This window comes from Nonomuraea solani (assembly GCF_900108335.1).
GTDB lineage: Bacteria > Actinomycetota > Actinomycetes > Streptosporangiales > Streptosporangiaceae > Nonomuraea > Nonomuraea solani.
Genome location: NZ_FNVT01000002.1, coordinates 489,620 through 547,290, shown reverse-complemented (window position 1 = coordinate 547,290; position 57,671 = coordinate 489,620). Strand labels below are relative to the sequence as shown.

The following is a 57,671-nucleotide window of genomic DNA, read 5'->3' as shown; positions in this document are numbered from 1 at the left end:
GCGCGTCCGGCGGGCCTGATGGGCCTGGTGGTGGTGACGACGCCGACGGCTCCGGGGGGCCTGGTGGAGGCGAAGGGCTGTTGCGGGTCGATCCCATTGGGGCGCTGGCGGCGGCCGCCGGATATGACGATCCGGAGCGCTGGTGGGAGGACGTCGTCGAGCACCGGGGCGACACCCCGTTCGAGGCGATCGCCGAGGCCATGGCCGCCGTACGCGAAGGCCACGAACCGGACGCCCGGGAGGCCAGGCGCGAGGCGTACATGCGTAAAACCCTCCGCGCCACCCTCAAGCAGGGCTACGGCCGGATCGCGGTGATCTGCGGGGCCTGGCACGTGCCCGCGCTGACCGGGCCCCTGCCGCCGGTGACGGCCGACAACGCGCTGCTGCGCGGCCTGCCGAAGGTGAAGGCCGAGCTGACGTGGGTGCCGTGGACGTACGGGCGGCTGGCCTCGTGGAGCGGGTACGGCGCGGGGATCACCTCGCCGGGCTGGTACCACCACCTGTTCGAGGCGCCCGACCGGCCCGTGGAGCGGTGGCTGGCCGAGGCCGCGGCGGTGCTGCGGGACGAGGGGCTGGCGGTGTCGTCCGCGCACGTCATCGAGTCCGTACGGCTCGCGGACAGCCTGGCCACCCTTCGCGGCCGCCCGCTGGCCGGGCTCGGTGAGGTCACCGAGGCGGCCAGGGCCGTGCTGTGCGAGGGCGACGACCTGGCCGTGGAGCTCATCCAGCGGCGCATGGTCGTCGGCGACCGGCTCGGCCACGTCGGCGACGGCACGCCGATGGTGCCGCTGCAGCGGGACCTGCGCGACCAGCAGCGGCGGCTGAAGCTCAAGCCCGAGGCGCTCGACCGGGAGATCGACCTCGACCTGCGCAAGCCCCTCGACCTCGACCGCAGCCACCTGCTGCACCGGCTGCGGCTGCTCGGCGTGGACTGGGGGACGCCGGGGCAGGCGCGCGGGAAGGGCACATTCCGGGAGACCTGGACGTTGCAGTGGCGGCCCGAGTACGACCTCGGGCTGATCGAGCACGCCGCCCTGGGCACCACGGTGGTCGCGGCCGCCGCCCGGCGAGCCATAGACCTGGCCGGCGGTGGGACGGGGGCGGCGGAGGCGGTGTCGCTGGCCGATCTGACGTCGCTGGTGGAGCAGTGCCTGCTGGCCGATCTCCCGGAGGCGCTGCCCGGCGTCCTGGCGGCGCTGTCGGCCAAGGCGGCGCTGGACACCGACGTCACCCACCTGATGGCGGCGCTGCCGGCGATGGTGCGGGCGCACCGGTACGGCGACGTGCGCGGCACCCCGGCGGAGGGGCTGGCGGTGATCGTCCGCTCGATGCTGGACCGGATCTGCGTCGGGCTGCCGGTGGCCGTGACCGGCCTCGACGACGACGCGGCGGCGGACCTGCTCAAACACGTGGACGCCGTCCACTCGGCCGTCGCCCTCCTCACCGACGCCCCGGCGACCACCGGCGCGGTCGTGGAACGCGCCGACGCCCCGGCGACCACCGACGCCCCGGCCTCGGAGACCGCTGCCGGTGGGGTGTCGCCGCGGAGTCGGTGGCTGGTCACCCTGCGGGGCATCAGCGACCGGCAGGACCTGCACGGGCTGATCGAGGGACGGCTCACCAGGATCCTGCTGGACGCGGGCGAGCTCGACGACCCCGCCGCCCGCATGTCCAGGGCCATGTCCAGAGGACAGGTCCCGGCCAGGGCGGCGGCCTGGGTCGAGGGGTTCCTGGCCGGTGGCGGGCTGCTGCTGGTGCACGACCCGCGCCTGCTCGCCCTGGTGGACGGCTGGCTCACCGGGCTGTCCGGCGACCAGTTCACCGACGTGCTCCCGCTGCTCCGCCGTACGTTCGGCGCCTTCGCCGCGCCGGAGCGCCGGGCCATCGGCCAGCGGCTGCGCTCGGCCGGCCGGGACGAAGGGGCGCGGGAACAGGACGTGGACGAGCGGCGCGCGGCGGCGGCCGTGGCCACCGTCCTGTCGATCATCGGAAAGGCGGCGGAATGAGCGCGGCGGACGAGCGGTTGCGGCGGTGGCGGCTGGTGCTCGGCGGGGGAGAGGCCGACGGCACCGGCTGCGGTCTGGAGGGCCTCGACGCGCGGATGGACGCCGCCCTGGCCGCCGTCTACGACCAGGGCCCGGAGCAGGGCCGGGGGCAGGCCAGGGAGGGCGGGCTGGGCGCGTCCGCCCCGAGGGTGGCCCGCTGGCTGGGCGACATCCGTACCTACTTCCCCTCCACCGTCGTCCAGGTCATGCAGAAGGACGCGATCGAGCGGCTCAACCTCACCAGGCTGCTCCTCGAACCCGAGATGCTCGAGGCCGTGGAGCCCGACGTGCACCTGGTCGGCACCCTGCTGGCGCTCAACAAGGTCATGCCCGACCAGGCCCGCGAGTCGGCCAGGGCCCTGGTGCGCAGGGTCGTCGAGGAGCTGGAGCGCCGCCTGGCCCAGAAGACCAGGGCGGCCGTGACGGGGGCGCTCGACCGCTCGGCGAGGACGCACCGTCCCAAGCGGGTGGCCGACATCGACTGGGACCGGACGATCCGGGTGAACCTCAAGAACTACCTGCCCGAGAAGAACACCGTCGTCCCGTCGCGGCTGGTCGGCTACGCCCGCCGGCAGCGGTCGGTGCAGCGCGAGGTGGTGCTGTGCATCGACCAGAGCGGGTCGATGGCGGCCTCGGTGGTCTATTCGAGCGTGTTCGGCGCGGTGCTGGCGTCGATGCGGTCGCTGAAGACGTCGCTCGTGGTGTTCGACACGGCGGTGGTGGACCTCACCGACCAGTTGCACGACCCGGTGGAGCTGCTGTTCGGCACCCAGCTCGGCGGTGGCACCGACATCAACCGGGCCATCGCCTACGGCCAGGGCCTCATCACCAGACCGGCCGACTCGATCTTCATCCTGATCAGCGACCTGTACGAGGGCGGCGTCCGGCAGGAGATGCTGCGCAGGGTGGCGGCGATGAAGGAGGCCGGCGTCCAGGTGATCGTGCTGCTCGCCCTGTCCGACGAGGGCGCGCCGTTCTACGACCACGAGAACGCCGCCGCGCTGGCCGCCCTGGGCGTACCCGCGTTCGCGTGCACGCCCGACGCCTTCCCCGACCTGATGGCAGCCGCGATCGAGCGGCGCGACATCGCCCGCTGGGCCGAGCGCCGCACGGACGTCTGACCGCGCATCAACGCCGGCTCAATCCGAGGGCCGGGCGCGGCGCGGCAGCAGGTACGACAGCGCGAACGTCAACGCCAGCAACCCCACCTCCACCCACACCGTGACCTGCATCGACGCCCCGAACCCCCACCGGCCGGCGAGCAGGTTGAAGAACAGCGTGCCGAGCACGGCGGTGCCGAGCGCGCCGCCGAGCTGCTGCACCGCCGTCATCGTGCCGGAGGCCGAACCGGACTCGTGCGGCTCGACCCCGGCCAGCACGATGTCGAAGAACGGCGCCATGGTCAGCCCCATCCCGATGCCGACGAGCCCGAGCCCGGGGGCGAGCTGCCAGGCGCCGACGTCGAGCCCGGCCAGGTGGATGGTCAGGGCGAGCACGGCCGCGCCCGCCGCCATGACGATGGTGCCGATCTGCAGCAGGCCGCGGCCCAGCCGCTCCTGGAGCCCCGACATGGCCAGCGCGAAGCCCGCCACGCCGCCGATCGCCTGTGGCAGGCCCGCGAGGCCGGCCTGTAGCGGCGTGAAGCCCAGGCCGAGCTGGGTGTAGAGGTTGAAGACCAGGCCGAAGCCCATCATGCCGGAGAAGAACGCCAGCCCGGCCACGAGACCGCCGGTGAAGGCCCGCTTGCGGAACAGGCCGGGCGTGACCAGCGGGTCCCTGCCCGACCTGGCCCGGCGCGCCTCGTAGCGGCCGAACACGGCGAACATCACGATCGAGGCCGCCATGGAGACGAACGTCCACACCGGCCAGCCCAGCTCGCGGCCCTGGATGAGCGGGAAGATCAGCAGGAACGAGGCCACCGAGACGAGGGCCACGCCGGGGAGGTCGAGCCTGGTGGCGTTCGAGAGGCGGTATTCGGGCAGGAAGCGCAGCGCGGCCAGGATGGCGGCCAGACCGATCGGCAGGTTGATCAGGAAGATCATGCGCCAGCCCGTACCGAAGAAGTCGGCGTCGACCAGCCAGCCGGCCAGGACGGGCCCGCCGACGGACGAGATCGTCATGACCGGGCCGAACATGCCGAACGCCTTGCCCAGCTCCCGCGGCGGGAACATCTCCTTGATCAGGCCCAGCCCTTGCGGGATCATCACGGCGCCGAACAGGCCCTGGAGCACCCGGCTGCCGATCAGCATCTCGGGGGTGACGGCCACGCCGCACAGCAGGGAGGCGGTGGTGAAGCCGATGGCGCCGATCACGAACATGCGCTTCCTGCCGTACAGGTCGCCCAGCCGTCCGCCGGTGATCAGCCCGATGGCCATGGCGAGGGTGTAGCCGGCGCCGAGCCACTGCACGAGGCTGTCGGAGCCGCCCAGCTCCCGCTGGATCGTGGGGGCGGCGATGGTGGTCACGAGGGCGTCGAGCAGGTCCATGACCTCGGCGGCCAGGATCACGAACAGGGCGATCCAGCGATGGCGATAGGGCTGGACCGCGGTCACCTCCGCGGAGGCGGTAACACTCATGGGAACTCCTCGGAATAACGACGTTCTAGGCAACGAACAGCGTTCGTTACGAACACCGTTTTTAGGTGACGAACGATGTTCGTGTCAAGTACAGTGTTCGTATGGCAGATCGCAAGGACGAGGACGTGCCCCCGCCCCCGTGGCGCAGGTCGCGGCGGCCGGCGCAGCTCAAGCGGCAACTCAGCCAGGAGCTCGTCATCGAGACCGGGATGCGGATCCTCGACGCCGAAGGGCTCGACGCGCTGAGCATGAGACGGGTGGCCCAGGAGCTCGACACGGGCCCCGCCTCGCTGTACGCGCACGTGGCCGGCAAGGACGAGCTGCTCGAACTGATCTACGACCGCGTGCTCGGCGAGATCCGGCTGCCCGAGCGCGATCCGGCCCACTGGAAGGAGCAACTGCGCACATACGCCACGGAGATGCACCGCGTCCTGGCCGCCCACGCCGACGTGGCCAGGGCGGCGCTCGCCACCATTCCCACGGGGGAGAACTCCGTCCGCGCCGGCGAATGGGTCTTCGGGCTGCTGATCGAGGCCGGCATGCCGCCACGGGAGGCGTCCCTGGCGATGGACCGCCTGTCGCTGTACCTCGTCGGCGACGCCTACGAGGGCTCCCTGCACTACGCCCGGATGCGCGCGGCCGGCCTGACCGACAGGAGGGAATACTTCGAGTCGTTCATCGGCCAGATTGCCGCCTACTACCGCGCGCTGCCGCGAGACCGGTTCCCGCACGTCAGCGGCCACGTGGACGACCTCATCGACGCCGACGGCGAAGAACGCTTCCGCTACGGCCTCGACCTGCTGCTCGACGGCATCGAGGCCCGCATGCGGGCCCGGTAGCACGCGCGCCTTAGGGCTAATTGCCTAGGCCCCGCGCCCGATGTGCCCGGCCGGGGATCACCATAGCTTGCCGGTATGACGACGACTGCTGAAGAAACGACGACGCCCCCGGTCAGCGTGGTGGCCCCGCAGTACCGCGCGCTCAGCGTCGGGCTGGTGGCGCTGGTCACGCTGCTGGCCTTCGAGGCGATGGCGGTCGCCACGGCGATGCCCGTGGTGGCCCGCGACCTGAACGGCATGCCTCTGTACAACCTGGCCTTCAGCGCCACCTTGGCGGCCAGCGTGATCGCGACGGTGCTGGGCGGGCGGTGGAGCGACGTACGGGGGCCGCTCCAGCCGATCGGCGCCGGCGTGGTCACGTTCGTGACCGGGCTGCTGCTGGCCGGGTTCGCGCCGAACATGGAGGTGTTCGTGGCGGGCCGGTTCGTGCAGGGGCTCGGGATCGGACTGACCCAGGTCGCGCTGTACGTGCTGGTCGCCCGGGTCTACCCGGGTTCGATGCACCCCAAGGTGTTCGCCCTGTTCTCGGCGGCCTGGGTGGTGCCCTCCATGGTCGGCCCCGCGATCGCCGGTTTCGTGGTCGAGAACTCGCACTGGCGGTGGATCTTCCTCGGCGTCACCTTCATCGTCATCCCGTCGGCGCTGCTGCTCTGGCGCGGCACCATGGGCAGGTCGGCCGAGAGCGGCATCGCCGAGCCCGCCCCCGGCCTCGGCCGCAAGCTCGTCTGGGCCACGCTGACCGCCGTGGCCGCCGCCCTGATCCAGTACGGCAGCGCGCTCAAGCTCGCCGGCCTGCCCCTGCTCGCGGCCGGGGTCGTCCTGCTGGTCGTGGCCCTGCCCAAGCTGCTGCTGCCCGGCTCGCTCAGGGCCGCCCGCGGCCTGCCGACCGCGCCCGTGCTGCGCGGCCTGGCCTTCGGCTCGTACACGGCGGCCGAGGTGTTCATCCCGCTCATGCTCATGAACGAGCGCGGCCTGACCGCCACCGGCGCCGGCGTCGTCCTGACCATCGGGGCGCTCGGCTGGTCCGCCGGCTCGTGGGTCAAGGGACGCGGCATGATCGGCAACATGGCGGCCATCCGCGGCGGCGCCGCCCTGATCGCCGTCGGCATCTCGCTGGTGACGCTCGTGCTGGTCGACGCCATGCCGCTGGCGGTCGCGTACGTGGCCATGGCCCTCGGCGGGCTCGGCATCGGCGCGCTGCACCCCACGGTGTCCGTCCTGGTGCTGGAGATGTCCAAGGAGGGCGAGGAGGGCAACAACAGCGCGGCCGTCGGCGTCGGGGAGTCGGTGTTCACCGTGCTCGCCGTCGCGATCAGCGGCGCCCTGTTCACCGCCGCCGGAGGAAGCTACGTGGCGGGTCTCGCCTTCACCGCCGCGCTGGCCGTCCTGGCGTTCATCCTGGCCCCGCGTTTTGTGCACTCCCCCGCAGCGGGCACTATGGAAGAAACCGCGTCCTAAAAGGGGAGTACATGCCGCGAGTGCGGGAGCTTGAGGTTTTCCGGCTGGTCCTGCCTCATGGCAGGAGGTCGGAGAGCCTGCTCGTGAAGCTCACCGACGACGGCGGCATGACGGGCTGGGGCGAGGCGACCTCGCCGGCGCCGAAGACCTGGTCCAGGCTCGAAGAGACGCTGGCCGCGCTGCTGATCGGGGTCGACTGGGAGCACCCCGACGCGGTGCCGGGCGACGACCAGGCGGTCGACATGGCCTGCTGGGACCTGTGGACCAGGATGCGCGGGGTGCCGCTCGCGGAGGCGATCGGCGGCACCCGCACCTCGCTCATCGCCACCGTGCGGCTGACTCCCGATCCGTCCGTGGAGAGCCTGGTGAGCCGGGTCAACCAGCAGGTCTGCGCCGGCTACGGGCACGTCACGCTGGACGTGCGGCCCGGATGGGACGTGGAGCCGGTGCGGGCGGTGCGCGCGGCGTACCCGGCGCTGACCCTGGCCGTCGACTGCGGCAACGCCTACACCGACCTCGGCCAGCTCGTCGCGCTCGACTCCTACGGCCTGGAGGTCATCGAGCGGCCGTTCCCGGTGGCCGACACCTACTCCCACGCCTCCCTGCAGGACCAGGTGTCCGCGTCGGTCGCGGTCGAGGCCGGGTCCACGGCCGAGCTGGACGACTACCTGACGTTGCGGGCGGCGCGCGTGCTGCTGCTGCGGCCCTCCGCGTTCCCGTCGCTGTCGGAGGCCAGGCGCGCGCACGACCGGGCCGCGGCGGCGGGCTGGGACATCCAGTGCGCGGGCGGCCAGGGGGCGGGGCTGGCCAGGGCGGCCACCGTGGCCATCGCCAGCCTGCCGGGCTGCACCCTGCCGTGCGACGTCACGCAGCCGCCGCGCCAGAACCAGATCGTGACCCCGATCGTGGGGGCGAACGCGGGCGTCGTCGCGGTGCCGCTCACGCAGTCGGGGCTGGGGCACGACATCGACGAGACGCGGCTGCGCCGGCTGGCCAAGGAGTCGTTCCGCGTCTGAACGGGCTCCCCTCGGGCGGCCGTGGCCACCCGAGGGACTCTGAGAAGCCTAGAACGGCAGCGAGTCGTAGTGCAGGTTCACGCCCGTGAGGATGTCCGACAGGCCGTAGAAGCGCTCGCCCGCCCCGATGACGGCGTCCCGGACGTTGTGCACGCGGTCCAGCAGGCCACTCGTCGGGGAGGCCGAGGCCACGAGCGCGGTGACCAGGGCGGCGGTGGCGAACAGATGAGCGCGACGGCGCATGGCGTACCTCCTGAGTTGCGGAAACCCCAGGAGAACATGGCCGGCTCGGCCGCCGCCGGGTCCGCCACAGGGGCAAGGCGGGTTCTTTACGCTTCCGTCAGGCGATGGACGGTCTCCGGCGGGGAGGCGATAATCCAAGATCCGATACCCCTCAACGGAGAGAGTGTATGGATCTCAAGACGCACAGTCCCGCCCTGCAAGGACGTCTGGCGGTCGTCGCCCTGATCCTCTCGGTCCTGGGGCTGGTCACGATGGCCATCCCGAGCATCGCCGGAGTCGGCCTGGGGCACGTGGCCTACTGGTGCTCGAAACAGCCCGGCGGCAGGGGCCGGGACGTGTCCGTCGCGGCCGTGGCGGTCGGCTACGTGGGCATCGCCTTTTATGTGATCGTCTTCGCCTTCGCGGACGTCTTTTAGTGATCTACATCGTAAAGGGCAGCCTCCAGTAGGAGCGCCCCCGCCCCTTGGAGGGCGGCGTTCCGGCCCGCGCGGGCCGGGGCTATCTCCAGATCCCGGGTCGCCAGCGGCAGGCAGCGTTCCCAGACCGCGGCCCTGATCGAGGTGAGCAGCGGCTCGGCCGCCGACAGGCTGCCGCCGACCGCGATCACGTCGGGGTTGAAGAAGTTCACCAGCACCGTGAGGACTTCGCCCATGCGGCGGCCCGCGTTGCGTACCAGGCTGGTGGCCTCGGGGATGGCGTCGTTGACCAGGGTGACGATGTCGGCGGGGCGGGTGACCTTGAGGCCCGCCTCGGTGAGGGCCGCCATGAGGGCGGCGCCGCTGGCGTAGGCCTCCAGGCAGTCGGGGTGGCCGCAGGCGCACAGGATCGAGGAGTCGGAGCGGACGCGTACGTGGCTGATGTCGCCGGCCGCGCCGCGGCCCCGGTGCAGGTGGCCGTTGACGATGACGCCGCAGCCGATGCCCGTGCCGGCTTTGACGACCATGAGGTTCTGGCTGCCGGGCCACCATCGAGCCTCGCCGGCGGCCATCAGGTTGGCGTCGTTCTCGACGAGGACGGGCAGGTCGTAGCGGCCGGCGAGGTGTTCGGCGACGGGGAAGTCGTTCCAGCCGGGCATGCGGGAGGGGGTGACGACGCGGCGGGTGGCGGGGTCGACGGGGCCGGGGATGCCGGTGCCGACGCCTCGGAGGGGGGTGCCGGCGGGGACGTGTTCGGCGAGGAGGTCGTCGAAGGCGTCGGCGAGGTGGTCGAGGGTGCGGCGGGGGCCGTCGGCGATCTCGCAGGGGCGTTCCTCGATGACGAGGGGGGTGCCGCTGAGGTCGAGGAGGCCGAGGCGGACGTGGTGGGAGCCAAGGTCGGCGACGGCGAGGACGCCGGCGGTGGGGGACAGGCGCAGGCGGCGGGGGCGGCGGCCGCCTCGGGAGGTGCCGGAGCCCTCTTGGGCGAGGAGGCCGGCGTCGATGAGTTCTTCGACGCGGAGTGAGACGCTGGAGGCCGCCAGGCCCGATAAGCGGGCGAGGTCGGCTCGGGACTCGGCCTTTCCGGTGGCGACGAGTCGCAGCAGGTCGCCCTGTGCCCCCTGCACGGGCAGCCGCTGGTTCATGTCAGATACCTACCATGGTCAGACTTAGGCCGACAACGTATTGACTTGCTACGAAATTTAGCACTACGGTCCGGCTTATCTTCGAAATCGAAGGAAGTGAGCTGTTCATGAAGAGGTTTGTCGCCGTCGCCGCCGTCTCCCTGTTAGCCCTGACGGCCTGCGGTGAGGCGAGCAGCCCCGCCGTGCCGGGTGCGTCCCAGAGCAGCGGCCCCGACGTGCTGGCCAAGGCGCCGGTCGCGACGGCGGCCGAGATCCTGCCGGGTTCCACCATGGAGAAGATCAAGCAGCGGGGCGAGCTTCTGGTGGGCGGCTCGCTGGACGCGCCGCTGCTCTCGCAGCAGAACCCGGTGACCGGTCAGGTCGAGGGGTTCGACGCGGAGATGGGCAAGGCGCTGGCGAAGTACATTCTGGGCGAGCCCAAGGTGAAGATCGTCAACTCGGCGTCGGAGACGCGGGAGGCGCTGCTCGCCAACGGGACCGTGGATGTGGTCTTCCAGACGTACACGATCACCGAGGAGCGCGCGAAGCAGGTGGCGTTCGCGGGGCCGTACTACACCTCGGGTCTGTCGATCGCGGTCAAGAAGGGGACGACGGGCATCGCCAAGCCGGAGGACCTGAACGGTAAGAAGGTGCTGGCGGGTGCGAACACGCCGGCCATTCCGGCGATCAAGAAGCTGGCGCCGCAGGCGGAGATCCTCACGTTCGGCAGTGACCCGGAGTGCATTCAGGCGCTGAAGCAGGATCGGGGGGTGGCGTACGTGCAGGATGAGACGATTCTGATCGCGGACGCCAAGAAGGACCCGTCGATCGAGATCGTGACGAAGCCGTTCACGGAGGATCCGTACGGGATCGGGCTCAAGCACGGTGACGACCAGATGAAGAAGTTCGTCAACGACTGGCTGAAGAAGACCCAGGACGCCGGGGTGTGGCAGGACATCTGGAAGAAGTCCATCGGCACGGTGGTGGCCGGTGAGGCTCCGGTGCCGCCGCGGATCGGTTCCGTGCCGGGGTCCTGATGTCCGTACTGCTGGAGCACCTGCCGGAGTTGTGGCAGGGCCTGATCGTGACGTTCCAGCTCACCGCCGCGTCGTTCGCGGGCGCGGCGGTGCTGGGGATGCTGGTGTGCGCGCTGCGGGTGGCGCCGGTGCGGGTGCTGCGGGCGATCGGCACGGCGTATGTGGAGACGTTCCAGAATCTGCCGTTGCTGGTGCTGCTGGTGCTGGCGTTCTTCGGTCTGCCGGAGATCGGGTTGCAGGCGCCGCCGCTGGTGACGGCCATTGTGGTGATCGCGGTGTACGAGGCCGCCTACGTCGCCGAGGCGCTGCGTTCCGGCGTGAACTCGGTGTCGAAGGGGCAGGGTGAGGCGGCGCGGGCGATCGGGCTGACGTTCGGCCAGTCGTTGCGGCATGTGATTCTGCCGCAGGCGCTGCGGACGGTGGTGCAGCCGATCGGCAACATCTTCATCGCGACGGCGATGAACACGGCTCTGGCGGCGGCGGTGGGTGTGGTGGATCTGACGGCGGCGGCGAACCGGGTGAACCTGGTGGAGGCGCAGCCCATTCCGATCTTCGTGGGTGCTGGTGTGGCGTATGCGCTGATCGCGGCGGCGGCGGGGTTCGTCACGGGGCGTCTGGAGCGCAGGCTGGTGATCCTGCGATGACGAGTACGGCGTTGTTCGACGAGCCGGGGCCGAAGGCCAGGCGGCGGGTCCGGGTCGCGACGGTGGCGGGGGCGCTGGCGGCGGTGGCGCTGGTGGTGCTGGCGGTGCGGCAGTTCGCGGCCAATGGGCAGCTCGACGCGGCGCGCTGGCAGCCGTACGCGACGTGGCCGATGTGGCGTTATCTGCTGGACGGGCTGTGGTCGACGTTTCTGGCGGCGGTCGTGGCGGCGGCGTTGTCGATGGCGCTGGGTTTGGCCTTGGCGCTGGGTCGGATGTCGCCGCGGGCGTGGGTGAGCCGGCCGGCGGCGGCGTACGTGGAGGTCGTGCGGACGATTCCGGCGCTGTTGCTGGTGTACGTGGTGTTGTTCGCGTTGCCGCGTTATGGGCTGGATCTGCCGCTGTTCTGGAAGCTGGTGGTGCCGCTGACGGTGTCGAACGCGGCGGCGTACGCGGAGATCTTCCGGGCGGGCGTGAACGCGGTGGAGCGCGGTCAGACGGAGGCGGGGCTGGCGGTCGGTCTGACGCGTTTTCAGACGATGCGGCTGGTAGTGCTGCCGCAGGCGGCCCGCAGGGTGCTGCCGTCGATCGTGAGCCAGTCGGTGGGCCTGCTGAAGGACACCTCGCTCGGTTTCGTGGTCAGTTATGGGGAGTTGCTCTACAGCGGCAAGGTGCTGGCCGCCTACAACGGCCTGCTGATTCAGACGTACCTGGTGGTCGCGCTGATCTATCTGGTGGTCAACGCGTCGTTGTCCAAGCTGGCGCGCACGCTGGAGGCCCGTCAGCCCGTCACGCTCAGATGGAGAACCGCTCGTGCTTGAACTCGCCACGCTGGCCGAGGTGGTCCGCTCGGGGTTCGTGGAGAGCGTCCACTACGGCAGTGCCGTCGGGCTGGGCCCTTCGGGGCGGATCGAGGTGGCGCTCGGCGGGGTGGACGCGCCGGTGCTGCCGCGCTCGTCGGCGAAGCCGTTCCAGGCGCTGGCCTGCCTGACGGCGGGTGCGGCCCTGGCGGGGCCGCGGCTGGCGATCGCGGCGGGCAGTCACACGGGCGAGGACTTCCACGTGGAGCTGGTGCGCGAGCTGCTGGCCGACTACGGCCTCGATGTCGGCGCGCTGGCCTGCCCGCCGTCGTGGCCGGAGGATCGGGGCTCGATGGAGGAGCTGGTCCGGCGGGGTCTGGGCGTCTCGCGTGAGCACATGAACTGCTCGGGTAAGCACGCGGCCATGCTGGCGGCGTGTGTGGCGAACGGCTGGGACGTGCCGGGCTACCTGTCGCCGGAGCATCCGCTGCAGGTGTGGGTGGGTTCGGTGACCGAGGAGCTGGCGGGGGAGAAGGCCGCGCACGTGGCGGTGGACGGGTGCGGGGCGCCGCTGTTCGGGTTGTCGCTGACGGGGCTGGCGCGGGCGGTGCAAGGTCTGGTGCTGGCGGCGCCGGGCAGCGCGCCGCGTCAGGTCGCCGACGCGATGCGCGCGCATCCCGAGTACGTGGGCGGGACGGGCCACCAGAACACCGAGCTGATGCGGGCGCTGCCGGGCGCGGTGGCGAAGGGCGGCGCGGAGGGTGTGCTGGTGGTGGCGCTGGCGTCGGGGCATTCGGTGGCGGTGAAGGTGATCGACGGCAGCCCGCGCGCGACGACGGTCATCGCGCTGGACGTGCTGCGCCGGATGGGCTGTGACGTGGGCGGGGCGGCGGCGTTCGAGCGGGTGGCGGTGCTCGGCGGCGGGGTGCCGGTGGGGGAGATCAGAGTGCGCCGCAGCCGTCCGTGAGGCCCTTGGTGGGGTCGTCGGTCTCCTGTTTCTTCTTCTTGGGGGACTTCGTCGGAGAAGGGCTGGCGGGGCTGGCGGTGGCGGCGACGGTCTTGCCGGCCGAGTCGCGGATGGCCTTGGCGGCGACGTCGCGGATCTTGTCCCAGTCGGGGTAGCCGGTGTTGATCAGCGGCGGTACGAACTGCACGCTGGCGACCTTGGCGTTCTTGACCTTGAGCGCCAGGGGGACGAGGTGCCTGAGCATGGGCCGGGGGATGTCGGTCCTGATCAGCTCTTTGGTGGCCAGCGCGATCTGGTTGAACCTGGTCAGCACGGTGGCCGGGTCGGCCTGGTCGAGGATGGCGCCGAGGACGCACCGCTGGCGGCGCATGCGGGTGTAGTCGTCGCTGTAGGTGCGGGAGCGGGCGTACCACATGGCGTCGGCGCCCTTGAGCTTGCGGGTGCCGGCCTTGACCAGGCCCTCGTTGTAGCGGCCGAAGACGACGTCCTGTTCGACGGTGAGCGTGACGCCGCCGATGGCGTCGATGAGGCGGGCGAAGCCCCACATGTTGACCAGGGCGTACCAGTCGACCTTGACGCCGAGGGTGTAGCCGATCGTGTCCATGAGGACTTTGGGGCCCTGTTTCTGCTTGCCGCCGAAGATCTCGGGGTGGGCGTCGGCGTACTCCCAGACGCTGTTGAGCAGGTCGCTGCGGCCGCCGCCGGGGTCGGGCGGGAGGCGGAAGCCGGTGGGGAAGCGTTTGGCCATGGGGGTGCCGGGGCGGAAGCGGACGTCCTCCAGGTTGCGCGGGAGGCTGAACAGGACGGTGCCGCCTGTTTTCACGTCGATGCTGGCCAGGTTCATGCTGTCGGTGCGTACGCCGGTTCTGTGGTCGTCGGCGTCGCCGCCGAGGAGCAGGATGTTGACGCGGTCGCGGCCGGCCCAGGGGTCTTCTGGCTTGGGCTGGGCGGCGGTGGGGGAGTCGTCGGCGGGGTCTTGGGCGAAGATGCCGTTGAGCGTGCTCTGGGAGGTATAGGCGAACTGCCCGACGAATCCGAACGGGATCACGACGACGACGGCGAGCAGGCCGGCGAGTGTGCCGGTGAGGATCTGCCCGCTCTGCGGCAGCCGGCCGGGCCGCAGGACGACGAAGGAGTGCACGATCAGGGCGAACCAGGCCAGTCCGAGCACGCCGGCGCCGATGATGACGACCGTCAGCCAGAAGTTGTCGGTCAGTGAGCCCAGGAGGTTGTCGGTCTCCGTGACGAGGTAGACGGCGAGCAGCGCCAGCAGGGCGGCGGCGTAGAGGGAGAGCAGGACCAGGCCGGTCTTGCGCCATCCGGCGCGCAGGTGGGCGGCCCCGGGGGCGAGTGCCGCCAGCACCAGCCACCCGAGGACCGCTCCGGCGCTGACTGGTTCCCTTGGCTGCCGCACGCCTTCCCCGCTTCCCCGTGTGTTCCACCGTAGACGCTGAACGCGTTGTCTGCGGCGGCCCGCCGAATGCGGGCCGCCGTTGGTCGCCGAGCCCGCTCGATAGAGGCGGCAGCCTACGGAGCAAATACGAAATCTGTTGCAATCAGAGGGTGAACATCAGTAACCGAATAAGATTCGGGGCATGGCTTTCTCGGAGATCGAGTACGGGGTGACCGATCGCATCGCCACCGTCACATTGAAGCGCCCCGAGCGGCTCAACGCGTTCACCTTTACGATGCGCGGAGAGTTGATCGAGGCTTTTGACCAGGCCGATGCCGACGATGACGTGCGCGCGGTGGTGGTGACGGGCGCCGGCCGGGCCTTCTGCGCGGGAGCGGACCTGGGCGGCGGCGGTGGCACGTTCGGCCTCCGGGACGGGGGTGAGACCGTGGACGGGGCGCCCCGCGACGGCGGCGGCACGGTGGCGCTGCGCATCGCCCGCTCGCTCAAACCGGTCATCGGCGCGATCAACGGCCCCGCCGTGGGCGTGGGCGTGACGATGACGCTGCCGATGGACGTCAGGCTCGCCTCCGAGACGGCGACGTTCGGGTTCGTGTTCGCGCGGCGCGGGATCGTCACCGAGGCGGCGTCGAGCTGGTTCCTGCCCCGGATCGTGGGCATCGCCCAGGCGATGGAGTGGGCGGCGACCGGCCGGGTGTTCCCCGCCTCGGAGGCGCTCGAAGGGCGGCTGGTCTCGCGCGTCCACGCTCCGGATGAGCTGCTGCCGGCCGCGTACGCGCTGGCCCGCGAGATCGCCGACAACACCTCGGCCGTCTCCGTGGCCGCCATCCGCCGCCTGATGTGGTCCGGCCTGTCGGCGGCCTCGCCGTGGGAGGCGCACGCGGCCGACTCACGCCTCATGGCCGAGCTGGGCGGCGCTCCCGACACGGTGGAGGGCGTGACGGCGTTCCTGGACAAGCGGCGGGCCGCCTTCCCGATGAAGGTGAGCAAGGACCTGCCGCCCGGTGTGCCGTCGTGGCCCGACGATCCTTATGGTGTCTAGCATGTACGAGATCACCGTGCTCCCCCTGCCCGACGACTTCGAGGGCCAGGTCGTCGCCACGCTGGTGTGCAGGAAGGCCCAGCCCGTCGAAGGGGCCGCCTCCCGCCGGGCGGTGCTCTATCTGCACGGGTTCACCGACTACTTCTTCCAGGACCACCTGGCCGAGCACTACGTCCAGCGCGGCATCGACTTCTACGCCCTCGATCTGCGCAAATACGGCCGTTCGCTGCTGCCGCACCAGACCAGGGGCCTGATCAGGAGCGTCACCGACTACTTCCCGGAGATCGACGAGGCGGTCCGGATCATCCGGAGCGACCACGACGAGCTGACGATCAACGCCCACTCGACCGGCGGCCTGATCGCCCCTCTGTGGGCCGACCGGGTCCGTGGCCGGGGCCTGGTGCAGGGGCTCGTGCTCAACAGCCCGTTCTTCGACCTCAATGTGCCCACGCCGCTGCGGCTGGCCGCCGATCTGCTGCGGACGCCGCTGTCGTACACGCGCCGGGCGCTGCCGCTGGGCGTCAGCACCGTGTACGGGCGGACGCTGCACCGCACCGAGCAGGGCGAATGGGACTACGACCTGGAGCTCAAGCCCCTGCGCGGCTTCTCGGTGCACGCCATGTGGCTGGCCGCCATCCGCCGGGCGCAGCGGCGGCTGCACGCGGGGCTGGCGGTGGACGTGCCGGTGCTGGTGCTCGCCTCCACGAACGGGCTTCGGGTACGCGACTTCGTCCCGGAGGCGCGCTCGGCCGACATCGTGCTCGACCCGCGTCACATCGCCCGCTGGTCCACCTCGGTGGGGCCGCACGTGACGTGTGTGCGGATCGCGGACGGCGTACACGATCTGGTGTTGTCGGCGGAGCCCGCGCGCAAGCAAGTGTTCGCCGAAGTGGACCGCTGGATGGCCGCCTTCATTCACCAGGGGAAGGAGAACAGCCCGTAGTAGGCCGCCGCCACCATCAGCAGCCCCGTGCCGCCGAGCACGCCCGCGACCGTCACGTGCTGCCACCTGCTCGGCTGCAGGCCCTCGCGCAGCGCCGACACGAACGCGGCCACGGCCGTGACCTCCTGGATCAGCATGAGCACGGCCAGCAGGCGGATGACGAGCCAGCCGGCCAGCACGGCGGGCCACGCGCCCGCCTGGTTGACCGAGAACAGCACCAGCAGCGTGATGAACGCCACCACCGACACCAGCAGGCCGAGGCTGGTCCAGGCCATCCTGGTCATTCTCCGCCGGATCGGCGGCCAGAGGCGGGCGTTGGTCTCGGCGGGGGTGGGACGGCGGCGGCGCAGGCGTACGACCATGGCCGCGACCGGGCCGGCCACGTAGCCGACGGCGGCCAGGCAGATGGTCAGGCCGAGCATGGTGCCGCCGGCGTACCAGGGGGCGGCGGGCACGTCGCTGGCCTCGAACCGCTGGACCGGGGTGGCGCCCGCCATGTGCACCGCGGGCTTGGCCGTGCCCGGCAGGCCGCTGATCCAGTTGGCGAGCGTTTCTAAATAGCCCTTGGTGAACTCGCCGCCGTGGACCCGCATGGCGTGGTCGCCGTTGGCCATGAAACGGATCGTGTACTTGTCGTTGCCCGCCTTGTCGAGCCCCTTGACGAGCGCCTGGGTGGACTCGACGAAGGGGATCGAGGGGTCGGTGGTGCCGTAGAACGCCAGGACGGGCTGCTTGATCTGCTCCAGCGCGGGCATGGCGTCGTAGCGCAGGAAGTTGAAGCCGACCCCGCCCATCGCCCTGGTGAGCAGGTCGCGGGAGCCGGCGGGGGCGTGCAGCCGCAGCAACTGCTCGTTCAGCGCCCAGGCGACCTGGCGCAGCGGTGAGACGTTCGGCGAGGACACCAGCACGATGTAGCCGACGCCCGAGCTCTTGGCCGCCGCGATCGGCACCACCCAGCCGCCCTCGCTGACGCCCCACACCCCGACGCGCCCGGGGTCGACCTCGGGACGGGTGCGCAGGTATTCCACCATCCGCAGCGCGTCGTCGGCGAGCAGCCCGAAGTCGCGTTCGCGGAAGTTGTAGCCGACCGTGCGCTTGTCGAACGCGATCGTCGCGATGCCCGCCTTGGCCAGGAACTCCGCCTGCGGCGTGAACTCCGTGCGTGAGCCGTTGCCCGACCCCGACACGAACACCATCGCCGGATGGCGGCCGTGCGTGAGCGGCATCCGGAGCGTTCCCTCCAGGCGCTGGCCCTCCGCGGGGAGCGAGATCTCCTCGCGGCGGATGGGGTCGGCCGCCACCACCGGCTTGAGCTCGGCGGCCGGTTGCGCCGGGACGGACTGGAACGCGGGGTCGGCCTTGAGCGGCGGCGGGTCGAACGCGGGAGGCAGCACGTAACCGACCGACGCGAGTGCCACCAGCGCCAGACCGGCAGCGACGCTCAGAGTGCCACGGCCAGTGCGCATTGGCCTCCCCATGTGCGTTGGTTTGCCCGCCGATCTTCCAGCCTACTCCTGGCGGGTGGGACAGGAGCGACCGCATTTGTCGGTGGGAGCTGTTAGCTTCCTGGGACATGCGCATCCTGCACACCTCCGACTGGCATCTCGGGCGCTCCTTCCACCGGGAGAGCCTGCTCGCCGGGCAGGCGGCGTTCGTCGACCACCTGGTGGAGACGGTGCGGGCCGAGCGGGTCGACGTGGTGGCGGTCGCGGGCGACGTCTACGACCGGGCGCTGCCGCCGGTGGACGCGGTGGCGCTGCTCGACGACGCGCTCGCGCGGCTGCGCGCGGCCGGGGCCCGGGTGGTGCTGATCAGCGGCAACCACGACTCGGCGCTGCGGCTGCGGTTCGGCTCCGGCCTGTTCGAGGCGGCCGGGGTGCACGTGCGCACCTCGCCCGGCCAGTCGTGGGAGCCGGTGCTGGTCGACGGCGTGGCCTTCTACGGCATCCCCTACCTGGAGCCGGAGCTGGTGCGGGCCGCCTGGGAGCTGCCCGACCGCGGCCACACCGCCGCGATCACGCACGCGATGACGCGCATCAGGGCCGATGCCGTACGGCACCGCGCCTCGGTGGTGCTGTCCCACTGCTTCGTGACCGGAGGGCAGGCGAGCGACAGCGAGCGCGACATCAGCGTGGGCGGGGTGGCGCACGTGCCGCTGTCCGCCTTCGACGGGGTCGACTATGTGGCGCTCGGGCATCTGCACGGGCGCCAGCGCATGTCGGAGACGGTGCGTTATTCGGGCTCGCCGCTGGCCTACTCGTTCTCTGAGGTGGGTCACGTCAAGGGGTCGTGGCTGGTGACGCTGGGGGCGGAGACGGAGTTCGTAGCGGCGCCCGTCCCGCGCCCCGTCGGCCGGCTGCGCGGCGACCTCGACGACCTCCTCACCCAGCCGCGCTACGCCGGCGTCGAGGACCACTGGCTGCACGTCACGCTCACCGACACCGTCCGCCCGAAATCGGCCATGGATCGGCTCCGGGCCCGCTTCCCCCACACCCTCGCCCTCGCCTTCGACCCGGTGGGCGCCCTGCCCGCCGCCGCGCCCGTCCGTGTGCACGGGCGGCCGGAGGCGGAGGTCGCGCTCGACTTCGTCAGGGAGGTGCGCGGCGAGCCTGCCGCACCTGAGGAGGAGAACCTGCTAAGACAGGCCATCGAGGCGTCGAGGGTGAAGGAGACGATGGCGTAGATGCGGCCGCACCGGCTCTCGCTGACGGCGTTCGGATCCTTTCCCGGTTCGGAGACGGTCGACTTCGACGCCCTGGCCGAGGCGGGTCTCTTCCTCGTGCACGGTCCCACGGGCGCGGGCAAGACCACGATCCTCGACGCGCTGTGCTTCGCCCTCTACGGCCAGGTCCCGGGGCAGCGCAACAGCGCCCGCAGCCTGCGCTGCGACCACGCCCCGCCCTCCGTGGGCCCGTCGGTCACCCTGGAGGTGTCGCTGCGGGGTCGCTTATTCCGCATCCAGCGTTCCCCGTCCTGGCACCGCCCCAAGCTGCGCGGGACGGGTTTCACCCAGGAGAACTCCAAGGTCGTCGTCGCGGAGTGGCGCGACTCGGCCTGGCACGGGCTGACCACCCGCCTGGACGAGGCCGGCGACCTGGTGGGCGGGCTGCTCGGCATGAACGCCGACCAGTTCTGCCAGGTGGCCATGCTGCCGCAGGGCGACTTCGCCAAGTTCCTGCGGGCCGATGGCGAAGACCGGGCCAAGCTGCTCGAACGGTTGTTCACGGTCAAGGTCTTCACCCAGGCGGAGTCGTGGCTGGCGGAGCACCGGAAGCTGGCTTGGCGGGAGTCGCAGGAGCTGCGGCAGGAGGTGGACTTCGCGGTCAAACGCGTAGAGGAAGCCGCCGGCCCCACCCTGACCACAACCCTCGCCACCGGCGCCCCGTCCTGTACGAGTGCTGAGGGTGTTGGCGGGCTTTCGCCCGACTCCGATCCCTTGGGTTGGGCGGGGGCGTTGCTGGAGGCGGCGCGGGCCGTTGTGGTGCGGGTGGAGCGGGAACAGGCGGCGGCCGGGGAGGCGGTGCGTGAGGCGCGGGTACGGTTCGAGCGGGCCGCCGCACTGGCCGACCGCCAGCGCCGCCACGCCGAGGCCCTCACCCTGCGCCGCACCCTCGACGAGCGGGCCGACGAACGTGCCGACCTGCAGGCGATCCTCGACGACGCCGCCAGAGCGGACCGCGTTCTCCCGCTCATCACGGCCGCCAGGCAGCGAGCGGAGGCCGCCACCAAGGCCCGCACCCTGGCCGCCGACGCCCTCGCCCGTGCCCGTCCTCTCCTGACCGCGACCTCGCACGAGGATGCCGGTTCGCCGGTGACGGAGCCGGCGGCGTTGGAGCGGCGGCGGCAGGACGAGATCGGGCGCCTGTCCGAGTTGCTCACCGAAGAGGCCCGGCTGTCGGTGGTACGCCGCGACCTGCTGCGGGTGGAGAGCGAGCTGGCCGAGCTGGTCCGCACCGACGAGGCCGTCGCCGCCCGGCTGGCGGTGCTGCCCGGGCTGATCGAGCAGGCCGAGGGGAGGCTGGCCGAGGCGCGGATGGACGCCGCCCGGATTCCGGCCGCCCGGGCCGTCCGCGATGCCGCCGCTCATTTGATCGAGATCGACGGTGAGCTGGCCCGGCTGGCCGTGGAGCTGGACGCGCTGGCGCAGCGTGAGGCCGAGGTGGCCGCGGCCGAGGCCGAGCTGCCCGGACGGATCGCGGACGCCGGAGCGGCGCTGGCCGGCATCCGGGCGGAGGCGGCGGCCATCCCGGCGGCGGCCGCGAGCCTCGACGCGGCCAGGACCGCCCTGGAGGCCACTCACCGGCGCGAGGCCCTGGCCGCCGAGCTGGAGGAGGCCGTCGCCGCTCACCAGGTGCTCGTCGACCACGCCCAGAACCTGCGCGAACGCTGGCTCGACCTGCGCCAGGCCCGCATCGACGGCATGGCGGCCGAGCTGGCCCGCGACCTGACCGACGGACAGCCGTGCGCGGTCTGCGGCTCCGACCACCACCCCCACCCCGCCTCCCCGGCCCCCAGCGCTCCTTCGGCCGACGACGAGCACGAGGCCGAGAACGCCCACGAGGCCGCGCTGGCCGACCGCGAGGCCGCCGAACGCCGGCTCGCCTCACTCGACTCCCGCCACGCCGACGCGGCGGCGGCCACCGCGGGCCTCGACATCGACACGGCGGAGGCGCACGTGCTCCTGGCCGAACAGGAACTGGCCCGCCTGCAGGCGGTGGCCGACCGCGAGCCCGCCCTGGCCGCCGCGCTCGACCGCGTGGAGGCCGAGCGGGAACGGGTCAGAGACCAGGCCAGGGAGATCGCCGAGTCCCTCGTCGCCGACCGCACCCACCACCGGCACCTGGAAGCCGAACGCACCCGCCTGCACGACCGGCTCACCCACACGGCCGACCGGCCCGGCGGCGCGGATCCCGGTACGGACGTCACCGGCGCTCGCATGGACGACCTCCGTTCCGGGCTCGACGGTGCCGGCACAGACGGGGGCAGGGCCCGGACGCACGGCGATGACGACGGCATCGACTTCGGGCTGGATGGGGCGTCGGTGCTGGCCGAGGCCGAGTCGGAGGTGCGGAGATTGGAGGCGTCGGCCGCCGCGGAGCCCGGGCTGGCCGAAGAGGCGGCCGGGCTTGGGCGGGAGCGGCTGGAGCTGGAGGAACGGGGACGCCGGGTGGCCGGGCGGCTGGCGGCGTGCAAGACCAGGCATGAGGAGCTGAGCGGGGACGCCGGGCGGCTCAGTGCGCGGCTGGACGCGGCTCGGGGCGATGACGCGACGCTGACCGACCGCCTGAACAGGCTCAGTGACGAGGCCGAGCTGCTGCGGGAGGCGGTCGAGGCCACGCAGGCGGCGACGGCGGCCCGGGAGGAGCTGGCCAGGGCTCGGCTGGTGGTCGAGGAGGCGGCGGCCGAGGCCGGGTTCGGAGATGTGGCCGAGGCGGAGGCCGCGTACCGGAGTGGGGCCGAGCGGGAGCGGAAGGCGGAGGTGCTGCGGCGGCTGGACGATGAGCACGCCGCCGTCACCGGTGTGCTGGCCGATCCCGAGCTGGTCGCCGCGGCGGCCGAGCCCGTACCCGATCTGGCGGGGATCAGGGGTGAGCGGGACGGGCTGGAGGAGGCGTACACGAGGCTGTCGAGCGAGCGCGACCGGGCGGCGGCCAGGGCGCGGCGGCTGGAGGAGTTGTGCGGCGAGCTGACGGCGCGCATCGAGCGCTGGCGGCCGGCGGCGGAGCGGCACCGGCTGGCCGAGCGGATGGCGGCGCTGGCCAGCGGCACCTCCGGCGACAACCAGTGGAACATGAGCCTGTCGTCGTTCGTGCTGGGCGAGCGGCTGCGGCAGGTGGTGGACGCCGCCAACGAGCGGCTCGACCACATGTCGGGCGGCCGCTACCTGCTACGCCACGACCTGCGGAAGACGGCCGGGTCGCGGGCGAGGGCGGGCGGCGGGCTGGGGCTGCGGGTGGCCGACGGCTGGACCGGCGTCGATCGTGACCCCGCGACGTTGTCCGGTGGCGAGGGGTTCATCACCTCGCTGGCCCTGGCTCTGGGGCTGGCCGACGTCGTCACGGCCGAGGCGGGGGGCGCGGAGCTGGGCACGCTGTTCGTGGACGAGGGGTTCGGCACCCTCGATGAGGACACGCTCGACGGTGTGCTGGACATTCTGGACGGGCTGCGCGACGGCGGGCGGGCCGTGGGCATCGTCAGCCATGTGTCGGAGCTGCGGTCCAGGATCACGGCCCAGCTCAAGGTCACCAAGACGCGCACGGGCTCCACGCTTGCGGCGGTAGGGGTGGGTTGATCCCGGGAGGGTGGCGTTACCCTGGACCGCGCCGAGATCTAACCCGAGGAGTGCCCCATGCGCGTCGTCGTCACCGGAGCCCACGGCAAGGTGGGCAGGGCCGCCGTCAAGGCCCTGGCCGAGGCCGGTCACGAGGTGACCGCCGTCGATCTCACGCGCCCCGTCTGGGAGCGGCCCGAACCGGACGCCCCGCGCTACCAGCAGGCCGACCTGACCGACGCGGGGCAGGCGTTCGCCGTGGTGCACGGGGCCGAGGCGGTGGTGCACGCCGCGGCCCTGCCCGACCCGAGCCAGAACCCGCCGCAGGTGGTGTTCCAGAACAACCTGATGGCGACGTTCAACATGATCGAGGCGGCGGTACGGTTCGGCGTCCCGAGGTTCGTGAACATCTCCAGCGAGACCGTCCCCGGGTTCTTCTTCCCGGAGCGGCCGTTCCTGCCCGACTACGCGCCGGTGGACGAGGAGCACCCGATCCGGCCGCAGGACCCGTACGCGCTGGCCAAGCACTTCGGCGAGCAGCTCATGGACGCCGCGGTGCGCCGTTCGGACATCAGGTGCATCTCGCTGCGGCCGAGCTGGGTGCAGCACGAGGGCAACTACGAGCGCAACCTCGGCCCGCAGGTCCGCGACTCCTCGCTGGTGGGGGCGGGGTTGTGGAGCTACATCGACGTGTACGACCTCGCGGACGCGATCGTCCTGGCCACCGAGTCCGGGCTGCCCGGCCACGAGGTGTTCTACATCGCCTCCCCGGACAACGCGGGCGGGCACGACTTCGCCGAGATGCTGCACCGCTACCACGGCGACCAGATCGAGCTGCGGCCCCTGGCGCGCCAGGACGCCTCCGGCATCTCGTGCGCCAAGGCCCACCGCCTGCTCGGCTGGAACCCGAAGCGGTCGTGGCGCGACTACCTGGACGAGAACGGCCGCACCCGCCAGGGGTGACCCGAGGCGGGCACGGGCCGGGCCGTCAGTCGAGGGCGGCGATCAGGTCGGGGAGGCCGGCGGGGTCGTGGAAGAGGGTGGCGCCGAGGCCGGACAGGCGGTCGACGGACGTCAGGCCGCCGGCGAAGGCCAGGCAGCGCATGCCCGCGCTCACCGCCGCCATCACCCCGAACGGGCTGTCCTCCACCACCACGCACCGCTCGGGCTTGACCCCCATCGTGGCGGCGGCGTGCAGGAACAGGTCGGGTGCGGGCTTGCCCTGGGCCACGTCCTCGGCGCTGAACACGTTTCCGGCGAACCGGTCGGCCAGCCCGGTGTGCTCAAGATTCTGACGAATGGTCCGGTGCCGGCCGTTGGAGGCCACGCAGATCGGGATGGTGAGCCGGTCGAGCGCCGCCGCGATGCCCTCGATGGCGCGCAGCTCGGCCTTGATGGCGGCCCAGTAGTCGGCGTTGAGCTGCTCGCGCCAGCCCGGCGGGGTCGGGCCGACCTGCTCGTCCCAGTATTCGTTGGTGCAGCCGACGAAACGCTCGGCGTACTCCGCCTCGTCGATCGTCCAGCCCAGGCGCCGCAGCGCGGCCGTGCCCACGCGAGTGGAGATGGGCTCGCTGTCCACGAGCACTCCATCGCAGTCGAAAATGACCAGTTCGACAGCCAAACCAGCTTCCCTTTCTCCAAGTAAACACTCACCCGAAACCTAACATCGCGCTGGTGATAGCTTCGTCGTATCGCTTCACAAGACGCTAGTCCGCATAGTGAGACATAGATGACGACATCCCCCCAGGCGGTGGCCCCCAGCCGGTCCCGGGTCGCGGCGGCCAGCCTCATCGGCACCGCGATCGAGTTCTACGACTTCTACATCTACGGCACCGCCGCCGCCCTGGTGCTCAACACCGCGTTCTTCCCCGGCATGGACCCGGTGGCCGGCACGCTGGCGTCGTTCTCGACGTTCGCCGTGGCGTTCATCTCGCGCCCGCTCGGCTCGGCCGTGTTCGGGCACTGGGGCGACCGGATCGGGCGCAAGTCCATGCTGGTCGTGTCGCTGCTGGTGATGGGGCTGTCCACGGTCGCGATCGGGCTGCTGCCCGGCTACGCGGCGATCGGCATGGTCGCGCCCGTGCTGCTGGTGCTGCTGCGCTTCACCCAGGGCATCGGCCTGGGCGGCGAGTGGGGCGGCGCGGCGCTGCTGGCCACCGAGCACGCCCCGCCCGGCAAGCGCGGGCTGTACGCGATGTTCCCGCAGCTCGGCCCGTCCGTCGGGTTCATCGTGGCCAACGGGCTGTTCCTCGTGCTCGGCGAGGCGCTGAGCGACGACCAGTTCGGGAGCTGGGGCTGGCGGGTGCCGTTCGTGGCGAGCCTGCTGCTGGTGCTCGTCGGCCTGTACGTCCGGCTCAAGATCTCCGAGACGCCCGTTTTCCAGGCGGCCATGGACGAGCGCCGCATCGCCAAGGTGCCGTTCGCCGGCCTCATGCGGCACCAGTGGCGGCGGGTGCTCCTCGGGGCCGGCGCCATGACGATCGCGTACACGCTCTTCTATACCGCCACCACCTACTGCCTGGCGTACGGCACCGACACGCTGGAGATCCCGAAGACCACCATGCTGGCGCTGACCATGGTCGGCGTGCTGTTCATGGCGGCGGGCACGGTGGCCTCGGCGATGGTGTCCGACCGGCTGGGCCGGCGGCGCACGCTGATCGCCGGGACGGCCGTCGCCATCGCGTGGGGGCTGGTGATGTTCCCGCTGATGGAGACCCGCTCGACCGTGCTGGTCGCGGTGGCGCTGGCCGGGGCGCTGGGGCTGATGGGGCTGATCTTCGGGCCGATGGGGGCGTACCTGCCGGAGCTGTTCAGGACCGAATACCGCTACAGCGGCGCGTCCGTCGCCTACAGCCTCGGCGGCGTGCTCGGCGGCGCGGTGCCGCCGCTGGTGGCCACCGGCATGCAGGCGAGCGGCCTGGGCGTGCTGGCGGTCGGCGGGTACGTCTCCGCGATGGCGCTCCTCAGCCTGCTCTGCCTGCTGGCCCTGCCGGAAACAGGCGACGAGATTCTCTGAAAAGCCTGTCACGAATGCGTGCGCTGTCCCGTCCTGGTGGTGAACAACCCGAAAGGAGACGGACAGATGAGCAAGCACATCCTGATCGTTGGTGGCGGATATGTCGGCATGTACACCGCCTTGGGGCTGCGGAAGCTGATCCGTTCGGGGGAGGCGACCGTCACCGTGGTGGACCCGCGGGGCTACATGACCTACCAGCCGTTCCTCGCCGAGGCGGCCGGCGGCACGGTGGAGCCGCGGCACGTGGTCGCCTCGCTGGGCCGGGTGCTCAAGGGCGCGCGGGTGCTGACGGGACGGGTCACGGGCGTGGACCACGGCGCGCGGACGGCCGAGTTCCAGCCGGTCCAGGGGCCGGCCAGGACGCTGGCGTACGACATCCTCGTCATGGCGGCCGGTTCGATCACGCGCACGCCGCCCATTCCGGGGCTGGCCGAGCACGCGGTCGGGTTCAAGACCGTCGGTGAGGCCGTGCACCTGCGCAACCACGTCCTGGCCCAGCTCGCCGCGGCCGCCTCGACCGACGACGAGGAGATCCGGCGCAGGGCGCTGACGTTCGTCGTGGTCGGCGGCGGGTTCTCGGGGGTGGAGGCGCTGGCCGAGCTGCAGGGGCTGGCCGACGAGGCGACGCGCTACCACGACGGCATCGAGCCCGCCGACCTGCGCTGGACGCTGGTCGAGGCCACCGACCGCATCCTGCCCGAACTGCACGAGGAACTGGGGCGCTGGACCGTGGACGCGCTGCGCTCGCGCGGCGTGGACGTGCGCTTCGGCGCCCGGCTCGACTCGGCCGAGAACGGCGTGGCCACCCTGTCGGACGGCACCACGCTGGACGCGGGCACGCTGGTGTGGGCGGCGGGCGGGCGGCCGAACCCGCTCGCGGCGGCCAGCGGGCTGCCGGTGGACCGGATCGGGCGGGTCCGGGCCACCGAATACCTGACGGTGGACGGGCTGCCGGACGCCTTCGCCGCCGGTGACGGCGCCGCGGTGCCCGACCTCACGCGGCCGGGCGAGTTCACCGCGCCCAACGCCCAGCACGCGGTACGGCAGGCCAAGCTGCTGGGCCGCAACCTGGTCGCGTACGTGCGGGGGCGGCGGCTCACCGCCTACCGGCACGCCTACCTGGGGTCGGTCGCCGGGCTCGGGCACCACCAGGGCGTGGCCCAGGTGCACCGGCTGCGGCTGACCGGGGTGCTGGGCTGGCTGGCGCACCGGGCGTACCACCTGGCCTGGGTGCCGACCCTCAACCACAAGGCGCGCGTGCTGACCGACTGGACGCTGTCGATGCTGTTCCGCCGCGAAGCCGTGGAGCTGGGCGCGATCGAAAACGCCGGCGAGGACTTCCGCGAGGCCGTGGCCGCGTGAGCACGTTGACACACGTGCTCAACGTGGATCAATATGGCGGCCGATGGACTGGATCGACGCGGCCACCGCCGCCGAACGCCTCGGGGTCAAACCCGCCACCCTGTACGCGTACGTGAGCAGGGGCGTTCTCCAGCGGCGGCACACCGAGGACGGCCGCCGCAGCCTCTTCTCCGCCGAGGAGATCGAACGCCTCGCCCGCCGCGGCCGCCCCCGCAACCGGCCGCCGGAGCTGGTGATCGAGTCCGCCGTCACGGCCCTCGGCGTGGACCGCCCCCACTACCGGGGCGTCGACGCGCTGAGCCTGGCCGGCACGGCCTCCTTCGAGCAGGTCGCCGAATGGCTCTGGACCGGCGTCCCGCACCCCGCACCCGAGCCGTGGCGGTTCGAGCCGGAAGAGGGGCTGCGGGCCGCCGTCGCCGCCCAGCGCGACCTGCCCGCCGACCTCCTGCCGCTGGACCGGCTGCAGGTGATCACCACCGTGCTCGCCGCCTGCGACAACCTGCGCTACCAGCTCGACCCGGCCTCGGTCACCGCCACCGGCCGCCGCCTGATCGCAGGCCTGGTGGACGCCCTACCCCAGCCCGGCGACCCGCCACAAGGCGCCCCTCAGCCCGACACCCCGCAGCCCGGTGGCCTCGGGTCCGACACCCCTCAGTCCGACACCCCTCAGTCCGACACTCCTCGGCCCGGCGTTCCCCGGCTTGGCGCCCCGACGCGCGGTGGCTCGATCGCCGAACGCCTGTGGTCGCGCCTGTGTCCCCGCCCCGCCACCCCGGAACTGCTCGACGCCCTGAGTGCCGCCCTCGTCCTGCTCGCCGATCACGAACTGGCCGCCTCCACCCTGGCCGCCAGGGTCGCCGCCTCCGCCAAGGCCGACCCGTACGCCGTGGTCCTGGCCGGGCTCGGCGTGCTCGGCGGCCCGCTGCACGGCGGTGCGGCGTACGGCGCGGAACGCCTGCTCGCCGAGATCGCCGAACCCGGCCAGGCAGCCCGAGCCGTCTCCGAGCGGATTAGGCGCGGCGAGCGCATCCCCGGCTTCGGCCACAGCGTCTACAAGAACGGCGACGGCCGCGGCGACGCCCTGCTCGACCTGATCAGGAAGGCCGCGCCGGGACACGAGCGGATCGCCGCGGGCGAGGCCGTGCTGTCGGAGATGCGCCGGCGCCGCCTGCCCGACCGCAACATCGACTTCTCGCTGGCCGTCCTCACCGCCGTCGCCGGCATGGTGCCCGGCGCCGGCGAGGCCGTCTTCGCGGTGGCCAGGGTGGCGGGCTGGCTGGCCCACGCCATGGAGGAATACGGCAAGGGCACCCTCCTGCGCCTGCGCGCCTCCTACACGGGCCCACCCGTCCGGTCCACGTAGGCCGGCCGGAGCACCCTCCTGCTCTTGCGCGCCTCCTACACCGGCCCGGCGGTCCGGTCCACGTAGGCGGCCAGTGCCCGCACCCGCTCGGCGTGCTGGTCGTGCCCGACGATCACCGGCGGCTCGTTGTACGGCATAGCGTCCGACGACCGCCGCAGCTTGACGTACTGCCCGCAGGCGTCGATCGCGTACGGCTCCATGTCGTCCTGCAGCGCCCCGATCACCGTGATCCCATACGTCTCCCCGATCCGCCTGAACAGCGCCACCGCCTCCCGCCGGTGCTCCTTGCCCAGGTTGCGGCCGAGCTCGTCGAGCACCAGGCACAGGTGCCCGCCCCCCGACGAGGCGATGGCCGCCGAACACACCAGCTTGACGGCCTTCTCATCCATGAGCGCCGTGTTGGCCCGCCGGTTGTAGGGCACGAACCCCTGCCCCTCACCGCGCCGCCACTTGGGCGTCACCCGCCACTGCCAGCGTTGTTCCGGGTCGGCGGGCGCGGGCGGCACCGGGAACTCCAGCGTCGCCCCGTAACCGCCGTAGGAGGTGTCGAGCTTGTCGAACTCCTCGGCCACCCGTGTGAGCCGCGCCTTGATGGCCGCCGTCAGTGCCGCCCGGTGCACGGCCGTCGACTGCGCCGCCTCCTCCGCGCCCCTGGCCGCCGCCGCCAGGTCACGCTGCCGGGAGACGATCTGCGCCTCGATCTGCCGCCGCTGGTGCCGCTCGTATTCCTCCTGGCCGCGCAGGTAGGACGCCAGCGACCCGCACACCGCCGCGAACGTCGCCTGCTCGCGCGCCGTGCTGCCCTCCCGCTCGCTCAGCAGGAAGCTCAGCTCCTCCGGCAGCTCCGCCTCCTCCTCCGGGAACGTGTCGCGCAACGCCTGGTCGAGATGGCGTTCGGCGATCCGCCACCACTCCTCGGCGGCGCGGGGGCGCTCCTCCTCGGGCAGCGCCTGCAGCCATTCGCGGGCGGTCTCGGCCGTGCCGCCCCAGTCGGCGGCCAGCGCGGGCAGCTTGAGCGCCTCCCGCTCCGAGCCGGCCTTCGTCTCCTGCTCGCGCGCCTGTGTGCGCTCGGTCTCGTGCCGGTGCCGCCGGCCCTCCAGACGCTCGATCTCCATGTCCCTGGTGCGGGCGCGGAAGTCGAGCGCGCCGGTGTGCCGCTCGGCCTCGGCGACCTTGGGGGTCAGCTCCTCGATGGCCGCGTTGAGCTCGCCCAGCCGGGCTCGCCGCGCGACCAGCTTCTCCTCCAGCTCGGCCAGTTGCACCCCCGCCCTGGCCCCTTCCAGCCGCCGCTGCGCCTCCGCGACCGCTTCCTCCCCATCGCGTACGGCCTTCGCCGCCGTCTCCTGTACGTCCCTGGCCCGGTTGAGCCGCTGCTCGGCCGCCTTGATCCGGGCCTCGCGCCCGGTCGCCACCCCGTCGAACGCCCCCACCACGCTCACCCCGGCCGCGCTGACCAGCACGGACCCGGGCAATTCGGCCAGGGCGGCCGCGGCGTCGTCGAGCCGCCCGGCGTCCACGATCACGGCGTGCTCGTTGGGCCACCCCCGCAACTCACCCAGCGCGAGCCCACCCTGGGACAAACCACCCCGCCCAGCACCACCCTGCGTGCCCCCGCCCGAGCCCTTGCCGTAGCGGGCTTTGAGGGCCTCGCCCAGCTCACCGGCGGGCGGAGGCGTGTGGGCGGCGTCGCGGGCCTGTTCGGCGACGTCGAGGGCGTCGAGGAGCCCGGTCGCGCCGATGCCGGCCGCCGCCAGCGCATTGAGCTGCGCCGCCGCCGGACCCCCCTCGGCGTCGTCGAGGGCGGCCTGGGCCGAGGACACCTCCCGATCGGCCACCCCGAGCGCCTTGAGCGACTCGTTGAGCCGCAGCCGCACCTCGCCCAGCTCCCGCTGCGCCGTGGGCACGTCGCGTCCGTCGGCGAACCGGCGGGTCTCCTCCAGCGCCGGGACCAGGCCGCGCAGCTCGTCGGCGGAGTTTTCGGCCACGGCGCGGTCGGCGTCGAGCTTGGCCGCCCGCGCCTGCAGCGCCGCCAGCTCCTTGCGGGCCTGGGAGACCTGCCGGTCGAGCGTGTCCTCCCGCAGCGTGGCGATCTCCGCCTTGACCATGGCGATGGCCTCGGCCGCCGCCTCGCCCGCCGCGCGGTGCCGCTCCAGGTCGGCGGCCAGCGACTCGTCCTTGCCCGCCGCGTCGGCCACCTTGCGCGCCTGCCGCCCGCGCCAGCAGCGCAGCGCGTCCGCGAGCCGGATCCGGGCCTGGTCTCTGCGGTCGAACGTGGTCAGCAGCGCCTTCGACTCCGACTCGAACTCGGCCAGCCGGTCGCTCGCCTGCGCCGCGCGTACGCGCTTGGCGTGCTCGTCGCGGCGGGCCTCGCGCTCCTGCTCCAGCTCGGCGTCCAGGCCGGTGAGGGCGGCGATGGCCTCGAAGACGCGCTCGGGGGAGATCTCGTTGAGCGGCTGCGACAGCAGGTTGGTGGCGACCTTGCTGCGCACGGACGTGGACAGGAACGACACGCACCTGACCCGGTCGCCGTAGAGCACCTTGGTCAGGTCGCGCGCCACCACGTCGCGCCGGCCGGCCGATCGGGGCAGCGAGGCCCAGATGTCGTCGGCCCGCGCCACCCGCTCGGCCTCGGACGGCGAGGCCGCCAGATGCACGCCCTCCCGCCAGCGGACCTCCAGGTGCGGCGCCTCCTGGTTGACCTTGAGCCACACGGTGACGGCCCCACCGGAGGTGTCGGGCACCTCGAACAGCTCCCCGCCCTCGGGCGAAGGATCTTCAGCGGGAACGTCAGGCGCGGGAGCGTCGAACCCCTCCATACCGGGCGGCCCGAACACCCCCACGATGTAGCCGTGATCGGCACTCGCCCACTGCCGAGCGCCCGCCCCACTGGCCAGCTCGGCGTTGAACAGCAGCTCCGACACCGCCTTGGCGCCCGAGGCGAAGCGCCACTGCTCATCGCCGAGCAGCGCGGTGATCGAGGCGATGAACGAGGACTTGCCCGCCCCGTTGGAGTCCTTGGGCCCGGCGCCGGCCACGACGATGAGCGTGCCGGGGACCGTGGGCACCGGATGGGTCGAGAGCCGTGAGATGTTGACCGCCTGCACGGCGATCAGCACCCGGTCTCCGACGACGTTCTCCATCTGTGACACCTGTGCCCCCGTAGCCCTTCCGTCAAGTCGGTTCATTTGGCCGATCTCCGCGCCAGCACGGCGGCCGCCAGCGGCGTGTTCGGCCCCGCCGCCAGGATCAGCTCCTCCTGCAGCCGCCGCCGCGCCCCCGGGGTGAGCCGGTGGAACTGCGGCCCCGGCACGTAGCCGCCCGCCTCCTCGCCCGCCTTCACCTGGCTGAGCAGGCCCGCGTGCCGCAACGTCCTGAACGCCGCCTCCAGCTCGCCGATCGGCAACTGCGTGTGGCGGCGCAGCTCGTCGACCGGCGTGGGATGCGGCGACAGCCACGAGTCCTCGGGCAGCAGCCCCTCGGCGCGCGGGATCGCCACGGAGTGCACCAGCACGAGCGTCAGCACCGCCCGCTCGCTCACCCCGAGCCGCCCGCCCGCCTCCATCGCGCCGAGGGCGGCGGCCGGGCCGTCGCCGTAGCCGGAGGTCCAGCGCTCCCGCTGCTGGATCAGCGTCCGGCCGCGCCTGGCCAGCATCTCGCCCAGCGTGTGGCGCAGCGCCGGGTCGCGCAGGGCGGCGAAGCGCACCTCAGGCACCGGCTCGGCGGCCTGCTCGACCACCATGAACGCCGCCACCAGCTCCGCCCGCCGCCGCTCGTCGTAGCCGCCCAGCAGATCGTCGAACTCGGCGGAGTCCCCCTCCGCCCGGCCGCCCAGCCCGTCGGGCACCTCCTGGACGCTCGTCTCCGGGCGGGCGGCGGCGACGATGTCGGCGTCGCCGACCACCGTCAGCTCGGGCCGCTCGGGCTCGGGCAGGCGGCGCACCAGCTCCTGCAACTGCGCGTGCGACTCCACCGGCCACAGAGCGCAGCGCGGGCCCAGATGGACGACGCCGTCGTCGAGCACGATCCACGCGGAGTCGTGCAGGCGGCGCAGCGCGCCCCTGGCCCAGTTGCGCATCAGGTCGTCGGTGCGGCCGATCAGCGCCCGGTAGGTGTCGAGCACCAGCTCCATCGGAGCCGGATCCCCGGGCCACGGATCCACCGACAGGTCGGTCCAGCAGCACTTGAGCACCGCCGCCAGCACCCGCCGGGTCTCCCCGGCCCGCTCTACGGACACGGGCGCCACCTGGTATTCCTCCAGCAGCGACGGCGTCACCCCGTCGGGCCACACCGGCAGCGCCTCGCCAGTGGAGTCGGGCCGCGTCAGGCGCACCATCCCGGCCGGCGCCGCCACCCCGGCGCCCAGCCTCAGCGGCCCGCCGGCGCGCGCCTGAGCATGGGCGATGGCGCCCTCGGCCGCTCGCGTGTGGTCGGACATCAGGTGCGCTCCAGGTAGCCGTGGGAGAGCCAGGCGGGCTCGCGGGCCGGATCGATCGTCAGCTCATCGGACCAGGTCAGCCGGTAGGGCAGCTCAGGGCGCAGGTCAACGGTCGTCAGGTCGGCGAGCACCCGGCGGGCCGAGGGCCAGTCGTCGTCGAGCACGTCGGTCAGCGCCACCCGGTCGGCCGCCCCCAGCAGCGACTCGGCCACCTCGACGAGCCGAGCCATCGCCGCGCTCGGTGAGGAGTCGAGCGAGGAGCCGGGCCCGTCGTCGGGCAGGTTGGAGCGCGGGGGAGTGGGCTGGGCGGGCGCGGGGCGCGGGGCCTCGTCGACCGCGCGCGCGATGGCGGCCGGATCGTGCCACGGCGCGGGCGCGTCGAACACGAACCCGTCGAGCACCGCCGCCAGCCGCTCCTTGGAGGCCGTCTGCGCGAACGTGCGCCACGTCTCCGTCGGCAGCAGCGTCAGGTTGCGCGTGGTGCCCGCCGAGTCGGCGAGGCGCCCGGCGGCGCGGCGGGAGGCGTCGCTGTAGGCGTAGATGGCCGCCCGCAGGTCGGTGCACGTGCGGTCGAGCTCCGGCCAGCGGGTCAGGATCGTGCCGTGCAGCCCCTGCGCCCGCCGCGCGATCTCCTCGGTGCCCCACAGCTTGGGCGCCTGCTCGCGCAGCTCCTCGATCGTGCCGGTGGTGAGCGTGATCAGCTCCAGCGCCCACAGCCGGAACGCCCGCGCCAGGTTGAGCGCGCTCAGCCTGGCCTCCTCCATCGTGGTGCGCGGGTCGGCGACGTTGAGGTCTTCGAGGGCCAGCAGCCGGTGCATCTCCGACTGCCCGCCGTCGTCCATCATCCGCCGGATGAACATCAGCCCCACGACGCTGGTGAACGAGGCGCGGTAGCGGAGCTGGTTGGGCTTGGGGAACACCTCGCGGATCGCGCCGAGCCCCTTGAGCACCCGCAGCCGGTTGTCGAACTGGTCCGCGGGGTAGGCCCGGCAGGCGAAGCGCATCTGCTCGTGGGTCAGCCACTCCTCGCCCGCCTCCGCGAACGCCGCGAACAGCGTCTCGGCGATGTCGACCAGGGCCGGGTCGTCGACCACCGCCCCGCTGTCGCGGGCCAGCGCGGCGAACATGCGGCGATAGGTCGACAGGACCGCCTCGTCGGTGAGGACGGCGTCGAGGGTCAGGGGCTGATCGGACACGCGCTCTAAGGTACGGCTTCACACCGACACTCTTGGCACCCGCGCACCAACCGTTCCATGACTACCAGCCAGTACGCGCTCACAGGCGCTAAGGTGATGCCCGATAAACGGGGGCAAAACGCTCGGTAATCGTACGTACGGGGTGAGTGACGGGTGCGGGTGCTCCGAGGCGATCGAGGCACGGCCGTGATCGCCGGTGTGGTGGCCACGATACTGGTAGCGGCGGCGGCGTGGTACGGCGTGGGCGTGTCCAGCGCCAACCCCAAGCTGGCCGACGTCGGCGCCTGGCTGTGGACCAAGACCAGCGGCAAGGTCGTCCACGTCAACGGCCTGTCGGGCGAGGTCGACGGCTACCTCAACGACAAGGCGGGACGCAAGCTGCGCGTCGTGCAGGACGGCGGCACCGTGCTGCTCGTCGACGACCGCAACGGCTTCGTCAGCCGCGTCGAGCCGAGCCAGCTCAGCGTCGCCCAGAGCCGCGACCTCGGCGCGGCCGGGCTGCAGCTCGCCGTGTCCGGCGGCGCCGCGTACGCGGTCGACCCCGCCAAGGGCAGCGTCCAGCAGATCGACCCGGCCACGCTCAACTCCGTCGGCGCCCCGATCACCCTGCCGGGCCCGCTCGGCGCCGCCCGCATCGACGGCGGCCGCCGCCTCTGGGTGCCGGTGACCGCCAAGGGCGAGGTCGTGCCCGTGGTGGACGGCGCCGCGGCGGCCCCGGTCAAGGTCGGCGAGCCGGGCGAGGAGCTGTCGATCACGATCGCCGGCGGCCTGCCCGTCGTGGTCAACAGCCGGGCCGCCACCGCCACGATCATCGGCGCGGACGGCGGCGTCGGCGAGATCACGCTGCCCAAGGGCGTGGCCCAGGCCGCGAAGGGCGGCGCGCTCACCCCGGCCGCCACCGAGGGCGCGCTGGTGCCGATCCTGACGCCCGGGGACTCCGGGCTGCTCGTGGTGATCGACACCGGCTCCAACTCCGTGCTCAGCACCAGGTTCGACGGCCAGGACCCGGCCGACCTCGGGGTGCCGCAGGTGCTCGGCTCCAAGGTGTACGTGCCCGACCAGGGCAGCGGCTCGCTCATCGTCTGGGACAGCGCGGCCGGCGGCCGGCCCACCACGCTGCGGGTGGCCGAAGGTCCCGGCCCGGTCGACGTGTTCGTCAAGGACGGCCTGCTCTGGGCCAACGACGAGAACGGCGACAAGGCCGTCGTCATCGACCCCGAGGGCCGCAAGCACGACATCGACAAGGGCGACTCCGACGTACCGGGGCCGTCCAGCACGCCCAAGCCCAAGCAGACGCCCAGCTCCGAGCCCACCCGCAGCGAGACCGTGCCCGACCCGGACCCGGTCGAGACGAGCGCCCCGCCGGCGTCGCCCACGCGGACGCGGGAGGCCGAGCCCACCAGGAAGCCGACGCGCACCCCGACGCGGACGCCGACCGCGACCCCCACCCCCACGCCCACGCCGTCGGCCACCGCGCCCGGCGCGCCCGGCGCCGTCACGGCCCGCTCGGGGCCCGGCAAGGTGACGGTGACGTTCGGGCCGTCCACCGGCGGCAAGGTCGAGCGGTACACGCTGAAGACGACCGGCGGTGGCCAGTCGGTGCCGGAGTCGGTGCCGGCGGACGGGCCGTTCCAGTTCGAGTTCACGGGCGGGAACTGCGCGAACGAGTACACGTTCGTGGTGGTCGCGCACTGGTCGGGCGGCGAGGTCGAGTCGCAGCCGAGCGCCGGTGCCAAGCCGTGCGTGGCGCCGGGTTCGCCCACCGGTTTCCAGGCCAAGCCCAAGAACCGGGGCGCCGAGCTGACCTGGACCGGCCCCGAGGCCGCCGACGACACCACGTACGAGCTGACCGGCGCGGCCACGAACAACACGATCCGCGGCAACTCCTACACCGTGGACGGCCTGAAGAACAACCAGAAGCACACCTTCAGGCTCAAGGCCAAGAACTCGGCGGGCGAGAGCCCGGAGGCGGCCACGACCGAGGTGGACCTGGCCTATCCGCGCCAGCAGTACAAGAACAAGAACAACGACCAGACCAACACGCTGATCCGGCCGACCCCGGCCAAGAACGGCGACGACAAGGTCGGCACGATCCCGAAGGGCCAGTACATCACCGTGACCGTGATCTGCCAGGTCAAGGGGCAGGTCGTGAACGAGTCACAGGACGGCAGCACCAGCGACATTTGGAACAAAGTTGAAACGCAATACGGAAACGGATGGCTCAGCGACACTCTGGTAGCGACTCCGGGCGGGGGCTTCCCGGAGGCACCGCTCTTCGAGTGCACCGACTGAGAAGGGGACTCAGTTGAACCAGTACAACTACCAGGACCAGTTCGAGCAGACGTACCAGGCACAGCCGCAGCAACCACCGCAGCAGCCGCAGCAGCTCGCCGGCCAGTTCGCGCAGCGTTTCCAACTGCTGGCCGGCAACATCGAGCGCATCATCCGCGGCAAGCACGACGCCATCGAACTGGCCCTGATCTGCCTGTTCTCCGAGGGTCACCTGCTCGTCGAGGATGTGCCCGGCACCGGCAAGACCACGCTCGCCCGCTCGCTCGCGGCCAGCGTGGACGCCGAGTGGCGGCGCATCCAGTTCACCCCGGACCTGCTGCCCAGCGACATCACCGGCGTGTCGATCTTCAACCAGGCGCACCAGAAGTTCGAGTTCCACCAGGGGCCGGTGTTCGCCAACATCGTGCTCGCCGACGAGATCAACCGCGCCTCCCCGAAGACGCAGGCCGCGCTGCTGGAGGTCATGGAGGAGCGCCGGGTCACCGTGGACGCCGAGCCGCATCCGGTGCCCAGGCCGTTCCTGGTGGTGGCCACGCAGAACCCGGTGGACATGGACGGCACGTACCCGCTGCCCGAGGCCCAGCTCGACCGGTTCCTGATGAAGATCTCCGTCGGCTATCCGGACCACGCGTCCGAGGTCGAGGTGCTCAAGGGCATGCCGACGGGGCCGCAGGTCGAGCGGCTGCCGGTGGTGGCGCGGGCGTCGGACGTGGCGGGGATGATCGACTTCGCCTCGCGCATCCACGTGGCCGACCCGGTCTACGACTACATCGTGGCGCTGTGCGGCGCCACCCGGACCAGCCCGCACCTGCGGCTCGGGGCCAGCCCGCGCGGCAGCCTCGCCCTGCTGCGGGCGGCGCGGGTCAAGGCCGCCGCCGCCGGGCGGCACTTCGTGGTGCCCGAGGACGTCAAGGCGCTGGCCGTACCGGTGCTGGCGCACCGCCTGATCCTCACGCCGGAGGCGGAGCTGCGCGAGGTCACCGCGGCGGTGGCGCTCGGCGAGATCCTCGCCGGGATGCCGGTGCCACAGGCGGCCTGAGGTGGTGCCGCTGACCCGGCTCGGGTGGGGGACCCTCGTCGGATCCGTGGTCCTGTACGCCGCCGGGTTCGTCCTCGGCTATCCCGAGCCCGTCGTGCTCGCGACCGGCGGCCTGCTCGCGGTGGCCGCCGCGCTGGCCTGGACCGCTCCCAGCCCCAAACTGGAGGTACGCCGCGAGGTCACGCCGCTCAAGGTGCCGCGCGGTGACGCCGCCGTGGCCGTGCTCAACGTCGTCAACCTGGGCCGCCGCGGCCTGTCGGGCCTGCGCGCCCAGGACCGGATCGGCGACTCCGAGCACACGATCGACCTGCCCAGGCTGCCCAAGGGGGCGGCGCGGACGGTGTCGTACCCGCTGCCGACCGACGTGCGCGGCGACATCCCGGTGGGGCCGCTGCTGCTGGTGCGCGCCGACCCGTTCGGGCTCACGCGCCGCGTCCGCGAGTACGGCGCTCCCGCCACCCTCCTCGTACGCCCCCGCACCGTCCCGCTCGCCGTCGTCCCGTCCGGCAAGGCCCACCACCTGGAGGGCCCGGTCAGCGACAACGCCCCCAGCGGCACGGTCACCTTCCACACCCTGCGCGAGTACGTCGTCGGCGACGACCTGCGCCACGTCCACTGGCGATCGAGCGCCCGCACAGGAACGCTGATGGTCCGCCAGCTCATCGACGCCAGCCTGCCCACCACGACGGTGGTCCTCGACACGCGCGGCCTGACCGAGCCGGCCGTGGACGCGGCCGCGTCGGCCGCCGTCGCCGCCGCCCAGGCCGGCTTCCCGATCCGCGTCCTCACCGGCGACGGCCCTCTGCCGGACCGCAAAATGGACGCCGAGACCGTCCTGGACCGGCTCGCCCTGGTACGGCCCGGCACGGCGGGGGTCGCGGAGGCGATGCGCCTGGCCAGGGGCGGCGGCTCCCTCGTCCTGGTGACCGCCGACCCCGCCGAGGCGGCCCGCGCCACCGGCGTGCGCCGCCGTTTCGACCGTGTCATCTGCGTCTACGTCGGCCCCGGCCAGGTCAGCGCCCCCGGCGTCAAGATCGTCCCGATGGCGTCCCTGGACGCGCTGCCGTTCCTGTGGGGCTCGCGATGAGCGTCTTGTGGCGGCGGCTCGCCGGGCCGGCGATCGTCGCCGGGGTCGCGGGGGTGGCCGGGTGGGGCTTCCATCGGGTCTTCCCCGGGACGGAACTGCTGGTGGCCGTGGTGCCCGCCGCCGTCGCCCCCGCCGTCGTGGCCGCGCTCACCTGGCGGCGCCCCCTCTGGCTGGCCCTCGCGCTCGACCTCGTCCTGTGGTTCGCCGGCGCCGTCCTGCTCTACCGGGGGTTCGAGCCGGCCCTGTTCGCCGACGTGGCCAACGCCTGGCAGGCGCTGCTCACCACCCTGCTGCCCGCCCGGCCCGAGCCCGAGCTGCTGATCCTCGTCCACACGCTCGTCTGGGCCGCCGCCACCATCGGCGCCGAGACCCTGGCCCGCACCAGGACCAGGATCGCCGCCACCGTGCCCGCCCTCCTCGTGTTCGGGGTCGCGCTCCTGCTCGGCGTGGACGGCGCGGGCTCGAACCTGCCGGTCGTGGGGGCGCTCTTCGTGCTGCTGGCCGCGCTCGCGCTGCTCCGCGACGACCGGCCGCCGCTCTGGCTGCTCGCGGGGCTGCCCGCGGCCGCCGCACTGGCCGCGCTGGCGCTGGTCGCGGGGCCGCTGCTGCCGATCGCCGCGCAGCCGTACAATCCGCGTGACGACGCCGACCTGCCGCCGCCCGTGCGCGTCGACAGCGTCAGCCCGCTCGATCGCGTCTCGGCCTGGCTGCAGATCCCCGACCGAGAGCTTTTCGCCGTCAAGGCGGGCAAACCGCTCAACTGGCGGCTGGCCGTGCTCGACCGGTACGACGGTGTGCGCTGGACCTCCGGCGCCCGCTTCCAGCCCACCGGCGGCCGCGTGCCCGAAGGTGAGTGGACGGGCGCGGGCGAGGTCGTCCGGCAGTGGGTGACGTTCGACGGCCTGCCCGGCACCTGGCTGCCCGCCGCCGAACGCCCACAGGAGGTCACCGGCGTGCGCGGCCTCGCGGTCGACCCCGACAGCGGCGCGCTGCTGGCCGCCGACAAACCGGCCAAGGGGTTCCGCTACGAGGTGGCCTCGCGGGTGGCCAAGCCCACCAAACAGGACCTGCTGGACGCCGATCCCGTACGCGACCCGGCCCTGACCGCCTTCCCCGAAGGCCCGCAGCTACAGTTGTTCCGCCGGCTCGCCCAGCAGGCCACCAAGGGCGCCGACGCGCCGATCAAGCAGGCGTACCGCCTCCAGAACTACCTGCGCACCAACGCGAGCTACGACGTCACCGCGCCGCCCGGCCACTCGCTCAAGGGGCTGGAGTTCTTCCTGCGGACCACGCACCGGGGGACGTCGGAGCAGTTCGCGGCCACGTTCGCGCTCATGGCCAGGACACTCGGGCTGCCGTCGCGGGTCGTCGTCGGGTTCCGGCCGGGGGAGGCGTCCGGCGGAGTCTACCACGTGAAGTCGGGCCACGTGATGGCGTGGGCGGAGATCAAGTTCGATGGGCTCGGCTGGCGGCCGTTCTACCCCACACCGGGCCGCAGCGGCGCCAAGGACGACCACGAGGTCGTGTCGTCGGCGATCGAGGAGAGCGAGAAGCTGGAGGGCGAATTCGCCCAGGGCGGGAGCGACCGGCCCAAGGACTCCCAGCCGCAGCCCAGCGGCAAGGGGCCCGAGGAGCCGGCGGGCGGGCCGTCGCCGTGGCTGCTCGCGGCGGTGGCGGGCGGGGTGGCGCTGGTGGCGTACGCGGGCGTGGTCGTCGCGCTGCCGTGGTGGCGACGGCGCAGGCGCCGCTCGGCTCAGGGCGCCGGGCAGCGGGTGCTCGGCGCGTGGCATCAGACGTGCGACGACCTGGGGCTGAAGGGGGAGAACGCGCTGACGGCCGCGGACGTGGTGTCCCGCCATCCGGGCGACATTTCAGCCCATCTCCAGCCGTTGGCCGAAATTTCAAACTTCGTCCGGTACGCCCCCGAAACCGTCACCGAGGCCGCCGCCACCACCGCCTGGCAGTACAACGACGCCATCCGCCGAGCCGTACGCGCCCGAACCCCGTTCACCACCCGCCTGCGCAACCGCCTCCTGCTGCGATGATCTCCTCTGTGCGCAGCGTCGAGGCCCAGCTCCTGCACCGCCCGCCCGGCCTGGGGGCGGGCGAGATCGTCCGGCGGCTGACCGCCATGCAGGCCCAGGACATACCCTCCGCGCTGCTGGCCTTCCGCGCCCGCTCGGCGACCCTCACCAGGGCCGCCGTCGAGGACTCCTGGCACGCCCGCGAGATCGTCAGGACGTGGGGCCCGCGCGGCGCCCTGCACTTCGTCCACGCCGACGACCTCCCCTGGATGCACACGCTCACCAGCAGCGCCACCACCGCCCTGCGCCGCCTCGGCGAGGAGGGCGTCACCGGCGACGACCTGCTCGCGCTGATCGCCGGCGCCCTCGAAGGCCAGGGCCCGCTCACCAAGGCCGACCTGGAAGAACGCCTCGCAGGACGGGCGCGCGGCCAGGGCGTGGTGCATCTGGTGGCGCTGGCCGCCCATCACGGCCTGGCCGTCCTGGGCCCGCCACGCGCCGGCAAACCCACGTACGTGCACACGGCCGACTGGCTCGGCGCCCCGATCGTCCCCGAGCCCGACCGCGAGCGCGCGCTGCGCGAGCTGGCCACCCGCTACCGCGCCGCCCACCACCCGGCCGCCCCCGAGGACCTGGCCGCCTGGTCCGGCCTGGCGCTCGGCGAGTCCCGCACGGCCTGGGCCCTGAGCAGCGCTCAGCCTCCGCCGCCCCAAGAGGCCCCCGTGGTACGCCTCGCGCCCGCCTTCGACGAATACCTGATGGGCTGGCGCAGCAGAGACCCGATCCTGCCCGCCGAACACGCCAGGAAGGTGTTCCCCGGCGGCGGCATCCTGCGCCCGGTCGTCCTCGTGGACGGCACGATCAAGGGCACCTGGGGGAGAAAAGGCGCGAACGTCACCGTCCAGCCGTTCGGCGAGCTGCCCGAGGGCCTGCTCGACGACGAGATCGCGGACATTCGCAGATTTCTGTGAAAGCAAACCGGTGCATCGGGTGATAACAGATGACAGCTGATCCACCGGGAAGGTTGCACATGACGGGGGAGACCATCGCGGTGCCCTGGGCCGCCCGCGCGCCCGCGGAGGTCGCGGTCAGGGCGCTGGACGACGCCGACGAGTTCGCCGAGGTCTTCGACGCGCACTTCGGCGAGATCCATACCTATGTCGCCCAGCGGCTCGGCCCCGACCACGCCGAGGACATCGTCGCCGAGACGTTCCTCACCGCGTTCCGCAAGCGCGCCCAGTACGACCCTTCCCGCGCGGGGGTGCGGGCCTGGCTGTACGGGATCGCCACCAACCTCATCGGCAAACAGCGCCGCCTCGAAGCCCGCACCCTGCGCGCGCTCGCCCGCTGCGCCCCCGACACCGACGCCCCCGGGCACGAGGAGTCGGTGGCCGTCCGGGTGAGCGCCCAGAGCCTGCGTCCCGAACTGGCCGCCGCCCTGGCCGGGCTCGACCGGCGCGACCGCGACGTGCTGCTCCTGGTCGCACTGGCCGGGCTCAGTCACGAGGAGATCGCCACCGCGCTCGGCATCCCGTACGGCACTGTCGGCTCCCGGCTCAGCCGGGCCAGGAAGAAACTGCGCGCCCGGCTCGGGGAAGGAGCCGTCCGTGGATGACCTGCTGTGCGATCGGCTCGGGGAAGGAGCCGTCCATGGATGACCTGCTCCGCGACCTGTACGGCGACCCGCACCCTGCCCCCGGCGCTCGCGACCGGGTGTGGCGGCGGGTGACGGCGCGGCGGCGGCGCCGGCGGCTGCCGTGGCTGGCGATCCCGGCCCTTGCGGCCGCCACCCTCGCGCTGCTCCTGTTCATGAACCCGGGCCGGCAGGAGCTCTCCGGCCGCTCGATCCTGCTGTCGGCGGCGACCTCGGCCGCGTCGTCCTCCCAGGACGGGACCTACTGGCACGTCAGCAAGCTGCTCGACGGCGGCAAGAGCACCGAGCTCTGGGTGACCCGGCAGGGCCGGGCGTGGAAGGCCGAACAGGGCCGCGTCGCCCCGATCACCGGCCGGTCGCCGTTCAGCATGGCGGGGCGCGACCTGACGTTCGACCAGATCCAGAGCCTGCCGGCGGACGCCGCCGCGCTGCGCGAGCGGGTCACCGCGATGCTGCCGCCGGGCTCGGAAGGGCTGCTCGCCGACGCGCTCAGTGGCCTGCTGTGGACCAAGCCGTCGCCGCCGTGGGTCCGCGCCGCCGCGTACCGGGCGATGGCCGACCTGCCCGAGGTCCGTTACCTGGGCACCGAGACCGACGCGAAGGGGCGTACGGGCGAGGCGTTCTCGTACGGGCTGCCCACCGGCGCCGAACGGACCCTGATCATCGACCCGGTCAGCTCGCAGGTGCTGTCCAGCGTGGACGCACGGGGTGGGCGTACGGAGATCGTGTTCTCGGCCGGCTGGACCGACAAGGGCCCTGACCTGCCCTGACCCTCCCCCTTTTTTCGTTCATCGGCGCGGAGCGTGGGTCTCGCGCGCCCGAAAACAGGAGCCACGACGTGTTCTGGCGTGCCCGTTCGACGTCAGGCAGGGCCATCTGCCTGAGTGACCAGTTTCCCGTGATCAAGCCGGAGGAGGTGATGAAGGGCAAGGTACGGTTCGTCGGGCTGCCGGCCGTCGACCTGGGCGACAGGATCGACTGGGACGCCAACCCGCACGGCAACCGCTCCTGGGCGTTGAACCTGCACTCGCTGCGCTGGCTGGGCCGCCTGGTCGCGGAGTTCGAGCGCTCGGGGGAGCGGGCCTACCTCGACCGCGCCGCCGCCGTGGCCGACCACTGGATGCGGCACAATCCGCGCGGCGTCCCCGGGCTGAGCCCGTGGGCGTGGGCCGAGCACGCGGTCGCCCTGCGCGCTCCCGCGCTGGTGTGCCTCAGCGAGCACGTGCAAACCCGCCGCCTCTGGAACAGCCTGGCCGAGCACGGCGAGGTCCTGGCCGACCGCGCGCTCTACCGCGAGGGTCACAATCACGGCCTGGACCAGGACATCGCGCTGCTCGTCGTCGGCTGCCGGCTGGGCCGGGCGCAGTGGCGGGACCTGGCCATCCGCCGGATGACGGCCTCGGCCGAGCTGGCCATCGACCCGCAGGGCGCCCTGCACGAACAGGCGCCCCGCTACGGGGTCTACGTGCACCGCCGCCTCGGCGCCGCCATCCGCGCCATCCGCGAGAGCGGGGCCGAGCCGCCGGAGCGGCTGGTGGCCAGGCGGGGGGCGCTGGAGTCGTACGTGGCCCACGCCACCCAGCCCGACGGCCGCATCGTCCCCCTGGGCGACAGCCCCGCCGACAACCGGGGCGACGGGTTCTCCCGTGCGTGGCCGGAGGTGGGGGTGTTCGACGCGGGCTACGTGTTCGGCAGGACCGCGTGGGACGACCCGTCGTCCGCGTACTACTCGATCAGGTACGGGCCGGGCCGGCGGCTGCACGGTCACGAGGACCACCTGGGGGTCACGTATGCGGCTCAGGGGCGGCGGATCCTGGTGGAGGCCGGGTTCCACTCCTATGAGCGCACCGGGTACGTGGAGTGGACGCGTTCGCACGAGGCGCACAACGTCCCTGTGGTGACCGGGGCGACGTTCCGCCCTGGCACGGCCTCCGAACTGGTGAGCTCGTCTTTGGAGCCGTCGCGGCAGTCGTACGAGCTGGCCGACGACGCCTATGGCGTACGCAGGACCCGCCACGTCCTCGTCCGCCACGGCTCCGACCTCATGGCCGTCCACGACTCGGTGCCCACCGGGACCCTGCGCAGTCTGTGGCACTTCGACCCCGCGTTCAAGGTCGTCTCCCGGCAGGAGGGAAAGGTGGTGCTGGGCGACTCGGACGGCTTCCTGGTGACGTTGCTGCAGTTTCCGGGGATCGGGGGCGTACGTCCGGGATTGGTGTCACCCGCCTACCTGCGTACCTCCGATTCGATCACCGTACTGTCGGCCGAAGCGGCACAGGTCCTGACGGTGATCGTCCCCGGCACGGACGACCCAGGCCCCCTCACCCTTCAACCCCCGTACAACCAGTCCACGTAACGGTGGCTCGCCGGATCCCTCGTCCGGAACAACTCATTGCGCAACACCCTGGCCACTCCGTCCACATGCCAGATCTCCCCCCACAACCGCGCCGTCTCCTGAACCCGCGCAGTCCGCGGCACCCGCTCCCGCTGGTATGCCGCCAGCGCCGCGTCCCAGTCACCGCCCACCTGCCGAGCCAGCACATCGGCGTCCTCGATCGCCTGACAGGCTCCCTGAGCCAGGTACTGCAGCATCGGATGCGCCGCGTCCCCCAGCAATACCAGTCTGCCCCGCACCCAGGTCTGGACCGGCGCCCGATCCAGCATGGGCCAGCACCGATCCCGCCACAGGTAGGGCAACCCCTTACCGACCTCCTCACAACACCCCGCGAAGGCCGCCTCCAGCCCACCCGCCCCACGGAAGACGGCCACCTGGTTGAGCAGCTCACCACCCCGCAGCGCGTACTGCACAAAATGACAATCAGGCCCTAAAAACGCGATCACCTCAGACTGATCAAACCCCTCCGGCAGCGGGCAAGTCCCCCTATAGGCCACAAACCCAGAATCCTCCGGCCGGTCATCCACGAGCTGCCCGCGCAACCCTGACTGCAGCCCGTCCGCCGCGACCACCACATCACCCTCATAAACGGCCCCGTCCGCGCAGTGAGCCCAAGCCCGCCCATCCTCGCTCACCACCCGCTCAACATGCCGCCCGTTCACCAATCGGACTCCTGCCTCTGCGCAGGCCCGCAGTAAAATCCCATGCAGATCACTACGGTGCACCACCACATAAGGCGCCCCATACCGCCCCCGAAACCCCGCCCCCAACTCCAGCGCGGTCAGCAAGTCCCCACTCAACGCATCACGAAAAACCAGCCGCTGAGGCAGGACACCGGCCCCCACCACATCGTCGAGCAACCCCCAGCCGGCCAGCACCCGGGTGGCATTGGGACCGAGCTGCAACCCGGCCCCCACCTCCCCGAACTCCTCCGACCGCTCCAGCACCCGCACCCTCCGCCCGGCCCTGGCCTGCGCGAACGCCGCCGCCAGCCCTCCGATCCCGCCACCGACGACGACCACGTCACCCACGGCTCTCCCTCCACGCAGGGATTCTTCTCTCAGCATTACCATTCTGCTGTGAAGAACAAGCCCGCGTACGCCCTCGGCTCCGTGGACAACGCGCTGCTGGTCCTGCACATGCTGCGCGACCAAGGCCGCCTCAAAGTCACCGACGTGGCCGGCGAACTGGGCATCGCCCGCTCGACCGCCCACCGGCTGCTGGCGATGCTGGTCTACCGCGACTTCGCCGTCCAGGATGAGCACCACACCTACCTCCCGGGCCCCTTCCTCGCGTCAACCGCCGCCGCCGGCCCCGGCGGCTCGGCCCTGCGCGAACTACGCGCCCGCGTCAGACCCGCGATGGAAGCCCTCTGCGCCCGGGTCCTCGAAACGGTCAACCTCATGATCAGAGTCGGTACGGAGGTCCGCTTTCTGGACTGCGTGGAATCGCCCAGGATCCTCCACGTGGGCGACAGAAGAGGCACCATCCTCCCCGCCCACCGCGCCTCAGGCGGCAAAGCCCTCCTGGCCACCCTCTCCGAAGACCACCTCTGGGACCTCTACCCGGACCTCACCGACCAGCAGAGCGCGGCCCTGACCCGCGAACTCGACGAGATCCGAGCCTGCGGCTACGCCCTTAACATCGAGGGCACGGAACAGGGCGTCTCAGCCATCGGCGCCGCCCTCCACAACGAGCGCGGCACAGCCGTGGCGGCGATCTCCCTCTCGGTCCCGTCCGTCCGCTTCACTCTCGATGAAGCGCCCAACCTGGCCAAGGAACTCCACCTCACCATCACAGAAGCGGAACAGGCCCTGGCGAACCTGGACGTATAGCCGCCGGCCTATTCGGGCGGTGCCAGGAGGAGAGGCTTGAGCTGGCGGAAGAACTCGATCGCATCCGCCAGAGAATCCCGGCCGGGTGCGCCCTCCATGATGTTGATGCTGAGCAGTCGTTCGTAGCCGGCGGTCCATCCGTAGACGAAGGCGAGGCCCTGATCCTGGGCGTTCTTTCGCCGCGCCGCGAAGCCCGGCCCCAATCCTTCGGGCAGGTCATTCCCCTGGGTGGTCACTTTGGTGTTCGCCAGCCCTTCCGGGCTGATGGGCGATGGCTCGAAGACCTCGATCAGGAGTCCCTGGTCGCTCTCTGGATCCAGTTCCGCGCTCACCGAGCAGGACCCGAAACGCCGGCCCATGTCTATTTTCGTGCCATGGGCGGAGTAGTCGTTGAGACCCGTGGCGATTTTTATGGCGTCGGCCGAGATCAGTTCGCATTCCCGTGGCATCGCCGTCACGTCGCCCAACGGCCGGTCATCAGGTGGCGGAGCGGAAGATGATGAGCACGCTGTGGTAAGGGTGAGCACGGCCATGATGAGGAGTGATCGATTTTTCATCAGCCGCTCCCAGAATAGATCTTCGCGGCGTCTCTGAAGCCATTCTCGATGCTATCGGTAGGCTTGCCGAAAACGCGCCCGGTGTCGTTCAGCCCCAGCCACTCGTTGTAGGCCCAGCGCTGGTCGGCATTCATCTCGGCCCAGGGCCTGATCTGCCCATCGTCCAGAAAATGGCCCACGGCGCCCGGGGAAAAATCCTGGTAGCGGTAAGGATGTGTCTTGGTGAGCGATGATCCCTCCCCGAAAAGGCCGTGACGCATCATTGTGGCCGCCGTGAGGTCGGTGAACATGTGCTTGGCCACCCCCAGAGCGGTGTCCGCGTCCGTCCGAGCCTGCTCCTCATAACCGGACTTGGCTTGTGCGAAGATCGCTCCCTTGGCCGAGTCGACCATGAGTCCGATGAACGTCCCCTGCGGCCCTGGGGCCAGTCCGACGACCTTCTCGGCCATTTCCTTGAATGCGGCGAAACGCGCATCGACCTCTTTCGCCTCTCTGATGGTGGAAATGTTGGCGGCATTCGTGATCACCCAGGTCGCCACCGCGAGGTCGCCCGTCGCGCGGACGAATGCGGCCCCTCCACTGCGGCTCATGTGCTCCTCGAGCATGTCCTGTCGCATGGCTTCGAGTTGCCGGGGTGTGGCCTCGGGGTTCGCCTCCCGCCATGCCGAGAAGTCGTCCGCGATCTCCGTAGCGACCATGCCGGCCAGCTCGTCCAGCATCTTGGCCGAATACAGGCCATGTGCGGCGACGACCGTCTCGAACGCCTCATCGTCTTCGAACGCCCACGTCATGGCATCTTTGATCGCGCTTCCGTTGAATCTGGCACCGTAAGGCTCGATGCCATAAAGGTCCTTGTCCGGGTCCGAGCCCGCCACCACCCCGGGCAATTCGCTGCTGAAGGCTCGCGTGTCCCGATGCAGATCCCCGATGTAATGAGCTAGAATTTCGCCGAGGTGCGCACGGGACCGCGGTAGATTCTCCTGAACTTTTGGATCGCTCCAAAAGCGTGTCGCCCACGAAGCGATCAACGCGGATTTGTAGCCGCGGGAGTTCCCCGGCGGCAGATCATGATCGCGAAACTCTGTGGCGGCCACCTGGATGGCCCAGCCGAGGTCCGCGTCCGCGTCGCCGTTCCAAGGGTGACGGCGCATCAGATAGGCCAGCGGCCGACGCCCAGGGTCGGTGAAGAAGTCCTGCGCTACGGCGGGATGGTGGGCCAGCGCGACCAGCACCGTGCCCATGGGGCTGAGGTCGCCGAGTGAGGCGTCTCTGGGGCCGGGCATCGACCATGGGTCTCGCGGCAGGCTCCGGTCGAGCGGATGAGCCAGGTCCTTGTCGTAGAGCTTCTGGGTCAGCGTGAGCAGGAACGTGTGCCCGAACTCCCCATCCTGGAGCAGCCGCTTCACCGCGAACGCGTCCTTCGGCTCCTCGATGTCCTCGATCAGCCGGTCGGTGTAGTCGTCGGCCAGTTGCATCCGGCCCACCCCGCGCGACGCCGTGCCCAGGACGGTGCTGAGCATGGTCCCGAGCCGCTCCTGGAGGGCGACGTCGTGCTGGAGGGGGCGGTTCGACGGGGGTAGGTCGGACCCGTACGACCTGGTGATCAGAGCCTTGAGCTCACGCGGCGGGATCTCCCTGCAGAAGGCCAAGGCGAAGTACGGGTCGTTCTTGTGGAGTTCGATCGCGGCCACCGTTTCGGCGTCGAGCGCATGGCCGGCGACCTGGTCGCGGAGCCTCGTGGCGAGGGCCTTGGCCGTGGCGGCGCCCTCGGCGGGGGACTTCGAGAGCCATGCCGATTCGCTGGCCCACAAGATGCCGCCCTGGCCGGCCTCGCGGTCCGGTGCGGCCAGGATCAGGTCGAGGCGGCCCTGCAGGGCGGGGATCTGCTCGCTGATGAGGCGGCCGATGACCTGAGCCTGCGTCGGGCCCCACAACTGCAGGCCGAGCGAGGTCAGCGCGCGTTCCACCTGGAGGCCGACGTCCGGGAGGGTGCCGGCGGCCCGCTTCATGCCGTTGATCAGCTGGGTCATCAGCGTGGGGTTGATGCCGACCTGAGAGCTCATCGGGCCGACGCCCCCTGGAGGCCGTCCAGCAGGGCCAATGCGCGGGTGAAGAAGTCCTTGAACGCCCGGTCCCAGGTGAGCAGGTCGGCGGCGAGCCGGTCGCCGGCCGGGCCCTTCAGCGCGCCGCCCTCGATCAGGCGGACGAGGGCGATCACCTCGCCGGCATGGTGGTCGCGCAGCTGCTCGATGTGCAGCCTGGCTCTGTCGATCTGTTCCTGCGTCGCCATCATCGCCTGGTCTCGCCGATCTCCTGGGGACGGGGTGACGCCGGGCCGATGGCATCGTAAACGCAGGTGGGGGCACCTTGAAAGGAAGTCGGCGAAACGGCTATGACTAGAGCCAGTCGCGGCGCTTGAAGACCGTGTAGAGCACCAGGCAGACCACGGCCATCAGCAGCATCGCGAACGGGTACCCGAACGCCCAGTGCGTCTCCGGCATGAAGTCGAAGTTCATCCCGTAAATGGTCCCGACCAGGGTGGGCGCGAACAGGATGGCCGCCCACGCCGAGATCTTCTTGACCTCTTCCCCCTGCCGGATGCTGGCCTCCGTCATCCGGGCCATCTCCGCGTTCTGGGCCTGCGTCACCAGGGTCGAGTTGACGACCAGGATGTTCTGCAGCATCTGGCGGAACGACGAGATCCGCTCCGTCACCGTGATCGCGTGGTCGGCCACGTCGCGCAGGTAGCTCTGCAGCTCATCGGTCACGCCGTATTTGGCGGCGCCCGCGATGAACCCGTGCAGCATTGTCACGAGGGGCGCCGTGGCCCGCTGGAACTCGATGACCTCGCCCGACAGCTCGTACACGCGGCGCGACACCGACGGGTCGCCGCCGAAGACCTGGACCTCGATCTCCTCGATGTCCTTCTGCAGCCCGGCCACCACCGGGGCGTAGCCGTCGACCACGGCGTCGAGGATGGCGTACAGGACGGCCTGCGGGCCCTGCCGCAGCAGGTCGGGGTCGGACTCCATGCGCTTGCGCACGGCCTGCAGGTCGGGGGCCTCCGCGTGGCGTACGGTGAGGACGAAGTTGGGGCCGACGAAGACGTGCACCTCGCCGAACGCGACCTCCTCCACCTCGTCCAGATAGCGCGCCGCCCGCAGCACCACGAACAGCGTGTCGCCGTAGCGGTCGGCCTTGGGTCGCTGGGAGCCGACGATGGCGTCCTCCAGCGCCAGCTCGTGTAGCTGGAACTCCTCGGCGAGCTTGACCAGCTCCCATTCCTTCGGCCGGTAGAGCCCGATCCAGGCCATGGCGTCCGGCATCTGCTTGAGGAGGCCGAAGGCGTCGGCGAGCGAGCCGGGATTGTCGACGCGCTCGCCGTCCGAGTAGATGGCGTTGTCGATGACGGTCGGGCGGTAGGGCGGTTCTTCCGTGGCGCGCGGGTCCATCGAGTGCTCGGGTGCTTCCTCGCGTACGTCCCCGCTGCGCCTGAACCCCTTCACCCTGGCCATGAAGCCCCTCCTTGCCGCCTACCGCATGTCGTCGAGCTGCTGCGCCGCCCGGTCCCTGATGGTCTTGCGCCACATCGGCGTCCAGCCGAACAGCAGCCCGTGCGGCCGGCCCAGCGCCATCTTCGACCACCGCTTGAAGTCGAACTCGTCATGGTGCCGCACGATCAGGTCGTCCTCGAACCTGAACAGCGCGTCGATCTCGTTGACGACCTCCCGGCCCGTGCTGGAGAAGGTGTAGCGGGAGGTCCAATGAGCCGAACCGGTGTGCTCGTCGGCCGCGACGTCGCAGTAGTCCGACTTCAGCCCGTCGCGTACGCCGAGCTGCAACCGCCACATCCTCATCACCCTGTCCCGCCCCTCGACCTCCTGGAAGACGGGATCGCCGAAACTGACCTCAGGGTGATAGCAGCTCTCCATGGCCGCGTAGTCCGCGCGCCCCAGAGCGTCGTAGAAAGCGCTGATGAGCGCCACGTGCCGATCGTTCACCCCTCTATCAGATCATGGCCGCACCGCGGTCCGGGCAGGCGAAGGGTGACCACCTTCCCCGGTGGGCCCGGATCAAGCGGGCCGGGCCAGGAGCAGAATGTTGTTCGGTGGTCACGGCGAGGACTTTACCTGGATAGGGTTTCTCCTCGATGGACAAGCTCTGGGCCCACCTGATCAAGGTTCAGCCGGACCCCGACCCGTGGGTCGTGCTGGTCTCGGCTCTGGCCGCGCTGCTGATCGTCGGCTTCCGCCTGCCCTGGCAGGTCTCCAGGGGGCTGGTCACGATCGCCCACGAGGGCGGCCACGCGCTGATGGCCCTGCTCACCCGGCGCAAGCTCGAAGGCATCCGCCTGCACTCCGACACCTCCGGCGTGACCCTGACCAGGGGCAGGCCCACCGGGCCCGGCATGGTGCTGACGGCGCTCGCCGGCTACCTCGCGCCCCCGCTGCTGGGGCTGGCCGCGGCGTGGCTGGTCGAGCAGGGGCGCATCACGCTGCTCATCTGGAGTGTGCTGCTGTTCCTGGTCTGCATGCTGCTGCTGATCCGCAACCTCTACGGCGCGCTGATCCTCCTGGCCACGGGTGGCGCGGTGTTCGCGCTGAGCATGTACGCGCCGGCGGAGGTCCAGCAGGTCGTCGCCCTGGTGGCGGTGTGGTTCCTGCTGTTCGGCGGGATCCGGCCGATCATCGAGCTGCAGACCAAGCGGCGCCGCCGCCAGGCCCGGGATTCCGACGCCGACCAGCTCGCCAGGCTGACGTTCCTGCCGGGCGGCTTCTACGTGTTCTTCTTCCTGCTGGTGTCGGTGGTGTCCGTGGTGTTCGCCGCGTACTTCATGAACCCGCTCTAATACCCAAATTCCGCACTAAACTCGCCCGTAACAGGGGGGAGTGCCGTGCTGCCAGTCGAGGACGCGCCCGGCTACCGGGTACTCGATCAGGCGGGGCAAGGCGGGTTCGCCGTCGTGTACCGCGCCTACCAGGAGCGCCTCGACCGGGTCGTGGCGCTCAAGGTGCTGTCCGTCGACCGGGTGGACCAGCGCACGATGCGCAGGTTCCAGCGCGAACTGCAGCTCACCGGCCGCCTCACCGGCCATCCGAACGTCGTGACCGTCTTCGACACCGGTGTGACGAGCTCCGGCAAGCCGTACATCGCGATGGACTTCTTCGAGAACGGCTCCCTGCGCGACCGGGTCCGCAAGGAGGGGCCGCTGCCGGTGCCCGACGTGCTGCGCGCGGGCGTGAAGCTGGCGGGGGCGCTGGCCGCCGTACACGAGGCCGGGGTGCTGCACGGCGACATCAAGCCACAGAACATCCTCATCTCCCGGTACGGCGAGCTCGCCATCGCCGACTTCGGCGTGGCCAGGGTCGTGGACGCGGCGGAGATCTCGGCCACCTCGCAGGCGTTCACCCCGCTGCACGCCGCCCCCGAGGTGCTCACGGGCCAGCCGCACTCGGGCCCGACCGACATCTACTCGCTCGGCTCCACGCTCTACCACCTGCTCGCCGGCCAGCCCGCCTTCCACAACCCGGCGGACCCGTCGATCGCGCCGCTGATGTACCGGGTGCTCAGCATCGACCCGCCGCCGATCAACCGCCCCGATGTGCCGCCGCGGGTGTTCGAGGCGATCCTGCGGGCGATGGCCAAACAGCCCGAGCTTCGGTACGCCTCCGCGCGCGAGTTCGCCCGGCACCTGCAGACACTCCAGGCCGAGCTGGGCCTGTCGGTGACCGACCTGGTGGGCCAGGACCCGGGCCCGGGACCGGCCATGTCCACGGTCCCCCGTGCTCCCCACAATCCGCCTGCCCCCAGCCCGTTCCCGTCGACGGGCAACTACAGTCCTTTCCCGTCGACCGGCCACCACCTGCCGCAGCCGTCATCGACCCCGGCCCCGGCCCCGCAGCCGATGCAGGCGACCGGTGGTCACGCGCTCCCCGCGCCGACCGTCCCGCCGCGGTCGGACCGGGCGACGCGGCTGCGCAACACCATCCTGATCGGTACGGCGGTCGCGGTCATGGTCGTCGGCGGCACGGCGCTGGCCATCTACCTGACACCCCCGAAGACCCCTGACATCACGCAACCCCAGACGTCCGGGCAGCCGCAGACCCAGGAACCCATCGACGAACAGCAGGTCGCCGCCCTCACCCCCCGCAACCTCAAGGTCACGGCCGACCAGGGCGCCCTGGTGGAGCTGCGCTGGACGCTCCCGGCCGGCGCCCGCGACTATCCCGTGGTCCTGCAGCGCTCGCCGGTCAAGAAGGGCGAGCAGCCGATCACCGCCCTCGGCCAGGGCTCCACCACGACCCGCGTCGCCGGCCTGGACCCGGCCGGCGGCTACTGCTTCCTCGTCGGCGTGCCACTGCGCATCTCCGAGACGAGTACGGTCGCCTGGTCGAAGCCGACCTGCATCAGGGGCGCCGTCGCCCGGTCGTCAACCCAGTAGCTTGCGCGCCGCCTGCTCGATCTCCTCCTCCGACAGCAGCACGTGGTCGGCCGCCCCGCCGAGCGGGATGAAGCTGTCGGCCGAGGCCACCCGGGCGATCGCCCCGCTGTAACCGGCGTCGAGCAGCCCGGCCACGATGCCCTCCGAGACGCCGCCGGTCTGCCGGGTCTCGTCGGCGATCAGCACGTTGCCGGTCAGCTCGGCCGCGCGCAGTAGGTCTTCCATCGGCAGCGGCGCCAGCCAGCGCAGGTCGAGGACGCGGCAGCCGTACCCCTCCTGGGTGAGGCGCACGGCGGCCCGCAGGCTCATCCGCAGCCCATTGCCGAACGTCACGATCGTCAGGTCGCGCCCGTCGCCGTAGGAGCGCGCCCGCCCGATCGGCACGTGCGTCTCCGCCCACCGCGACGGCGGCGCGTACGGGGCGAGCCAGCCGCCGTCGCCCGCGTCGAACAGGTCGCGCGTGTGATAGAGCGCGATCGGCTCCAGGAACACGCACACCGACCCCGACGTACGGGCCGCGGCCAGGCAGGTGCGCAGCATGCCCGAGGCGTCGTCGGGACGCGCCGGCGAGGCGACGATCAAGCCGGGGATGTCGCGCAGCGCGGCCACCGCGTTGTCGTTGTGGAAATGCCCGCCGAACCCCTTCTGGTAGGCGTATCCCGCCACCCGCACCACCATCGGGTTGGTGTAGGCCCCGCGCGAGAAGAACGACAGCGTGGCCGCCTCGCCGCGGATCTGGTCGAGCGCGTTGTGCAGGTAGGCCAGATACTGGATCTCGGGTATGGGCAGCAGCCCCGACACCCCGGCCCCCAGTGCCAGCCCCAGCACGGCCTGCTCGTCGAGCAGCGTGTCGAACACCCGCCCCGCCCCGAACCTCTTCTGCAACCCCCGGGTCACGCCGTAGACGCCGCCCTTCTTGCCGACGTCCTCGCCGAACACCGTCACCTCCGGGTAGCCGGCCAGCGCGTCGGCGAGCGTGCGGTTGATGGCCTGCGAGAGCGTCATCGGCTTCTCGTTCTCGGGCAGCGCGCCGGCGAACGCCTTCTCCCTGACCGCGGTCACGGCCGCCATCGGGCTGATCTTGGCGATCAGCTCGGGCCGGCGCGGCGCGATCGGCTCCATGATCTCCTTGGCGGAGCCGAGCCGGGGGTTGCGGGTGGTCTCCAGGGCGATCCTGAGCACGTGCTCGCGCGCGGACTCGTACATCGTGAGCAGTTCGTCAGGCGACTCCAGCCCGGACTCCACGAGCAGCGCCGCCGTGCGCACCAGCGGGTCGCGCTCCAGGTCGGCCCTGATCTCGCGCGCCGTACGGTATGCCTGCTCGACGTCGGACCCGGCGTGCCCCATGAGCCGCACGGTCGACAGGTGCAGGAACGCGGGGGAGCGGCGCTCGCGTACGTGCTCGACGGCGCGGGCGGCGGCGTCGTAGGCGGCGGCCAGGTCGCAGCCGTCGGCGGCGAAGTATTCGAGACCGGGACGCCGCCCCGCCGCCTCCACCCAGCCCTTGGGAGTGCGGACGCTGATGCCGAGGCCGTTGTCCTCGCACACGAACAGCAGCGGCAGCGGCTGCCCCTGGTAGGTGGCGTAGGAGGCGGTGTTGAAGCCGGTCAGGGCACTGGCGTGGTTGATGGAGGCGTCGCCGAAGCTGCACACGGCGACCGCGTCCGCCGGCCACGCGGAGCGCACCCCGAGCGCCCGCGCCCGCTCGATCGCGAACGCCACGCCCACCGCCCTCGGCAGATGGCTGGCGATCGTCGAGGTCTGCGGAATGATGGCCAGGTCGGGATGGCCGAACACCTTGTGCCGGCCGCCCGCGATCGGCTCGTCGGCCGCCGCCGTCAGGCCCATCAGCACGTCGCGGATGCCCTGCTCGGGCAGCCGCCCGGCCTGCTCCGACCTGGTCAGATAGAACGCGCCTGAGCGGTAGTGGAGCAGCGCGGGATCGCCGGGCCGCAGGGCGGCGGCCACGGCCGCGTTGCCCTCGTGCCCGGCGGAACCGATCGTGTAGTAGCCCTCGTCCTGCTCGCGCAGCCACCGTGCGGCTATGTCGAGCAGGCGGCTGTCGAGCTGACGCCTGAACAGCGCCCTGCACTGCTCGCCGGTCAGCGAGGTGCCCTCGCGGACCGGCAGCCCCGGATCTCGCGGGGGGCCCGCCTTCAGCGTCGCAACCGTCTGGGTGAAGTGAGTCTCAACAGTGTCGCGCGCCACACCATCGATTATGTCTTTGATCGGCCCCGACGTCTGCCGGACGGCGGTGACATGTTGTGGACCGGTCCGAATGACCCCCGCCCATAACTGTTTGTCAGAATTCCCAACCTTACCGGCGCGCCGCACGTCTACTTATATGACACACGTGGCACCCTCAATGCCGCGTTGAACCACTGGGGTCTCCAGAAAGGAACCCGCATGTTACAACGCATCCGTGTCGCCGCCCTCGCCATCGTGCTCGGGGCCGGGGTCGTCACCCTGGCACCATCAGCCGCGACGGCGGCCCCCGCCCCGGTCGTCGGCCGGGTGGCCATCAGCCCCTCCCCGCCGATCGATGTCACAGCCGGAGCGGTCACGGCGACGTTCAGCTTCCTCACCCAGAACACCGACAAGGCCGAATTCCAGCTCAAACCGCCAGGAATCAGTGTCGGTACGCCCATCGCCCTGACCTCGTCGAAGGCCGGCGACTGGACCAGGTGGACCGGCACCAAGGCCTTCGACTCCAAGGTCGCCGGCACGTGGAGCTGGCTCGCCATCGCGGGCAGTGCCTCGCGCGGCGACACGTTCGACGTCGTCGTCAAGAAGCCGCTCGAGACCAAGTTCGCCGACTTCGACGCCAGCCCCGACCGGGTCGCCAAAGGCTCCCCGATCCGGGTGACCGGCCGGCTCCTCGCCGACGGTAACTCCTACGTCGGCCAGTCCGTCACCATCTCCTTCCGCGCGCGGGGGGCCGACGCCTTCCGCGAGGTCACCAAGGTGACGACCGGCCGTGCCGGCTGGTTCGGCACGACCGTGCGGGCGGACGCCACCGGCTGGTGGCGGGCCGAGTTCGTGGCCACGTCCGCGGCCAAGGGCTCCATCAGCGATGCCGATCGCGTGGACGTCAGGCGCGGCCGGCTCGGCAGCCGGATCGCCGGCTTCGACGCCCGGCCTGAGCCCGTGGACAAGGGCGATAAGCTCTCCTTCACCGGCGCCCTGCAGGTCGAACGGCGCGGCGGCGTGGCCGGCGAGCGCGTGTCGATCTTCTTCAAGGCCAACGGCTCGCACAAGTGGCAGTACGTCACCAGCGACGTGACCGGCCGCCAGGGCCGCTTCTGGGCCTCGGCGACCGCCGAGACGTCCGGCTGGTGGCGTGCCGAGTACGCGGGCAACCGCCGCGTCAACGGCTCGGTCAGTGACGAGGACTGGGTCAGGGTCGACCAGCCCGCCCCGCCGCCCACGGCGAAGGCGGACACGCGGCTGATCAGGTTCAACGCCTACCCTGAGCCGATCAAGCGCGGGAAGTACCTGAAGTTCGGCGGCAAGCTGCAGGTCGACGACGAGGGCTCGTGGGAGGGCTACTCGGGCAAGGTGGCGCTGTACTTCCTGCCGGTGGGCGCGCGCAAGTGGCAGTACGTGAAGACCACCGGATCGGGCGACAGCGGCCGGCTGTACACCAAGGTCAAGGCCTGGAACTCGGGCTACTGGAAGTTCGTGTTCGGCGGTGACGAGGACACCTACGGCTCGGACAGCCGCAGGGACTATGTCCGTGTGAAGCGCTGACCCGGCAACCGTCGAGGCCCGGGGGACACCACCCCGGGCCTCTTCTCTTGCGCGGCCGCTATTCGGTGGGGCTCAGCCTGGTGAGCTTGTCGTCCATCCGGATGAGAATGGATTCGATCCGGTCGAACCGCTCGTCGTGCGTGTCGAGCCGTGTCTCGAGCCGGTCGATCCGGAGGTCACGCAGGCCGCTGTCGTTGTGCATCGTCTGCACGAGCGCCGTGAGCTTGGTCATCTCCGTTTGGACCGTGGTGAGACGACCCTCCACGCCCGAGAGGCGATCGTCGACCTCACCGAAGCGCTCGTTGACCGTGTCGAACCTCTTGTCGATGTCGCCGAAGTGCTCGTTGACCGTGTCGAACCTCTTGTCGATGTCGCCGAAGTGCTCGTTGACC

47 protein-coding genes (1 of these 47 cut by a window edge) are annotated in these 57,671 nt (G+C 71.6%); 30 read left to right on the top strand and 17 right to left on the bottom strand.

Annotated elements, in window-relative coordinates; translation table 11 throughout:
• Window positions 1-2,006 carry the 3' portion of a DUF5682 family protein gene (locus C4V41_RS08120; protein ID WP_103955136.1) on the top strand. The gene continues 346 nt to the left of window position 1, outside the view, so only the last 2,006 of its 2,352 coding nucleotides appear in the window; its start codon lies off the left edge, out of view; it ends in the stop codon at window positions 2,004-2,006.
• Window positions 2,003-3,166 carry a VWA domain-containing protein gene (locus C4V41_RS08115; protein WP_103955135.1) on the top strand — a complete coding sequence of 388 codons (1,164 nt, stop codon included), beginning with the start codon at window positions 2,003-2,005 and terminating at the stop codon, window positions 3,164-3,166. The genes C4V41_RS08120 and C4V41_RS08115 overlap by 4 nt, the downstream gene beginning before the upstream one ends.
• 18 nt (window positions 3,167-3,184) lie before the next feature.
• Here C4V41_RS08115 and C4V41_RS08110 read toward each other — a convergent pair whose 3' ends face one another.
• Window positions 3,185-4,621, bottom strand: a complete 1,437-nt coding sequence (locus tag C4V41_RS08110; RefSeq protein ID WP_103955134.1) for an MFS transporter — start codon at window positions 4,619-4,621, stop codon at window positions 3,185-3,187.
• A 101-nt stretch (window positions 4,622-4,722) separates the two neighbouring features.
• Here C4V41_RS08110 and C4V41_RS08105 point away from each other — a divergent pair, with 101 nt between their 5' ends.
• From C4V41_RS08105 to C4V41_RS08095, 3 genes are all read left to right on the top strand, one after another.
• Complete coding sequence (locus C4V41_RS08105; protein ID WP_103955133.1) at window positions 4,723-5,460, top strand: TetR/AcrR family transcriptional regulator C-terminal domain-containing protein; 738 nt, start codon at window positions 4,723-4,725, stop codon at window positions 5,458-5,460.
• A 75-nt stretch (window positions 5,461-5,535) separates the two neighbouring features.
• Window positions 5,536-6,918 carry an MFS transporter gene (locus C4V41_RS08100; protein ID WP_235029972.1) on the top strand — a complete coding sequence of 461 codons (1,383 nt, stop codon included), beginning with the start codon at window positions 5,536-5,538 and terminating at the stop codon, window positions 6,916-6,918.
• An 11-nt stretch (window positions 6,919-6,929) separates the two neighbouring features.
• Window positions 6,930-7,934, top strand: a complete 1,005-nt coding sequence (locus tag C4V41_RS08095; protein WP_200823830.1) for an enolase C-terminal domain-like protein — start codon at window positions 6,930-6,932, stop codon at window positions 7,932-7,934.
• A gap of 48 nt (window positions 7,935-7,982) precedes the next feature.
• On the opposite strand, the gene C4V41_RS08090 is transcribed toward C4V41_RS08095, so the two are convergent.
• Window positions 7,983-8,177 (bottom strand): hypothetical protein, encoded by a 195-nt coding sequence (locus C4V41_RS08090; protein ID WP_103955131.1) that lies wholly within the window; start codon window positions 8,175-8,177, stop codon window positions 7,983-7,985.
• 167 nt (window positions 8,178-8,344) lie between these two features.
• Between C4V41_RS08090 and C4V41_RS08085 the strand changes: the two genes are divergently transcribed.
• Window positions 8,345-8,593, top strand: coding sequence for a DUF4190 domain-containing protein (locus tag C4V41_RS08085; RefSeq protein WP_160150216.1), 249 nt, complete (start codon window positions 8,345-8,347; stop codon window positions 8,591-8,593).
• On the opposite strand, the gene C4V41_RS08080 is transcribed toward C4V41_RS08085, so the two are convergent.
• Window positions 8,590-9,738, bottom strand: coding sequence for an ROK family transcriptional regulator (locus tag C4V41_RS08080; RefSeq protein WP_235029971.1), 1,149 nt, complete (start codon window positions 9,736-9,738; stop codon window positions 8,590-8,592). The two genes, C4V41_RS08085 and C4V41_RS08080, sit on opposite strands and share 4 nt — an antisense overlap.
• A gap of 107 nt (window positions 9,739-9,845) precedes the next feature.
• On the opposite strand from C4V41_RS08080, the gene C4V41_RS08075 reads away from it, so the two are divergent.
• Genes C4V41_RS08075 through C4V41_RS08060 form a run of 4 tightly spaced genes read left to right on the top strand, consistent with a single transcriptional unit; the run spans window position 9,846 to window position 13,162 of the window.
• A complete protein-coding gene (locus C4V41_RS08075; RefSeq protein WP_103955129.1) occupies window positions 9,846-10,754 on the top strand; it encodes a glutamate ABC transporter substrate-binding protein in 909 nt (302 codons plus the stop codon).
• Complete coding sequence (locus C4V41_RS08070; protein ID WP_103955128.1) at window positions 10,754-11,398, top strand: amino acid ABC transporter permease; 645 nt, start codon at window positions 10,754-10,756, stop codon at window positions 11,396-11,398. Before C4V41_RS08075 ends, C4V41_RS08070 begins: the two co-directional genes overlap by 1 nt.
• Window positions 11,395-12,216, top strand: coding sequence for an amino acid ABC transporter permease (locus tag C4V41_RS08065; RefSeq protein WP_103955127.1), 822 nt, complete (start codon window positions 11,395-11,397; stop codon window positions 12,214-12,216). Before C4V41_RS08070 ends, C4V41_RS08065 begins: the two co-directional genes overlap by 4 nt.
• Window positions 12,209-13,162 (top strand): asparaginase, encoded by a 954-nt coding sequence (locus C4V41_RS08060; protein ID WP_103955126.1) that lies wholly within the window; start codon window positions 12,209-12,211, stop codon window positions 13,160-13,162. The genes C4V41_RS08065 and C4V41_RS08060 overlap by 8 nt, the downstream gene beginning before the upstream one ends.
• Here C4V41_RS08060 and C4V41_RS08055 read toward each other — a convergent pair.
• Window positions 13,137-14,576, bottom strand: coding sequence for an LCP family protein (locus tag C4V41_RS08055; protein WP_103955125.1), 1,440 nt, complete (start codon window positions 14,574-14,576; stop codon window positions 13,137-13,139). The genes C4V41_RS08060 and C4V41_RS08055 overlap by 26 nt on opposite strands.
• 181 nt (window positions 14,577-14,757) lie before the next feature.
• Between C4V41_RS08055 and C4V41_RS08050 the strand changes: the two genes are divergently transcribed.
• Together C4V41_RS08050 and C4V41_RS08045 are read left to right on the top strand one after the other, a co-directional pair.
• Complete coding sequence (locus C4V41_RS08050; protein ID WP_103955124.1) at window positions 14,758-15,618, top strand: enoyl-CoA hydratase-related protein; 861 nt, start codon at window positions 14,758-14,760, stop codon at window positions 15,616-15,618.
• 1 nt (window position 15,619) lies between these two features.
• On the top strand, window positions 15,620-16,561 hold the full coding sequence (locus C4V41_RS08045; RefSeq protein WP_103955123.1) for an alpha/beta hydrolase: 942 nt from the start codon (window positions 15,620-15,622) through the stop codon (window positions 16,559-16,561).
• On the opposite strand, the gene C4V41_RS08040 is transcribed toward C4V41_RS08045, so the two are convergent.
• Window positions 16,534-18,027 carry an alpha/beta hydrolase family protein gene (locus C4V41_RS08040; protein WP_103955122.1) on the bottom strand — a complete coding sequence of 498 codons (1,494 nt, stop codon included), beginning with the start codon at window positions 18,025-18,027 and terminating at the stop codon, window positions 16,534-16,536. The genes C4V41_RS08045 and C4V41_RS08040 overlap by 28 nt on opposite strands.
• A gap of 107 nt (window positions 18,028-18,134) precedes the next feature.
• On the opposite strand from C4V41_RS08040, the gene C4V41_RS08035 reads away from it, so the two are divergent.
• The 3 genes from C4V41_RS08035 to C4V41_RS08025 are packed head-to-tail and all read left to right on the top strand — an operon-like array spanning window position 18,135 to window position 23,795.
• Window positions 18,135-19,244, top strand: coding sequence for an exonuclease SbcCD subunit D (locus C4V41_RS08035; protein ID WP_103955121.1), 1,110 nt, complete (start codon window positions 18,135-18,137; stop codon window positions 19,242-19,244).
• Window positions 19,245-22,853, top strand: a complete 3,609-nt coding sequence (locus tag C4V41_RS08030) for an AAA family ATPase (RefSeq protein ID WP_103955120.1) — start codon at window positions 19,245-19,247, stop codon at window positions 22,851-22,853.
• Between the two features lie 57 nt (window positions 22,854-22,910).
• Window positions 22,911-23,795, top strand: coding sequence for an NAD-dependent epimerase/dehydratase family protein (locus C4V41_RS08025; RefSeq protein WP_103955119.1), 885 nt, complete (start codon window positions 22,911-22,913; stop codon window positions 23,793-23,795).
• A 25-nt stretch (window positions 23,796-23,820) separates the two neighbouring features.
• On the opposite strand, the gene C4V41_RS08020 is transcribed toward C4V41_RS08025, so the two are convergent.
• A complete protein-coding gene (locus C4V41_RS08020; RefSeq protein ID WP_103955118.1) occupies window positions 23,821-24,453 on the bottom strand; it encodes an HAD family hydrolase in 633 nt (210 codons plus the stop codon).
• Window positions 24,454-24,561: 108 nt separating this feature from the next.
• Between C4V41_RS08020 and C4V41_RS08015 the strand changes: the two genes are divergently transcribed.
• The 3 genes from C4V41_RS08015 to C4V41_RS08005 all read left to right on the top strand — a co-directional run bounded on the left by C4V41_RS08015 (window position 24,562) and on the right by C4V41_RS08005 (window position 28,573).
• On the top strand, window positions 24,562-25,848 hold the full coding sequence (locus C4V41_RS08015; protein ID WP_103955117.1) for an MFS transporter: 1,287 nt from the start codon (window positions 24,562-24,564) through the stop codon (window positions 25,846-25,848).
• 66 nt (window positions 25,849-25,914) lie between these two features.
• Window positions 25,915-27,210, top strand: a complete 1,296-nt coding sequence (locus C4V41_RS08010) for an NAD(P)/FAD-dependent oxidoreductase (protein ID WP_103955116.1) — start codon at window positions 25,915-25,917, stop codon at window positions 27,208-27,210.
• Window positions 27,211-27,253: 43 nt separating this feature from the next.
• Window positions 27,254-28,573 (top strand): citrate/2-methylcitrate synthase, encoded by a 1,320-nt coding sequence (locus tag C4V41_RS08005; protein ID WP_103955115.1) that lies wholly within the window; start codon window positions 27,254-27,256, stop codon window positions 28,571-28,573.
• 35 nt (window positions 28,574-28,608) lie between these two features.
• Here the strand turns inward: C4V41_RS08005 and C4V41_RS08000 are convergent, their stop codons facing one another.
• Genes C4V41_RS08000 through C4V41_RS07985 form a run of 3 tightly spaced genes read right to left on the bottom strand, consistent with a single transcriptional unit; the run spans window position 28,609 to window position 34,204 of the window.
• Window positions 28,609-31,713: a coiled-coil domain-containing protein gene (locus C4V41_RS08000; protein ID WP_235029969.1), complete on the bottom strand. Its 3,105-nt coding sequence runs from the start codon at window positions 31,711-31,713 to the stop codon at window positions 28,609-28,611.
• Between the two features lie 41 nt (window positions 31,714-31,754).
• A complete protein-coding gene (locus C4V41_RS64080; protein ID WP_235029968.1) occupies window positions 31,755-33,008 on the bottom strand; it encodes a hypothetical protein in 1,254 nt (417 codons plus the stop codon).
• On the bottom strand, window positions 33,008-34,204 hold the full coding sequence (locus tag C4V41_RS07985) for a hypothetical protein (protein ID WP_103955113.1): 1,197 nt from the start codon (window positions 34,202-34,204) through the stop codon (window positions 33,008-33,010). Before C4V41_RS07985 ends, C4V41_RS64080 begins: the two co-directional genes overlap by 1 nt.
• Before the next feature lie 153 nt (window positions 34,205-34,357).
• Here C4V41_RS07985 and C4V41_RS07980 point away from each other — a divergent pair, with 153 nt between their 5' ends.
• From C4V41_RS07980 to C4V41_RS07945, 8 genes are all read left to right on the top strand, one after another.
• Window positions 34,358-36,496, top strand: coding sequence for a fibronectin type III domain-containing protein (locus C4V41_RS07980; RefSeq protein ID WP_146103586.1), 2,139 nt, complete (start codon window positions 34,358-34,360; stop codon window positions 36,494-36,496).
• Window positions 36,497-36,509: 13 nt separating this feature from the next.
• Window positions 36,510-37,535 carry an AAA family ATPase gene (locus C4V41_RS07975; protein ID WP_235029967.1) on the top strand — a complete coding sequence of 342 codons (1,026 nt, stop codon included), beginning with the start codon at window positions 36,510-36,512 and terminating at the stop codon, window positions 37,533-37,535.
• A gap of 1 nt (window position 37,536) precedes the next feature.
• Window positions 37,537-38,622, top strand: coding sequence for a DUF58 domain-containing protein (locus C4V41_RS07970; RefSeq protein ID WP_103955111.1), 1,086 nt, complete (start codon window positions 37,537-37,539; stop codon window positions 38,620-38,622).
• Window positions 38,619-40,667 (top strand): DUF3488 and transglutaminase-like domain-containing protein, encoded by a 2,049-nt coding sequence (locus tag C4V41_RS07965; RefSeq protein WP_146103585.1) that lies wholly within the window; start codon window positions 38,619-38,621, stop codon window positions 40,665-40,667. Before C4V41_RS07970 ends, C4V41_RS07965 begins: the two co-directional genes overlap by 4 nt.
• A gap of 8 nt (window positions 40,668-40,675) precedes the next feature.
• On the top strand, window positions 40,676-41,617 hold the full coding sequence (locus C4V41_RS07960; RefSeq protein ID WP_160150215.1) for a winged helix DNA-binding domain-containing protein: 942 nt from the start codon (window positions 40,676-40,678) through the stop codon (window positions 41,615-41,617).
• 59 nt (window positions 41,618-41,676) lie between these two features.
• Window positions 41,677-42,261: an RNA polymerase sigma factor gene (locus C4V41_RS07955; RefSeq protein WP_103955108.1), complete on the top strand. Its 585-nt coding sequence runs from the start codon at window positions 41,677-41,679 to the stop codon at window positions 42,259-42,261.
• Window positions 42,262-42,296: 35 nt separating this feature from the next.
• Window positions 42,297-43,070 carry a hypothetical protein gene (locus tag C4V41_RS07950; protein WP_146103584.1) on the top strand — a complete coding sequence of 258 codons (774 nt, stop codon included), beginning with the start codon at window positions 42,297-42,299 and terminating at the stop codon, window positions 43,068-43,070.
• 68 nt (window positions 43,071-43,138) lie between these two features.
• Entirely contained in the window at window positions 43,139-44,656 is a 1,518-nt protein-coding gene (locus tag C4V41_RS07945) for a heparinase II/III domain-containing protein (RefSeq protein ID WP_235029966.1), read from the top strand.
• Here C4V41_RS07945 and C4V41_RS07940 read toward each other — a convergent pair.
• A complete protein-coding gene (locus C4V41_RS07940; RefSeq protein WP_235029965.1) occupies window positions 44,629-45,726 on the bottom strand; it encodes an FAD-dependent monooxygenase in 1,098 nt (365 codons plus the stop codon). The two genes, C4V41_RS07945 and C4V41_RS07940, sit on opposite strands and share 28 nt — an antisense overlap.
• 48 nt (window positions 45,727-45,774) lie before the next feature.
• Between C4V41_RS07940 and C4V41_RS07935 the strand changes: the two genes are divergently transcribed.
• A complete protein-coding gene (locus tag C4V41_RS07935; protein ID WP_103955105.1) occupies window positions 45,775-46,530 on the top strand; it encodes an IclR family transcriptional regulator in 756 nt (251 codons plus the stop codon).
• Between the two features lie 8 nt (window positions 46,531-46,538).
• On the opposite strand, the gene C4V41_RS07930 is transcribed toward C4V41_RS07935, so the two are convergent.
• The 5 genes from C4V41_RS07930 to C4V41_RS07910 all read right to left on the bottom strand — a co-directional run bounded on the left by C4V41_RS07930 (window position 46,539) and on the right by C4V41_RS07910 (window position 51,088).
• Window positions 46,539-47,087, bottom strand: a complete 549-nt coding sequence (locus C4V41_RS07930) for a hypothetical protein (RefSeq protein WP_146103583.1) — start codon at window positions 47,085-47,087, stop codon at window positions 46,539-46,541.
• Entirely contained in the window at window positions 47,087-49,150 is a 2,064-nt protein-coding gene (locus C4V41_RS07925) for a hypothetical protein (RefSeq protein WP_103955103.1), read from the bottom strand. Before C4V41_RS07925 ends, C4V41_RS07930 begins: the two co-directional genes overlap by 1 nt.
• Window positions 49,147-49,380, bottom strand: a complete 234-nt coding sequence (locus C4V41_RS07920; RefSeq protein ID WP_103955102.1) for a hypothetical protein — start codon at window positions 49,378-49,380, stop codon at window positions 49,147-49,149. The genes C4V41_RS07925 and C4V41_RS07920 overlap by 4 nt, the downstream gene beginning before the upstream one ends.
• A gap of 103 nt (window positions 49,381-49,483) precedes the next feature.
• Window positions 49,484-50,602 (bottom strand): magnesium/cobalt transporter CorA, encoded by a 1,119-nt coding sequence (gene corA / locus C4V41_RS07915; protein ID WP_103955101.1) that lies wholly within the window; start codon window positions 50,600-50,602, stop codon window positions 49,484-49,486.
• Between the two features lie 18 nt (window positions 50,603-50,620).
• On the bottom strand, window positions 50,621-51,088 hold the full coding sequence (locus tag C4V41_RS07910; protein WP_103955100.1) for a nuclear transport factor 2 family protein: 468 nt from the start codon (window positions 51,086-51,088) through the stop codon (window positions 50,621-50,623).
• 149 nt (window positions 51,089-51,237) lie between these two features.
• Here C4V41_RS07910 and C4V41_RS07905 point away from each other — a divergent pair, with 149 nt between their 5' ends.
• Both C4V41_RS07905 and C4V41_RS07900 read left to right on the top strand, forming a co-directional pair.
• A complete protein-coding gene (locus C4V41_RS07905) occupies window positions 51,238-51,936 on the top strand; it encodes a M50 family metallopeptidase (protein WP_103955099.1) in 699 nt (232 codons plus the stop codon).
• 45 nt (window positions 51,937-51,981) lie between these two features.
• The gene (locus C4V41_RS07900) at window positions 51,982-53,529 is read left to right on the top strand and encodes a serine/threonine-protein kinase (protein WP_103955098.1); all 1,548 of its coding nucleotides are present in this window, start codon (window positions 51,982-51,984) and stop codon (window positions 53,527-53,529) included.
• Here C4V41_RS07900 and C4V41_RS07895 read toward each other — a convergent pair.
• Window positions 53,518-55,737: a thiamine pyrophosphate-dependent enzyme gene (locus tag C4V41_RS07895; protein WP_103955097.1), complete on the bottom strand. Its 2,220-nt coding sequence runs from the start codon at window positions 55,735-55,737 to the stop codon at window positions 53,518-53,520. The genes C4V41_RS07900 and C4V41_RS07895 overlap by 12 nt on opposite strands.
• Before the next feature lie 198 nt (window positions 55,738-55,935).
• On the opposite strand from C4V41_RS07895, the gene C4V41_RS07890 reads away from it, so the two are divergent.
• Window positions 55,936-57,279 (top strand): hypothetical protein, encoded by a 1,344-nt coding sequence (locus tag C4V41_RS07890; protein WP_103955096.1) that lies wholly within the window; start codon window positions 55,936-55,938, stop codon window positions 57,277-57,279.
• A gap of 58 nt (window positions 57,280-57,337) precedes the next feature.
• Here C4V41_RS07890 and C4V41_RS62815 read toward each other — a convergent pair.
• On the bottom strand, window positions 57,338-57,671 hold a 334-nt coding region (locus C4V41_RS62815; protein WP_200823828.1), incomplete at its 5' end, for a hypothetical protein.

Coding starts and splice junctions, on each gene's coding strand:
- C4V41_RS07965 (WP_146103585.1), top strand. CDS start 38,619: ATGAGCGTCTTGTGGCGGCGGCTCGCCGGGCCGGCGATCGTCGCCGGG.
- C4V41_RS07925 (WP_103955103.1), bottom strand. CDS start 49,150: ATGAGCTCTCAGGTCGGCATCAACCCCACGCTGATGACCCAGCTGATC.
- C4V41_RS08115 (WP_103955135.1), top strand. CDS start 2,003: ATGAGCGCGGCGGACGAGCGGTTGCGGCGGTGGCGGCTGGTGCTCGGC.
- C4V41_RS08010 (WP_103955116.1), top strand. CDS start 25,915: ATGAGCAAGCACATCCTGATCGTTGGTGGCGGATATGTCGGCATGTAC.
- C4V41_RS08065 (WP_103955127.1), top strand. CDS start 11,395: ATGACGAGTACGGCGTTGTTCGACGAGCCGGGGCCGAAGGCCAGGCGG.
- C4V41_RS08045 (WP_103955123.1), top strand. CDS start 15,620: ATGTACGAGATCACCGTGCTCCCCCTGCCCGACGACTTCGAGGGCCAG.
- C4V41_RS08090 (WP_103955131.1), bottom strand. CDS start 8,177: ATGCGCCGTCGCGCTCATCTGTTCGCCACCGCCGCCCTGGTCACCGCG.
- C4V41_RS08000 (WP_235029969.1), bottom strand. CDS start 31,713: ATGGAGAACGTCGTCGGAGACCGGGTGCTGATCGCCGTGCAGGCGGTC.
- C4V41_RS07930 (WP_146103583.1), bottom strand. CDS start 47,087: ATGAAAAATCGATCACTCCTCATCATGGCCGTGCTCACCCTTACCACA.
- C4V41_RS08015 (WP_103955117.1), top strand. CDS start 24,562: ATGACGACATCCCCCCAGGCGGTGGCCCCCAGCCGGTCCCGGGTCGCG.
- C4V41_RS08050 (WP_103955124.1), top strand. CDS start 14,758: ATGGCTTTCTCGGAGATCGAGTACGGGGTGACCGATCGCATCGCCACC.
- C4V41_RS08080 (WP_235029971.1), bottom strand. CDS start 9,738: ATGAACCAGCGGCTGCCCGTGCAGGGGGCACAGGGCGACCTGCTGCGA.
- corA (WP_103955101.1), bottom strand. CDS start 50,602: ATGGCCAGGGTGAAGGGGTTCAGGCGCAGCGGGGACGTACGCGAGGAA.
- C4V41_RS08005 (WP_103955115.1), top strand. CDS start 27,254: ATGGACTGGATCGACGCGGCCACCGCCGCCGAACGCCTCGGGGTCAAA.
- C4V41_RS08040 (WP_103955122.1), bottom strand. CDS start 18,027: ATGCGCACTGGCCGTGGCACTCTGAGCGTCGCTGCCGGTCTGGCGCTG.
- C4V41_RS08025 (WP_103955119.1), top strand. CDS start 22,911: ATGCGCGTCGTCGTCACCGGAGCCCACGGCAAGGTGGGCAGGGCCGCC.
- C4V41_RS07890 (WP_103955096.1), top strand. CDS start 55,936: ATGTTACAACGCATCCGTGTCGCCGCCCTCGCCATCGTGCTCGGGGCC.
- C4V41_RS08105 (WP_103955133.1), top strand. CDS start 4,723: ATGGCAGATCGCAAGGACGAGGACGTGCCCCCGCCCCCGTGGCGCAGG.
- C4V41_RS64080 (WP_235029968.1), bottom strand. CDS start 33,008: ATGTCCGACCACACGCGAGCGGCCGAGGGCGCCATCGCCCATGCTCAG.
- C4V41_RS08030 (WP_103955120.1), top strand. CDS start 19,245: ATGCGGCCGCACCGGCTCTCGCTGACGGCGTTCGGATCCTTTCCCGGT.
- C4V41_RS08095 (WP_200823830.1), top strand. CDS start 6,930: ATGCCGCGAGTGCGGGAGCTTGAGGTTTTCCGGCTGGTCCTGCCTCAT.
- C4V41_RS08070 (WP_103955128.1), top strand. CDS start 10,754: ATGTCCGTACTGCTGGAGCACCTGCCGGAGTTGTGGCAGGGCCTGATC.
- C4V41_RS07950 (WP_146103584.1), top strand. CDS start 42,297: ATGGATGACCTGCTCCGCGACCTGTACGGCGACCCGCACCCTGCCCCC.
- C4V41_RS08100 (WP_235029972.1), top strand. CDS start 5,536: ATGACGACGACTGCTGAAGAAACGACGACGCCCCCGGTCAGCGTGGTG.
- C4V41_RS08035 (WP_103955121.1), top strand. CDS start 18,135: ATGCGCATCCTGCACACCTCCGACTGGCATCTCGGGCGCTCCTTCCAC.
- C4V41_RS07955 (WP_103955108.1), top strand. CDS start 41,677: ATGACGGGGGAGACCATCGCGGTGCCCTGGGCCGCCCGCGCGCCCGCG.
- C4V41_RS08110 (WP_103955134.1), bottom strand. CDS start 4,621: ATGAGTGTTACCGCCTCCGCGGAGGTGACCGCGGTCCAGCCCTATCGC.
- C4V41_RS08085 (WP_160150216.1), top strand. CDS start 8,345: ATGGATCTCAAGACGCACAGTCCCGCCCTGCAAGGACGTCTGGCGGTC.
- C4V41_RS07905 (WP_103955099.1), top strand. CDS start 51,238: ATGGACAAGCTCTGGGCCCACCTGATCAAGGTTCAGCCGGACCCCGAC.
- C4V41_RS07920 (WP_103955102.1), bottom strand. CDS start 49,380: ATGATGGCGACGCAGGAACAGATCGACAGAGCCAGGCTGCACATCGAG.
- C4V41_RS08075 (WP_103955129.1), top strand. CDS start 9,846: ATGAAGAGGTTTGTCGCCGTCGCCGCCGTCTCCCTGTTAGCCCTGACG.